Source organism: Serratia sp. J2, assembly GCF_046269175.1.
GTDB classification, from domain to species: Bacteria; Pseudomonadota; Gammaproteobacteria; order Enterobacterales; family Enterobacteriaceae; genus Chania; species Chania fonticola_C.
The window spans coordinates 1-57,671 of the sequence record NZ_JBKABN010000029.1 but is presented as its reverse complement, the minus strand read 5'-3'; the positions used below and the strand labels follow the sequence as shown (position 1 = coordinate 57,671).

Here is a 57,671-nt window from a genome sequence, read left to right as displayed (position 1 = left end):
TCCTGCACAAAGCGTTCCGAGTGCATATACACCACTTTGGCATTGGCCTTACGCGCCATGATGCCGTTGCCTACCGCATGCAACAGGTGCGTTTTACCCAGGCCGGTACCGCCATACAGGAACAGTGGGTTATAAGCGCCCCCCGGATTGTCTGCCACCTGCCGCGCCGCAGCACGAGCCAGCTGGTTAGACTTACCCTCAACGAAGTTATCGAAGGTGTGCTTGGGGTTGACGTTGGAACGATAGGACAGCTCAGGCGGCGGTGCCGCATTGTCCCAGCTTGGGCGGGACGGTGCAGCCGTGCGCACCACCGGGGCAACCGGAGCGCTGTTGACGCTGGCCATCACGGGCTGGCTGAGGGTTTGTGTCAGTGGCTTGCTGCCCACCTCAAAACGCAACAGCGGCGCATCCGTACCGCAGAAATCATTCAACAGGCCATTGATATTGTTTAAGTACTTATCGCGAACCCAATCCAGCACAAAACGATTGGGCGCATACAGCGCCAGGGTATTGTCACTCAGTTCCGCCTGCAATGGGCGTATCCACATACTAAATTCTGTGGCAGGTAACTCATCCTGCAATCGGGCAAGACACTGCTGCCAAAGCGAAAGTGACACGGCGGACTCCACTCGAACAAGATCAATAAAAAGAAAAGAATCAGGCTACTTTTTTATAACTCATGATTTTTGACACACGCCCGGTATTGGCTGAAAAACCTGTAGGGTATGCGAACCGCCTTTCACGGTTTATGCCCTTAACGATCCTGATTTGGGATCGCGATCGGAATGACGGATCATAGCGCAATCTGCGCAAGAGATCCTCCCCTTCATCACAGATTAGATCCATTTTATCCACAGCCCGTGAAGAGTGGCCAGTTTTTAACCAGCCCTGGATCGACACCGATGAGATCTGAGCCTGTGGGGCCGGGTTTTAGCGCCTTTCACAGGTTATACCTGGTTATCCACGCGGATCCTTGCAGAAAACACGCAGGATCGTACGGAGATCCTTGTGATTTACCCCCGAGTCCGTATAATCTTCGCCCACGTGTGATACCTGGTTCCTTAATGGTGAGTCATTTAGCCAAGACAGGATTCTGCGGTGACCACGGGCCAACACCGGATTTTACTCCGAATTGGCAGACAACCAGGTAGGCTAGCGCGATGTGAATTGACTCAGGACTGTACAATTATTACAATCCCGCCTCTTTATGTATTGCGATTGAGGCGTCGGTCATCTTCACGCCGAGTAGCCAAACGCATTTGACTTATCAGTATTTCATTTAAGTTTAGGTAGAAATCGCTATGAAACGCACTTTCCAACCGTCCGTACTGAAGCGTAACCGTAGCCACGGTTTCCGTGCTCGTATGGCCACCAAGAATGGTCGTCAAGTTCTGGCCCGCCGTCGTGCGAAAGGCCGTACTCGTCTGACTGTTTCTAAGTAATAAAAGCTAACCCGCTGAGTGGTTAAGCTCGCTTTTCCTAGGGAGTTACGTTTGTTAACTCCCACTCATTTCACTTTCGTCTTCCAGCAGCCACAACGGGCTGGCACGCCGCAAATCACCATCCTCGGCCGCCTGAACCAGCTGGGGCATCCCCGCATCGGTCTTACCGTCGCCAAAAAACACGTCAAGCGCGCGCATGAACGCAACCGGATCAAACGCCTAACCCGCGAGAGCTTCCGTTTACGTCAGCACGAACTACCGGCGATGGATTTTGTGGTGGTGGCCAAAAAAGGGATAGCGGATTTGGATAATCGTGCACTGACGGAAGCTTTGGAAAAATTATGGCGTCGCCACTGTCGCCAGGCTCCCGCATCCTGATCGGGCTGGTTCGGGCGTATCAGCTCGTGCTCAGCCCGCTGCTTGGGCCACGTTGTCGCTTCCAGCCGACATGTTCTCATTACGCAATTGAGGCATTACGCAGGTTTGGCATGTTAAAAGGCAGTTGGTTGACATTGAAACGCGTATTAAAATGCCACCCTTTGAACCCAGGTGGCGATGATCCCGTGCCGCCGAAAACCGACGATAACAGAGAACACTAACGATGGATTCGCAACGCAATCTTCTCCTCATCGCTCTGCTGTTCGTGTCTTTCATGATCTGGCAGGCCTGGCAAGTGGACAACGCTCCGCAACCAGCAGCCACCCAGACCACGCAACAGACTGCGAACCCAGCAACCGGTGATGCCGCAAGTTCAGCTGTACCAGGCAGTGGCCAGGGTAAACTGATCACCGTTAACACTGACGTGCTGTCGCTGACCATCAATACCCGTGGTGGCGATATCGAGCAGGCTAAACTGTTGGCCTACCCGGATACCCTGGGTTCATCGACTCCATTTACGCTGCTGGAATCCACTCCGTCATTCGTCTACCAGGCACAAAGCGGCCTGACGGGCAGAGACGGCCCGGATAACCCGGCAAACGGCGAGCGTCCTCTGTTTGAGGCGGCGCAGGATACCTTCACGCTGGCTGATGGCCAGGATGAACTGCGTATTCCGCTGACCTTTACCGGCAAAGACGGCTCGGTCTTCACCAAGACCTTTGTGCTCAAGCGTAACCATTATGCCGTTGGCGTGGACTACTCCATCGTCAACAAAAGCGCGACTCCGCTGGAACTGACCCTGTTTGGCCAGTTGAAGCAGACCACCGACTTGCCTAAGCATCGTGACACCGGCAGCAACAACTTTGCGCTGCATACCTTCCGTGGTGCGGCTTACTCTTCCAGCGACAACAAATACCAAAAGTATGCGTTCGACAAGGATGAGAATCTGAACGTCACCACCCAGGGCGGCTGGATTGCGATGTTGCAACAGTACTTCGCCACCGCGTGGGTGCCGCAGACTCAGGGCGTCAACACGTTCTATACCTCTAAGCCAGGTACCAACCTGTCTGCCATCGGCTTTAAAGCTGAGCCAGTAATTGTACAGCCAGGTGCTGAGAAGCAGCTGAATGCAACCCTGTGGGTTGGCCCAGAGCTGCAAGATCAGATGGCCCAACTGGCACCGCATCTGGATCTGACCGTTGATTACGGCTGGCTGTGGTTCATCTCCCAACCGCTGTTCAAACTGCTGAAGTTCATTCACAGTTTCATCGGCAACTGGGGCTTCTCGATCATCATCATCACCTTCATCGTGCGCGGCATCATGTACCCGCTGACCAAAGCGCAGTACACCTCGATGGCCAAAATGCGCATGCTGCAGCCAAAACTGCAGGCGATGCGTGAACGTATCGGTGATGACAAGCAGCGTATGAGCCAGGAAATGATGGCGTTGTACAAAGCTGAGAAGGTGAACCCGTTAGGGGGTTGCTTGCCGCTGGTTATCCAGATGCCAATCTTCCTGGCCCTGTACTACATGCTGATGGGCTCGGTTGAGCTGCGTCATGCGCCGTTCATCTGGTGGATCCATGACCTGTCGGCGCAAGACCCGTACTACATCCTGCCAGTGCTGATGGGTGTGACCATGTACTTCATCCAGAAGATGTCACCAACCACCGTGACTGACCCGATGCAGCAGAAAATCATGACCTTTATGCCGGTGATCTTCACAGTGTTCTTCCTGTGGTTCCCGTCTGGTCTGGTGCTGTACTATATCGTCAGTAACCTGGTGACCATCGTCCAGCAGCAGCTGATTTACCGCGGGCTGGAAAAACGTGGTCTGCACAGCCGCGACAAGAAGAAAGTCTAGTCTTGTTTTAGGCAACATCCGTAGGGGCCAGTGCCCCTACGACACCAGCCACGTTGCCAGTAGAGGCGGTCATTAGACCGCCTTTTTGCATATTGTCAGAGAGATAAACCGCTATGAACACCACCGATACCATCGCTGCTCTTGCTACTCCGCCCGGACGCGGCGGTGTCGGCATCCTGCGCATTTCAGGCCGCGGAGCCAAGGACGTTGCCCTGGCGGTACTCGGTAAACTGCCTAAGCCGCGTTATGCCGATTATCTGCCGTTCCGTGACGCCGAAAGCAGCACGCTGGATCAGGGGATTGCACTGTGGTTCCCCGGCCCCAATTCCTTTACCGGTGAAGACGTGCTGGAACTACAGGGCCACGGTGGGCCGGTGATCCTCGATCTGCTGCTCAAGCGCGTGTTGGCGCTGCCAGACGTGCGGATTGCCCGCCCAGGAGAGTTCTCGGAGCGCGCTTTCCTCAATGACAAGCTGGATTTAGCCCAGGCTGAAGCCATTGCCGATCTGATTGATGCCAGTTCCGAACAGGCAGCCCGTTCAGCGATGAACTCGCTGCAAGGCGCTTTTTCCATCCGTATCCATCAGCTTGTGGAAGCGCTCACTCACCTGCGCATCTATGTAGAAGCGGCGATCGACTTCCCGGATGAGGAGATCGACTTCCTTTCGGACGGTAAAATCGAAGCTCAGCTGAACGGCGTGATGGCCGATCTGGACGGCGTACGAGCCGAAGCGCGTCAAGGCAGCCTGCTGCGTGAAGGGATGAAGGTAGTGATCGCCGGGCGGCCCAACGCTGGCAAATCGAGCCTGCTCAATGAGCTGGCAGGGCGTGAAGCGGCTATCGTCACCGACATTGCAGGTACCACGCGCGATGTGTTGCGCGAACATATTCATATCGATGGCATGCCACTGCACATTATCGATACCGCCGGGCTGCGGGAAGCCAGCGACGAAGTTGAGCGTATCGGCATCGAACGTGCCTGGAACGAGATCGAACAGGCGGATCGCGTGCTGTTTATGGTGGATGGCACCACCACCGACGCCACCGAACCCGCCGAGATCTGGCCAGAATTTATGGCGCGCCTGCCAAGTACCTTGCCAATCACCGTCGTGCGCAACAAGGCCGACATTACCGGCGAGACATTGGGCCTGAGCGAAGTAAATGGTCACTCACTAATTCGCCTGTCGGCGCGTACCGGTGAGGGGATCGACCTGCTGCGTGACCATCTGAAGCAGAGTATGGGTTTCACCAGCAATATGGAAGGCGGCTTCCTGGCCCGCCGCCGTCATTTGCAAGCACTGGAGCAGGCGGCACAGCATCTGGTGCAGGGTAAAGAACAGTTAGTGAGCGCTTACGCGGGGGAGTTGCTGGCCGAAGAACTGCGGTTGGCACAGCAGGCATTGAGCGAAATCACCGGGGAGTTTACCTCCGATGACCTGCTCGGGCGCATCTTCTCCAGCTTCTGTATTGGTAAGTAACCCAAGGTTCAGATACACGACCTCTTCAGCGTCCAAAGCCAAGCATTAACTCACTGTTTATGCTTGGCTTTATTTCTACACCCGCCAAAGTCTGCCCCGCGCCGCACTCCTGCCACTCCGCTGTTTTTTCATTCAACAGAAGAATAATTAAGAAAAAGATCATGCGAATTCTTAATGAAAAATCTTAACGTAATGCTTACTCTAGCACTCCAGTTTTTTTATGAGCCTCGGTCATGGAGTGAACAATGGCTTGTCATTTTATCCGATGGGATACGGTTGCAGAGCGTTTAGAGACCCATCGGCTACCTAAAGACCTGATCGAAAGAACTGCTAGCTTCTCCGTCAAGCGCCGTCGGCGTTTTTTGCAAGGCCGGATCCTGTTGGCCGAAATGATATTTTATTTGTATGGTATCCCGGTACTTCCCCCCATTGCTACGGCACCGACCGGGCGACCGTGCTTTGCCGATCATCATCTACCTGACTTCAGCCTCGCCTATGCTGGCAATACCATAGGCGTGCTACTGAGCCTGGAAGGCAAGGTAGGGTTGGATATTGAGGTGATGCGCGCGCGGAGTCACAACCTGCTGCATCAATACTCCAGCACCACAGAGAACGCCTGGATTGCGGCACAGCACGACCGTTTGGAAGCTGAAACCCAACTGTGGAGCATTCGCCAATGCGTGCTGAAACTGGCCGGCTTGGGTAACAGCGGCCAGGGTTTGCTGAATTTGCACCCTTTTTCCGGCCAATTACGCTGCAACACCCTACCCAACGTGCACGTCATGAGTGATGCAGGTGAGTATCTCAGCTGGGCCTGTGCCCATCAGCCTGGCTTGGATCGGCTGATCTGCTGGCAATATGACGAAAGCCAGGGCTTACAGAAATGCGACGAAATTTCATCACGTAACCCACCTCCCTCCACGCACTTTTTGAAATTGACCAGCCTCGCTTCTGTTACACGTTGAAAGCACCGATTTAACGTCTGTCTTCGGGGGAATATACAAAACAAAACTTTCCTTAACGCATGATTTACTGCTTTGAATTGTAAAAACAGATAAAAACTTAGACTCTGCCTAGGATACATCACCTATTTGCCCTATTATCTGCTGGTTGTTCTAAGCTGAGTCTGTTCATCAGAAAAGGGAGAATCAAAATGTCAGAGCAAGCACTAAAGATCGTCACGCTACTGGGGAGCCTGCGTAAAGGCTCTTATAACGCCATAGTCGCACGCGCTTTACCTCAGTTAGCTCCTCAGGGTGTCACTATCGAAGCCCTTCCCTCCATACGCGATATCCCACTGTACGATGCAGACCACCAGCAAGAAGAGGGTTTCCCGGCCACGGTAGAAGCCATTGCCGAACAAATCCGCCAGGCTGACGGCGTGATCATCGTAACGCCAGAATATAACTACTCTGTGCCAGGTGGCCTGAAAAACGCCATCGACTGGCTGTCCCGTTTGCCTAACCAACCGTTGGCCGGCAAACCGGTGGCGATCCAGACCAGCTCAATGGGGCCGATTGGCGGCGCACGTTGCCAATATCACCTACGCCAGATCCTGGTGTTCCTGGATGCCATGGTAATCAACAAACCTGAGTTTATGGGGGGAGTGATACAGAATAAGGTTGATGAGCAGGCGGGTGAACTGGTTGACCAAGGCACACGGGATTTCCTGACCGGCCAGTTGTCCGCATTCAGCGACTATATCCGCCGCGTAAAATAAGCTGCCAGGCGGCGCCCGGAGATAACACTATCGAAGGCGCCGTTTTTAATCGTTTTCTCATTAATATTATTGAAAAACAAAGTTATAAAATCATGCCTTTTTTTATTTTAGCCATCTTTTTGGCTTTTGCCACCAGTCCATTGTTTGCTGCACCCATGCTCTATCCTGAGGGAGAAGAGCCGCTAGAACTGCCTATCCATAGCCCGCTGAGTAAACCGTTGCCCCGCTCAGCCTACAATCAGGAGGATAAAAAAGCCGGCGCCACGTCGTTATATCTGACGCTGATGCGTGAAGATGGCCGTAATATCTGGGCCCCCTTTCAACTGGCTGCCTCCTCGGCCGAACAGGGCCAGACCGAGCTAGCCGAACGTTATCTGCAACTTAGCGCCAAGCGAGGATTGTGGTATTACTACAATCTGCTGGAAGACGACTCGTTCAGCAGCATTCAGCAAAGTGACACCTACCGTTCAATTCTGGCGACCACCAAAGCGCGCTATCAACAACACGCCGCAAAATTTGAAGGTAAACCTCACTATGCCGTGCCGAATGGCGAGCCACCGGCCGGAGGCTGGCCAACCATCGTCTACCTCCACCCCTACGGGAAAGCCGCCACCATCATCCCAGAAGATCGGTTGCTGTTTGCCGAGGCAGGGGTGGCCTATATTGAGATAAACGGCACGCAGATGCTGGCGGAAGGGAGCTTTCGCTGGTCTAACTACAGTTCTACCAGCACCCAGAGCGCCATTCAACGCACCCTGGAAAGCCTGGGCCCCAAGCTGAAGCTCAATCTCCAACAGGTTTACCTGACCGCCCGTGGTCAGGGGGCGCTACATGCGGCTAACCTGATGGCCAATTACCCGCAGTTTTATTCCGGAGCGCTGCTGATTGCCCCGAAGGGCCGCCTTCTCCCGGCGAAGCATTCACTGGCAGAAAACAAACGCATCATGATTGCCTATTACGATCGGCAGAATTTCAACGATCGAGCGCTGGCTCTTAATTTTGCTGACTTGTTCAGAGACAAAAATCAGGTCGAGATCGCCAATTTTGCCGAGGGGGAAGATAATATCGGTGGCTGGCAGACGCGGTATAACCGGCCTTTACGCTGGGTAATGGGTAGAGAACAGGATGCCTCACCGGGCGCTTGAGAGTAACAGGGGGCAGAATGCCCCTCAATGTTGCTGAATTTATCAGGGCCTAACGCATGTTAGGCCCCTATGTCGCGGGTATTAATGCCCGTCAACAAACGCAATTTTCAGTACGAACAGCAGCGCCACCACGATCACGCAGGGGCTGATTTCACGCCAGCGGCCGGTGCCCAGCTTCATGATGCAGTAAGAGATAAAGCCCAGGGCAATCCCTTCGGTGATCGAGAAGCTGAAAGGCATCATGGCGGCGGTCACAAAGGCCGGAACCGCTTCGGTCATATCTTCCCACTTCACCCGCGCCAGGCTGGAGGTCATCAGCACCCCCACATAAATCAGCGCGCCCGCAGCAGCATAGGTTGGCACCATTCCCGCCAGCGGTGACAGGAAAATCACCAGCAGGAAGAGAATGCCTACTACCACGGCGGTCAGGCCAGTGCGCCCACCAACGGCCACCCCAGAGGAGCTTTCAATATAGGCGGTGACCGAAGACGTACCCGCAAAAGCACCCGCTACCGAGGTGATACTGTCCACGTACAGCGCCTGCTTCATACGCGGGAACTTGCCGTTTTCATCCGTCAGGCCAGCCTTGTCAGTCACTCCGATCAGCGTACCCGAGGAGTCAAACAGGTTGACCAGCATAAAGGAGAAAATCACACCTGCCAGGCCAATATTCAGCGCCCCGGCGATATCCACCTGGCCGACCACGGAGGTGACGTCCGGCGGTAGGGAAAATACGCCGCCATACTTCACGTCGCCCAACGCCCAGCCGATCAGCGTGGTTACCACGATAGAAACCAGTACCGCAGCATGGATATTACGCGAAGCCAGCACCGCGATAATAAAGAAGCCCAAGGCTCCCAGCAGCACGCTGTGGGAGGTCAGATTGCCTACTGCTACCAGCGTATCCGGGTTGGCGACCACGATACCGGCGTTTTTCAGCCCCATCATGGCGATAAACAGGCCGATACCGCTGGTGATGCCCACGCGCAGGCTCAGCGGGATATTGGCAATCATCCAGTAGCGAATACGGAAAATGGTCAGCAACAGGAAACCGATTGCGCCCCAGAAAATAGCGCCCATGCCGACCTGCCATGAAATCCCCATCGCGCCGACCACCACAAACGCGAAGAACGCGTTGAGGCCCATCGCTGGAGCCAGCGCCACCGGCAGGTTAGCCAGCAAGCCCATCAGGATACTGCCCAATGCGGCAACCAGGCAGGTGGTGACAAACACCGCCTGGGTGTCCATGCCCGCCGCACCCAGGATCTGCGGGTTAACGAACACGATATACACCATGGTTAAAAAGGTGGTGAGGCCGGCAATCGTTTCCGTACGTACCGTGGTGCCATGCTGCTTGAGTTTAAACACGCGCTCAAGCAAGCCCTGATTGGCATCAAGGCTGAGGTCTTGTTTGCTCATTATAGAATTCCGAAGAGGGATTAGGACTGTCGCTGGCTATCCTATAACAAAAAGTCCGGGTTTTGACCTCGCTCACAGGTTTTTTTCGCCATCTTTACGGCTATAACGGCCAACAAGTTGTATTTATTGAGATTGATTGCCAAAGGGGGACAACCCGCTGCGATCCGGTTAAAGTAACAGCAGTCATGACTTAACCGAGGGCGCTTACCCCAATGAATCAGGTTGAATGTGTTTTATTTGATTGCGATGGCACACTGGTAGATAGCGAAGTGCTGTGCAGCAAGGCCTATGTGCATATGTTTGCCCACTATGGCATCGAGCTGGCACTGGAAGAGGTATTTAAAAAGTACAAAGGGATCAAACTCTACGAGATTATTGAGCGGGTTAACGCTGAGCAAGGGGTAAATTTACCCACCAGCGATCTGGAGCCGATTTTTCGCCAGGAAGTGGCCCGTCTGTTTGATGCCGAGCTCCAGCCGATTGCCGGTGCGCGTGAGCTGCTGGCACAAATGAATGCCCCGATGTGCACCGTTTCTAACGGCCCGGTGAGCAAAATGCAGCATTCCCTGGGGTTAACCGACATGCTGTCCTATTTTGATGACCGGTTGTTCAGCGGTTACGATATTCAACGCTGGAAACCCGATCCGGCCATCGTTTTCCATGCCGCCGAACAGATGCAGGTGCCCGTAGAGCGCTGTATTTTGGTGGATGATTCCGTTGCCGGTGCCCAGGCGGGGATCGCGGCTGGCATTCCGGTGTTCTACTTCTGCGCCGATCCTCATAATCAACCGATCGATCACCCGTTGGTGACGACGTTTGACGATCTGGCACAACTGCCTACGCTGTGGCAACAGCGGGGTTGGCAACTTACCCGTTAACCGCGTCTACCCGGCCAATCTCGGCCCGCAACCAATCGTGAAAATACTGTACGCGGGGTAATTCCCGCTTACCTGGCGGGATCTCCAACCAGTAGCCGTTGGTACTTTTCAGCTCCAGCGGCGAGAGTAGTATCAACAATCCACTGTTCAATTCATTGCGGATCATCATCTTATCCAGCACCGCATAGCCCGCGCCGGTAATACAAGCGTTGATCACCTGATCCTGGGTGCTGAACTCCAATCCGCCAAGTTCTTGCACCTCACTGCGCCCTGCCGCTGCCAACCAGCGTTGCCAGGTGTCCATCCGGCTATCACCATCAAGAATATGCAGCTGCGGCTGGGTATTGAGCGGAGGGAACACGCCATTGATCATCAACAATGGGCTGCCCACCAGCACCAGTTGCTCATGACACAGCCATTCGCCATCAACAGCTTCCGAAGCCAGGCCAAAACGAACCGCACAGTCAAAATCACAGTATTTCTGCCGGGTTTCGCTGATCAGGGCAATCTGCAACTGGCTATTACGCTGGCGCAGCGTGACCAGACGTGGGGCAAGCCAACGGGTGGCGAAGGTCGGTGCAATCTGCAAGCGCAGGTGCTGCAAGGGATTATGCAGTTGCACGTGGCGCACGCCCTCCTCCAGAATATCCAACGATTGCCGCACCACCGGCAGCAGCAGCATGGCATCTTGCGTCAATGCCAGACCGCTGTGGCTGCGCACAAACAGCAGCTTGCCAAGAAACTCCTCCAACTGCTTCATCTGACGGCTAGCCGCGCTCTGAGTGATAAACAGAGCGTCGGCGGCCTTGCTGAAACTCAGCGTCCGGCAGGTTTCCTCGAAGACTCGTAACATACTGAGAGATGGAAGTTTTCTCACCGTCCATTTACCTCGGCATCAAACACTCGCAATGTTAATAACATGTTGTCAATTTGCTGCATTACCTCAGGGTGCGCAGCGTTTATTTGCCTAAAACCAGAGGCAGATCACATGCATTTTCTGCTGAGGGGTATGACTAAAACGCACTCGCCTAGCGCCTCGCTCGCTGCCACATTGTTAACGTCATAAAAACAAAAAACCAACAACATCCCTACAAGCACCGCTCCAACAGGAGGACAGGTAGATGCAGCATTTAACACAACAACAGATCCGCATGGATGACGTCCCGTTAAATCGGTTCCATATCAAAATCGCCGGGCTGACCTTCGGCGCTCACTTCACCGACGGCTATGTGCTGGGCGTGATCGGCTTCGCACTGGCCCAGATCAAACCGCAAATGGGCCTTACTCCATTCTGGGAGGGCATGCTCGGCAGCTCGGCGCTGATCGGGCTGTTTATGGGTAGCCTGGTTCTAGGGTGGATCTCCGACTACATCGGCCGCCAGAAAATCTTCAGTTTCAGCTTTGTGATTATAACCCTCGCCTCAGCACTGCAATTCTTCGCTACCACGCCAGAACAGCTGTTCCTGCTACGGGTAATGGTAGGGATCGGGCTTGGGGGAGATTTCTCGGTAGGGCACACCATGCTGGCCGAGTTTTCTCCCCGTAAACACCGGGGTGTGTTACTCGGTTCATTCAGCGTGATCTGGACTTTCGGCTACGTGGCCGCCGGTTTCGCAGGCCACTTCCTGACGGCATTAGGGCCGGATGCCTGGCGCTGGCTGCTGTCTTCTTCAGCCATCCCCGCTTTGGCCATTCTGTTGATGCGCATCGGCACGCCGGAATCCCCACGCTGGTTGATGGGTAAGGGGCGGCGCGAACAGGCCATGGCGATCGTGCATAAATACTTCGGCCCGAATGTCTTGCTGATCGATGAGGCCCCGGTGATGTCCAAACAGCGTTTTCTGTCGCTCTTTGGCCCTAAATACCGCCGCCGCACCGCCTTTAACAGCCTGTTCTTCGTCTGTCTGGTGATCCCCTATTTCGCCATCTATACCTTCCTGCCCTCCATTCTCCAGGTGATGGGGTTGGATAACAGCTTCTCTACCGACCTGTTGCTGAACGGCCTGCTGATCGTCGGGGCGTTGTTGGGGATTGTGCTGACGGTGGTTTGCTCACGCCGTGGCTTCCTGATTGGCTCCTTTATCTTCCTCGCCGCCTGTCTGGTGATGCTGAGCATTATTCCTGCCAGCCAAACGGCCTGGCTGATCGCCTGCTTTGCCGCCTTTACGCTAGTGATGTCCGCGGTAAGCAACCTGGTGGGCGTTTTCCCCGCCGAAAGCTTCCCTACAGAAGTACGTTCAATGGGTGTCGGCTTCGCCACCTCGATGAGTCGTCTGGGTTCGGCTATCGGTACTGGCCTGCTGCCCCTGGCCATCGTGCATTACGGCATGCCAACCACTACCGCCATCCTGGCGTTGATATTGATTATTGGCGCCATCGTTTCCATCGCCTGGGCACCAGAAACCAAAGGCCTGACGCTGGTTGATGCTGCGCAAGGCCCGGTATCACAGGCAGACAACGCTTTCGCCGTTCCGGCTAAATAACACCACCTTGATGAGAACAGGAGATTTTTGTGGAAATGTATATCGGTGAAGGGTTTGAAGGTAACGGCGTCAATGCCTCGCATATCAATATCATGATCGGCCCTCGTAATGGCGTAGTCGGCCAGGCATTCGCCTCAAGCCTGGCCTCCCCCAGCCAAGGGCATTGTCCTTTTATGGTGGTGATCAAACCCAATGTGCCTGCCAAGCCGATGACGCTGTACGTCAATAAAGCGGAGATCGGCGGTGAGTTGCATGGCAATGCCACCTGGGGAGCCTCGCAGGCCGCCATTGCCAAAGCGGTGACCGAAGCGCTGCTGGAGGGCATTTTGCCTGCACAGGCGGAAGATGAGTGGTGCATCGTCACCGCCAACTGGGTGAACCCAGGCTGTAACGATATCGACGAGGTTTATCGCAATAACTATCGTGCCTGTACCCAGGCAATTCGTGCAGCGATGGAAAAATTGCCAACGCGCAGCCAACTGACCCAAGCCCTGCCGCAGTTAGGCAACCCTTTCTACACCCCTAAGGCATGAGGAGAGCGCCATGGAATACATCAATCTGGGCCAGTGTGGCCTGAAAGTCTCTCGCCTGTGCCTCGGCACCATGAATATGGGTAGCAAACAGTGGAAACCGTGGATTTTCGATGAAGCGCAAAGCGAGCCGTTGATCCGCCACGCGTTGGAAAGCGGCATCAACTTTATCGATCTGGCTGACTTCTACTCCAGCGGTGCCGGGGAAGAGGTGGTAGGACGGGTGATCAGGCGCATTGCCAACCGCGACGAACTGGTGCTGACCACCAAAGTGGGCTATCCGATTGGCGCTGGTTTCAACAATCAGGGGCATTCCCGCAAACATATCATGGAGAGCATCGACGCCAGCCTGCGTCGCCTGGGCACCGACTATGTGGATATCTACATGCTGCACTACTTCGACGTGACAACGCCGATCGAAGAAACCTGGGCGGCAATGAACGATATCGTGCGTTCCGGCAAGGCACGTTATGTCGGCGTATCGACCATGTATACCTGGCAGTTGGCCAAAATCCTGTGGTGCTGCGAACGCAACGGCTACGCCAAACCGATCAATATGCAATTGCAACTCAACTGCGCTTACCGCGAGGAAGAGCGTGAAATGATCCCGTTCTGCCGCGATCAGGGGCTGGGGGTATCGGTCTTCAGCCCATTAGCCAGGGGGTTATTGAGCTGCGACTTCAACTCCGTGCGCAACAAAACCGACTTCTTCACCCAGGAAATGTATGCCGATGCCACCTCGTTTAACGTTGCACAGTCGGTAAGCAAGGTTGCCCAGCAGCGCGGAGTCCCAGCCGCCCAGATTGCCCAGGCCTGGGTCATCAACCATCCCGGGGTCGACTGTATGCTGGTTGGAGCGGACTCAACACAACAGATCGACAGCGCCGTGGCGGCACTGGATACCCATCTCAGTGAAGATGAACGCTACGAGCTGGAGCGCAACTATACCCCTTGCGATGTGATTAACGACTACACCGCAGGCAAGCGTATTACGCGTGAAAGCCGTGCGGCGCGCGGTTTTTTTGCAGTAGATAACCTAGAGACAAGGAATATCGCATGACGGCTTATGCTTCATTGCTACGTACCGGCTGGTACTGCAACGGCAGTTGGCAAACGGCTGCCAGCACCTACCCGGTCAATAATCCGGCCACCGGCGAAAAGGTTACCGATGTTGCGCTGGCAGGCCGCACTGAAACGCAGGCCGCCATTGCAGCCGCCGCCGCTGCACTCCCGGCATGGCGCGCTCAAACGGCCAAGGCGCGGGCAGAAATCCTGCAACGCTGGTTTCAGCTGATCGTGCAGCATAAAGATCAACTGGCGGAATTGATGGTCACCGAGCAAGGTAAGGTGTTGAGCGAGGCCACCGGCGAAGTGGTCTACGCCGCCAGCTTTATCGAATGGTTCGCCGAAGAAGGTAAACGCGCCTACGGCAAGACAATTCAGGCAACCAAGAGTGGCAATCAAATCCTCACGTTTAAGGAGCCTGTTGGGGTGATCGCGGCGATCACTCCGTGGAATTTCCCTCTGGCGATGCTGACACGCAAGCTTGGCCCTGCATTGGCTGCGGGTTGTACTGCGGTGGTCAAACCTGCCAACGAAACCCCGCTTTCCGCTTTCGCCCTGATTGTACTGGCTGAACAGGCAGGGGTTCCTGCCGGGGTGATTAACGCGGTCACCGGAGATACCGCCGCCATTGGTGAAACGCTGATGACCAGCCCATTGGTGCGCAAAGTCTCCTTCACCGGCTCAACCCCGGTCGGCAAGCTGTTGATGCGCCAGGCGGCAGATACGGTGAAAAAGCTGTCGCTGGAACTGGGCGGCAACGCGCCGTTCCTCGTATTTGACGATGCCGATCTCGATGCGGCAGTCGCCGGGGCCATGGCGGCCAAATTCCGCAACAGCGGGCAAACCTGCGTCTGCGTCAACCGCTTCTACGTGCAAGACGGCATTTACGATCGCTTTGTTGAGAAATTGGCCGATGCCGCACGGTCACTAAAAGTGGCTCCGGGCATGACGCCTGGCGCGCAGCAGGGACCGCTGATCCATCTGAAAGCGGTTGAGAAAGTGGAGGCACACGTGCAGGACGCCCTGAAGCTGGGTGCAAAACTGGTGTGCGGTGGTGAACGCCATGCGCTCGGCGGCTCCTTCTTCCAGCCTACCGTGCTGGCCAACGCCACCGAGCGGATGCGTCTGGCGCAGGAAGAAACCTTTGGCCCGCTGGCCGCCTGCTTCCGCTTTAGCGACGAGGATGACGCCATCAGCCGTGCCAATGCTACGCCGTTTGGGCTGGCGGCCTATCTGTATACGCGTGATCTGGCGCGAGCCTTCCGCGTGACCAAGGCGCTGGAAAGCGGCATGGTTGGCGTGAATGAAGGGATTATTTCTACCGAGGTCGCGCCTTTTGGCGGAGTGAAAGAATCTGGGCTAGGCCGAGAAGGGGCGGATATTGGTCTGGATGAGTATCTGGAAACCAAATACGTTAATCTGGGGCAATTGTTGTAAATGCCTCTAACTCTACCCCTCTGATCGAGTTCGTTGATATTCAGCGGGGAGAATACCCCGCTGAACGTTATCGATTAACGATAGGATCCCAGCGGAACTTCGGCATCAGGCTCATGGGTAATTCTGTTACGTAAATCCCGACGTACTATCTCAATCACCCAAAACCAAAATATATGCCCCAAAATTTCAGAAAGGTACTCATCAAATGGCAGCATTGAAAGCGGAGGAGTCAAACCAAGCAAAGGGAAACTAATGCCATGCACGGCAACGGTGGCAATGATACCCGCCAGCACCCCCTGCCAAAGTTTGACCTTTGGAAAAACTTCGGCAACCAAGCAGTAACCAATCGCAAAGACCAACGAAAATATGACGTGCGTAACCATAACCGGATTAATAATATGCTCAGAAAAGGTATATACCGTACCGGTTGGATCTATCCCAAGATAATCTCTCAAAAAAAGATAGGGCGGGTTAAATTCAGCCCGGCCATCACTCAGGGTTCTTGGCGGTAGCGGAACCTCTGCCCCCCACTTGACAAAAGCAGAGAGGATCCCGCCAATAATGCCAACAAACAAGGCAACGCCATACCGCCGCCGACCTGGATCCGTTTTTATAAATAACGCACTAATTTTCATAATGATAACCATCCAATGGAAATATATAAATCACTCTTACTTATACTCTAAATATCTCAAGCTGCATGATAAAAACGCAATGCATTGATCATCATCATAAATTTAACGAAATACGATAAGAAATCATAATAATTCAAGCCCCAATATCATGCCAATTAATTAGCCATGGTATAGATAGGGGCAACCATTGCTACTGTAGCCTGATTAACTAGCCGGTAACGGCGGGCGATTGCGCCACCAGCGCCAGCTGCGTTTTAGCGCTTTAGTCTGCGGGCTAAGGCGTTTGTTCAACCCGTTCGCCAGCACGTCCAGCGTCAGGCAGAAGATGAAATAGACCAGCGCCACAAACAGGAACACCTCCATCGGGTAAACCATGCTGCGGTTGTTGACCTGGGTAGCCAGGAAGGTCAACTCACCCACGCCGACGATGTACGCCAGCGAAGTGTCTTTAATCAGCGAGATCCACTGGTTGATAAACGAAGGCACCATCATGCGCAGCGCCTGCGGCAAGACGATCATCCGCAGCACCTGCCAGCGGTTTAAACCGAGCGATAGCCCCGCCTGCCACTGCCCGGCACCGATAGCCACGATCCCCGCTTTTACCGCATGGGCCAGATAGGCCGAGGCGATCAACGCCAACGCGCACACCACGGTGGTAATTTCCGGGATGTCGACGCCAAACACGATTGGCAGCAGGAAATAAGTCCAGAAAATCAGCATGATCACCGGGATGGCGCGGAAGAATCCGAGCACCATCGCCAATAACCCAGCCAGCACCCCACGCGACATCGCTAGCGCGACTCCCAGCAGCGTCCCCAGAATTGCCGACGCCAACCCGGCCATCAGGCTGATCGCCAACGTCAACGCAGCACCGCCCAAAGGCCCGTCCGGGAAGGTGCCCCACAGCAGGTAGCCCAGGTTTTCCTGGATAACGGTAAAGTCCATCTTAGTGTCCCCCCAGCGGTTTACGCTGTTGACGCCACATGCCCCAACCTTCCAACAGGGCAATAATGGCGATATACAACACCGTTGCCACGCCAAACGCCTGGAAGGTCCGCAAGGTTTCGGTTTCCACCTGGCGCGAAGCGTAAGACAGCTCAGCCAGGCCGATCGCCATAGTCAGCGACGAGTTCTTAATCACGTTCATGTACTGCCCCAGCAACGGCGGGAAAGCGATTTTCAGCGCCTGCGGCAGCACCACATAGCGCATCGATTGCCAGCCGGTCAGCCCTAACGCGTAGGCCGCATGCTTTTGCCCTCTGGCGACGCCACGGATGCCGGAGCGGATCTCTTCGGCAATAAACGCGGTGGAATAAAGCGTCAGGCCGAAGAAGCCCGCCAGGAATTCAAACGAGGGCCAGTCGAACAGGCCTAACTGATGGGGGGTATTCAGCCATTGCATGGCGAAGGAGGGCAGGATTTGCCCGGCGGCAAAATACCAGAAGAACAGTTGCACCAGCAGAGGAGTATTGCGAAATAGTGCGCTGTAGGCCACCGCCAGCCAGCTTAACGGGCGCAGGCTGCTGTCCCGCATCGCCGCCAGGCCAAAACCCAGCAGCGTTGCCGCCAGCCCGGCACAGGCCGACAGCCATAAGGTCATCAAGAAGCCATTCCATAGCCAGCTCAGATACTGCGGCGCCAACAGCCAGTCTGAGAGTTGTTGCAGATTCATGCGAGGTACTTCCCCTCACCCCAACCCTCTCCGCCACTATACAAAACCGGGGTAGAGGGAGAAGGGAGATTAGGCTTTAGGTTGCTGATCCAACGGGCCGATCTTGAAATCGCCACGCGGTTGGGCGGATTTGGTTTCCGGGCCGAACCAGCGATCGTAAATCTTCACCGCATCGCCCTCTTTTTCCAGTTTGATCAAGGTGTCGTTGATGGTGGCCGTCAGACGTTCTTCGCCTTTTGGAATGCCAACGCCTTGATACTCTTTGGTGATGCTGAACGGAGAGATTTCAAAGTCGGCTTTTTGCGCGGCTGGCAGGTTGCCCAGCAGGCCAACCAGCTTGGCATCGTCCTGAGTAATAGCCTGCACGTTGCCGTTACGCAAGGCGACAAACGCCAGTGGGGTATCGTCGTAAGAGATCACTTTGGCCGTTGGATAGTGCTCACGCAGGGTAATTTCCTGCACGGTGCCTTTATCTGCACCGATGCGTAGCTTCTTGATGTCTTCCGGGGTTTTCAGCACGCCCTTATGGGCAATGAATTTCTGGCCGGTAGCAAAATACGGCACGCTGAAATTCACTTCTTTGGCACGCTCGTCGGTGATGGTGAAGTTGGCCGCGATCAGATCAACCTTTTTTGACACCAGCAGAGGAATCCGGTTAGCCGGGTTGGTGGCGCGCAGTTCAACCTTGACGCCCAGCGCCTTACCGATAGCCTCGGCCACGTCCACGTCATAACCCACCAGCTTTTTGCTTTGCGGATCGACATAACCAAACGGTGGGTTACTGTCGAATACCGCAATACGCACCACGCCAGCTTTTTGAATATCATCGAGTTTATCGGCATGTGCCACACCGGTGGCAAGGCTGGTCAGGCTGGCTAACAGAGATAAGGCTAAGACGCGCTGTTTCATGAAAAGCTCCCAAGTGATTGATGTCCCGCTGGCTGATAAGCTAGCAAGCCTCACTTAGGTCAGGAAATAATATTAAACGCTATAGTTATAACCTTTTTAACTTTACGGTTTTTAAATGGCATAAAGGCGCCATTTTCAGCGCCTTGTGGAATAACTCACTGGTTGAATTACGCTTTTTTCTCGTCTTTACCGTCTGACAACAGCTTGTCCAGCGCATCGCCACCGATATGGCGGAAATCCTGGCCTTTGACGAAGTAGAAGATGAATTCGCAAATATTCTGGCAGCGATCGCCGATACGCTCGATAGAGCGGGCACAGAACAGCGCCGTCAGCACGCTCGGAATGGTGCGCGTATCTTCCATCATGTAGGTCATCAACTGGCGCACGATGCCTTCATATTCCTGATCGACCTTCTTGTCTTCGCGGTAAATCCGGATCGCTTCATCCAGATCCATACGCGCAAAGGCATCCAGCACGTCGTGCAGCATCTGCACGGTATGGCGGCCCAGTGACTCCAGGCTGACCAGCAACGGCTGATGCTGGTGCGAGAATTTCTCCAGTGCGGTGCGACAGATTTTGTCCGCTACGTCGCCGATACGTTCCAGCTCGGAAATGGTCTTGATGATCGCCATCACCAGGCGCAGATCGCTGGCGGTCGGCTGGCGTTTGGCAATGATACGCACACAGGCTTCATCAATCGCCACTTCCATCATATTGACCTTGGCATCACCCTCGATCACCCGTTTGGCCAGTTCACCGTCCTGGTTATGCATCGCGGTAATGGCGTCGGTCAGCTGTTGCTCCACCAGCCCGCCCATGGTCAGCACCTGGGTGCGGATGTGCTCGAGTTCAGCGTTGAACTGGCCGGAAATGTGTTTGTTTAAATTCAGGTTATCCATGATGCATCCTAATCAACCATAGCGGCCAGTAATGTAGTCTTCGGTCTGCTTCTTCTGTGGCGCGGTAAACAGAGTGTCAGTATCGCTGAACTCGATCAACTCACCCAGATACATAAATGCGGTGGAGTCGGAACAACGCGCCGCCTGCTGCATATTGTGGGTCACGATCACCACGGTGTAGTCAGATTTCAGCTCGCTGATCAGCTCTTCAATCTTGCCGGTGGAAATTGGATCCAGCGCTGAGCAAGGCTCATCCAGCAACAGCACTTCCGGGCGAATGGCAATGCCGCGCGCAATGCACAGGCGTTGCTGCTGGCCGCCGGACAGGCTGTAACCGCTCTGGTGCAGCTTGTCCTTGGTCTCGTTCCACAGTGCCGCCTTGGTCAGCGCCCATTGGACACGCTCGTCCATATCCGCACGGGACAACTTCTCGAACAGGCGCACGCCAAAGGCGATGTTGTCATAAATCGACATCGGGAACGGCGTTGGCTTTTGGAACACCATACCCACCTTCGCACGCAGCAGCGCGATATCCTGGTTATCCGTCAGGATGTTTTGCCCATCCAGCAGGATATCGCCTTCGGCACGCTGCTCGGGGTAGAGCTGGTACATCTTGTTGAAGGTCCGCAGCAGCGTCGATTTGCCGCAGCCAGACGGGCCAATAAACGCGGTCACCTTGTTCTTGGCGATATCCAGCGTGATGTTTTTCAGCGCATGGAATTTGCCGTAGTAAAAGTTCAGATCGCGTACCTGAATTTTGCTGCTGGAAGTGGAGTCAACCATACTCATCAAGACTTCTCTCTTTTCACGGTGTCGCCTGAGCGGCACCTAAATTTTTATGAATGCTTTTTCTTGGCGAAAATCACACGCGCCAGGATATTCAGTAACAGTACGCACAGGGTGATCAACAGCACCCCGGCCCAGGCCAGCTGTTGCCATTCGGCAAACGGGCTCATGGCAAACTTGAAAATGGTGACCGGCAGGTTGGCGATCGGCTGCATCAGATTGGTGCTCCAGAACTGATTCGACAGCGAGGTAAACAGCAACGGGGCGGTTTCCCCGGCGATACGCGCAATCGCCAGCAGTACGCCGGTGATAATGCCGGAGACCGACGCCTTCAGCGTAATGGCGGAAATCATGCGCCATTTTGGTGTCCCCAACGCATAGGCCGCTTCACGCAGCGTGTCCGGTACCAGCTTGAGCATGTTCTCGGTGGTGCGGATCACGATCGGGATCTGCAACAGGGCCAGCGCAATGATCCCGGCCCAACCGGAGAAGTGCTCCATCTTCGCCACCACCACGGTGTAAACGAACAGGCCCACGACGATCGACGGCGCGGATAACAGAATATCGTTGATAAAGCGGATCACTTCTGCCAACCAGGATTTACGGCCATATTCCGCCAGGTAGATCCCCGCCATGATGCCCAGCGGAGTACCGAAGATGGTCGCCCACAGGATCAGCAAGCCACTACCGGCGATGGCGTTAGCCAGACCACCGCCCGCAGTATTCGGCGGCGGCGTCATTTCGGTAAACAGCGCCAGCGACATACCGTCGATGCCCTTGGTGACGGTCGAGAACAGGATCCACACCAGCCAGAACAAGCCAAAGGCCATAGTCGCCATCGACAGGAACAGCGCCAGACGGTTTTTCTGCCGACGCCAGGCCTGCATTTTACGGCGGCTTTCCGCCAGTGCTACCGGGTTTTGCATATCCATCGTTGCCATGTTAGCGACCCTCACGCTTGGCCAGGCGCATCACCATCAACTTCGACAGCGCCAGGACGATAAAGGTGATCACAAACAGGATCAGCCCAAGCTGCATCAATGCAGAGGTATGTAGCCCAGATTCCGCTTCGGCGAATTCGTTGGCCAACGCCGAGGTGATACTGTTGCCCGGCATATACAGCGAGAAGCTGTCGAGCTGGTAGGTGTTACCGATGATAAAGGTCACCGCCATGGTTTCCCCCAGGGCGCGCCCCAGGCCAAGCATCACGCCGCCAATCACGCCGTTTTTGGTGAACGGCAGCACAATGCGCCAGATCACCTCCCAGGTGGTGCAGCCGATGCCATAGGCCGACTCTTTCATCATCACCGGGGTCTGTTCGAACACATCGCGCATTACCGCCGCAATGTAAGGAATAATCATAATGGCCAGGATCACCCCGGCAGCCAGAATACCGATACCAAATGCCGGGCCGGAGAACAGCTCGCCAACGATCGGGATACCGGACAACACTTCCCCCACCGGGGTCTGGAAATATTTGGCGAACAGCGGGGCAAACACGAACAGGCCCCACATGCCGTAAACGATGCTTGGGATCGCCGCTAACAGTTCTATCGCAATCCCCAATGGGCGCTTGAGCCAGTTAGGGGCCAACTCGGTCAGGAACAGGGCAATACCAAAACTGACCGGCACGGCGATAATCAGCGCAATCACCGAGGTGACGACCGTGCCGTAGATCGGCACCAGCGCACCAAACTGCTCGGCTGGCGCATCCCACTCTTTGGTCCACAGGAAGGCAAAACCGAACTTCTGCATGCTTGGCCAGGAGGCGATAATCAGCGAAACGATAATGCCGCCCAGCAACAATAGGGTAATCAGCGCCGCCAGTCTGACCAGCGCGCTGAAGATGATGTCACCGTTTTTACCCGGTGCTTTAATGGTCGGCTTGTACTCAGCCATAGATTACTCTTCTGTTTAAAGCTTGAAGGGCCCGGCACGCCAGGCCCCGACAGTCAGGTTGAGGCACGGTCTTCCGCACCCCCTGCGTTGTTAGAACAAGGCCTTACCGGAGCTGTCTTTGATGTTGGTTTTCCAGGCAGCACGGATTTGCTCAACCACTTCGGCAGGCAAGGCGGCGTAATCCAGTTCGCTAGCCTGTTTGGCACCGGTCTTGTAAGCCCAGTCAAAGAACTTCAGCACTTCTGCGCCCTGCTCAGGCTTCTTCTGCTCTTTGTGCACCAGGATGAAGGTGGTGGAGGTGATTGGCCAGACGTTGTCGCCTTTCTGGTTGGTCAGATCCTGCGCGAAGGTTTTGCTCCAATCCGCGCCTTTGGCTGCGGCGCTGAAGCTCTCTTCGGTTGGGCTGACCGGTTTGCCATCGGCAGACACTAATTTAGTGTAGGCCAGGTTGTTCTGCTTGGCGTAAGCGTATTCAACATAGCCGATAGAGCCAGGCAGACGCTGAACGAACGCGGCGATGCCGTCATTGCCCTTGCCACCCAGGCCGGTTGGCCAGTTAACGGTTGAGCCTGCACCAATTTTCTCTTTCCACTGCGCGTTAGCCTTGGCCAGATAGCTGGTGAAGACGAAAGAAGTCCCGGAACCATCAGCACGACGCACCACGGCGATAGCCTGATCCGGCAGCTTGACGCCCGGGTTCAGTTTAACGATCGCCGGGTCATTCCATTTTTTGATGTTGCCCAGGTAGATATCACCCAGGGTTTGACCATCCAGAGTCAGCTCACCGGATTTGATGCCCGGAATATTCACCGCCAGTACCACGCCACCGATCACGGTAGGGAACTGGAACAGGCCGTCCGCAGCCAGTTTTTCATCGGACAGCGGGGCATCAGAAGCACCAAAGTCAACGGTGTTGGCGATGATTTGCTTCACACCACCAGAAGAACCAATCCCCTGATAGTTAACCTTGTTGCCGGTTTCTTTCTGATAAGAATCTGCCCACTTGGCATACACCGGAGCGGGGAATGTCGCACCTGCACCGGTCAGGCTAGCAGCAGCGAAGGCGGACACAGAGGCCAAAGAGAAAGTCGCTGCCACAATACTGGCGACGGTGGTACGCATCAGTTTCATAATCCCTCCTAATGGGATATTTCAAAAATCGACTTTGAGTCGTTTTCATCAGAGTAAGTATTGCTGCAGGAGGGAAAATAGGACAGTTTGGTGACAGTAAAATGTACGAAATATGACAGTTATATTACAGCGGAGGGTGATTGATATTTATTTGATTAAAATCAGTAAGATGATGTCATTTTTAGACAAAAAACAATCTGCAAAAATCTGCCTGTTGCTGCACTATCTCTCTGAATATGAGCGGTTTTCGCTCTTTTTTACACGCTTGTCATATTGCCAATCGCTGGCGCACTATCCCCAAGTTGCAGGGTGATATCTTGATAACGTTCATAACTGATAGCGCTTCAATAACGGCTGATAGACCTTGCGGGAAAGCCAGGAAATCACCGCCCAAACGCTACGCTGATAAACGTTCAGGTGCCGGACATAGACCATGCTGTATTCAATCTCCGGTTGGCAACCGCGAACCCGCTTAAAATCTGGTGCGCCGGAACTCAAATTGAGAAACAGCTTGTGCTCCATGGCGTAACGTAACGCAAAGGCGAGCAGACGACGATATAGCGCCAATGATGTGGGTAATTCTGTCCGATAGCCGACGATCGGCACCGTTACCGTCTGTTCCAACTGAACCATTCCCAACACCCCCACCATTTGCTGCTGGTGGAACAAGCCGTACAATTGCAACACACCAAGCTGCGAGGCCTGGGATAAATAACCGGCGGTGAACTGCACATTCTGGCGGCTGTATTTTTCCAGGTAGAGCTGGTTATAGAGGCGTTCGGCACACTGCATTTGTTCGGGATCCTTGGCAGACAGCCGTTTGAACTCCCATCCCATCTGATGCAGTAATTTGTCATCCCGGCGCGCGTTGATTTTACCCCACCAGCGTAAAGGATCGTCCAGGCAATAGACCTGACGGCTGACGATAGGCAGCCAACCTTGCTGGGAGAGTCGTGCCAACAGCTCAGGAGTCTGCTGCCCATTAAGTGAACGGATCATCAAAGTATGCTGGGGATAGCGCTGCAATGCCTGTTGCCGCAACGCGTCGGTATCCAGATATTGCCAATGGCTGCTGGTCAAATTGGTGGAAAGGCACTGATTATTCAGCACCTGGAGCCGATCGACGTGTGCCAGCAATAGAGGCCATTTCAGCAACAGCGTCAACCCATTGCACAGGGCCCGCAACGCGCCGTTATCGATTTTAATAATTTCATCCCGCGCGTAATCGACGATCAGTGCCAGCGGGGAAACCACGTAGCAGTTACCGGGTACGTAATCATTGACCGTCGCCGGTATCCAGAAGCCATCCTGCTGATACTCGGTCATCGACGTCTGGAGGTTGGCAATTATGCCTGGCTGTTGCAACAGTGTCAGTTGCAGGCGCTGCCAATGATTAACCTGTTCCATGCTAACCGTCCCACTCGATATCAAAGGTGCTGGCATCGGTGAGAGGCCGCCGATAGCGTAAGCTGCGGTATCCCATTTCCAACAACGCACACCACTGCGCTCCGGCACTTATCGGCCAACGGTGATCGTTGAGCAGATTAGGCGCTTGGCGAAAGTCCCGCCATAGCGTCACCAACTGCTTATCGCGCCAAGCCTGCCAGGCAAAGAATAACAGTATGATCACGCCCACATGTCCCGCCTTGGGCGGCGCTGGCTGGTATTGCAATTGCCCATCGGCAGCGATGGACATCTGAGCCCCCAGCAAATGCAGGCCGCTGGTGGCCCTGGGATTACACTCAATAACAAAAATCACCCCGTCCTGTTCGATAAAATCGAACGCCACCTGGCCATGAAAGCCGGTTTTCTCCCCAAACTGACGGACAAAATCGTCCAGCCTCCGGTCCTGATGAGGGACAAAGTAACTACCTGCAGCCTGATTGAAGCAGTATTTGGGTTGATAAGCCTGATGCGCGATCAGCCTGCCGTGTTCGAACACGGCATAGTTGCACAAAGCCACACCCTCTAATTTCTGCTGCTGCACCCATGGGATATGCTCGTTGAGCTGCCGATCGTTCAACACACCCGGGTTTGGGGTACGGATCACTCGGCGACCAAAGCGTGAATAAACCGGTTTCAAAATGGTCTGAGGATCGTCGGTAATTTGCGAGCAAGAGGTCAGCATTCGGGTTGCGGGAGTCCGCACCTCACCCAATCCCGTTAACAGGCTCAGGCTTTGGTACTTATGATGCAGTTCAAATAGCAACCGCCGTTCAGGTATCAGCCACTCGGTAGGCCCGATATACGTAGCAAACGCCTGGGAGAGGTAGAAGATCTCTTCGCAGGTGGGGATCAGCAGCCCAATAGCATGTTGGTCGAGATAGCCTTGCAGTTGCTGTTGATAACCGGCAAGGTCCTGGCGTGGGGAGGGAAGCCGTAGATAACCTTCAATCCCTTGTAAAAAGCGGCCCAGCGGCCACCTCAGGCTATCCGCTAACCAGACGCGGTGCCCGCTACGCAACGCAATACGCGCCCACTCAATCGCAACAGGTGCGCGTGCTCCTGTAATCAAAATATTCATTATCTACGTATTCCCTTCCCTGTAGCATCACCCGCCAATCATAGCGTTAATGGTAAAACTGGGGCTAAAAAAATACCGTGTTGAGTAACCCAACACGGTATTCATAGCAGGAGGGTTAGCGATTATTCCACAGTAACGGATTTCGCCAGGTTACGTGGCTGATCCACATCGGTGCCTTTGATCAGAGCGACGTAGTAAGACAACAACTGTAACGGCACGGTGTAGAAGATCGGTGCAACTATATCTTCAACATGCGGCAGTGGGATGATGGTCATCCCTTCGCTACTGACGAAACCGGCATCCTGATCGGCGAACACATACAGCTGGCCACCACGAGCACGCACCTCTTCGATATTGGATTTAAGCTTCTCCAACAGCTCGTTGTTAGGCGCAACCACGATCACCGGCATGTCGGCATCGATCAACGCCAGCGGGCCGTGCTTAAGCTCACCGGCTGCGTACGCCTCTGCGTGGATATAGGAGATCTCTTTGAGCTTCAGCGCCCCTTCCATAGCGATCGGGTATTGATCGCCACGGCCAAGGAACAGTGCGTGATGCTTGTCAGAGAAACCTTCCGCCAGCGCTTCGATGCTCTTATCCAGTGACAGCATCTGCTCGATACGCGCAGGCAACGCTTGCAGACCGTGCACAATGTCATGCTCTACGCTTTCCGCCATCCCTTTCAGACGGCCCAGTCGCGCCACCAGCATCAACAACACAGCAAGCTGGGTGGTAAAGGCTTTGGTCGAGGCAACGCCGATTTCGGTACCGGCCTTGGTCATCAGCGCCAGGTCAGACTCACGCACCAGGGAAGAACCTGCCACGTTGCACACGGCCAGGGAACCCAAATAGCCCAGCTCTTTGGACAAGCGCAGCGCTGCCAACGTATCGGCGGTCTCACCGGATTGAGACAGGGTGATGATCAGGCTGCCTGGGCGCACCGCTGACTTGCGATAACGGAATTCAGAGGCGATCTCGACGTCACAAGGCACACCGGCCAGCGACTCGAACCAGTAACGTGCCACCATCCCGGAGTGGTAAGAAGTCCCACAGGCGATGATCTGTACGTGCTGCACTTTTGACAGCAGTTCGTCGGCGTGCGGACCAAGCTCACTCAGGTCGATCTTGCCATGGCTGAAACGCCCCTCAAGGGTGTTTTTCAGCGCCATTGGCTGCTCAAAAATCTCTTTTTGCATGTAATGACGGTACGCACCTTTATCACCGGCGTCGTATTGCACCTGAGATTCGATCTCTGGGCGCTCAATCGCATTACCTTGCTTGTCAAAAATGCTGACGGTGCGGCGGGTCACTTCTACTACGTCACCTTCTTCCAGGAAGATAAAGCGACGGGTTACCGGCAGCAGGGCCAGTTGGTCAGAGGCAATGAAATTTTCGCCCACGCCACGGCCAATCACCAGCGGGCTACCTGAACGGGCAGCTACCAATACGCTAGGATCGCGGCTGTCCATCACCACGGTGCCATAAGCGCCACGCAGCTGTGGGATCACACGCTGTACCACTTCCAGCAGTGTACCGCCCTGCTTCTGTTCCCAATGCACCAGGTGAGCAATCACCTCGGTATCGGTTTCAGAACTGAAGTGATAACCACGCTCAATCAGCTGTTCGCGCAGCGGTTCGTAGTTTTCGATAATGCCGTTATGCACCACCGCGATGTAATCTGAAACATGAGGATGCGCGTTCGCCTCCGAAGGCTCACCGTGCGTCGCCCAGCGGGTATGGGCAATCCCGGTACCGCCGTGCAAATCCTGTTGCTCTGCCGCTTCAGCCAGTTTTTGTACCTTGCCGACACGACGCAAACGGCTGACGTTACCCTCGCTATCCACCACGGCCAGACCCGCTGAGTCATAGCCCCGGTATTCCAGGCGGCGTAAACCTTCCAGCAGGATCTCGGCGATATCACGTTGCGCTACTGCACCTACAATTCCACACATTAGTCGTATTCCTAATTAAGTGCCTTTCAGGGCACTTGCGATGCCTTGACCTGATTTTTGCCGGTTTTACCGTGCTTCCCCGAGCCTGTAGAGAATGGGGATTATTATGTTTTGCTCTGTGCTCTTTAGCGAAAGTACAGAGCAAAACAGTGATGCCCTCACCCTAACCCTCTCCCACAGGGAGAGGGGATCGATCGAGAGTGTCTGAAATTACGTCTTCTACATCAGCACCGGCTGATTCACCTTGATTGAAGGGGCGATCGCGGTTGCTATGATTACCCCTGCTATCCCAACAGAGCAGGGGCTAACAGCTCCCTCTCCCTGTGGGAGAGGGTTGGGGTGAGGGGGCCTACTTCTTCTTGGTTGGACGCTGCCAGCCTTGAATGTGCACCTGCTTGACCCGGCTCAACACCAGCTCATTATCCGCAATATCACGGGTCACCGTGGTACCGGCAGCGATCGTCACCCCTTTGCCTACGGTGACCGGAGCCACCAACTGAGTGTCCGAGCCGACAAACACGCCGTCGCCGATAATGGTTTTATGCTTGTTGGCACCGTCGTAGTTGCAGGTGATAGTACCGGCACCGATATTCACATCATCGCCAATTTCGGCGTCGCCCAGATAGCTCAGGTGACCAGCTTTGGAACCTTTGCCCAGGCGGGCCTTTTTGATTTCCACGAAGTTGCCGACGTGGGCACCTTCTGCCAGTTCGGCACCAGGGCGCAGACGGGCAAATGGGCCAACGGTACAGGCCGCTTCCAGCTGCGCATCTTCTAGCACGCTGTAAGGGCTGATCTCGCAGTCGTCGCCAATCACGCAGTTTTTCAGCACGCAGCCGGAACCAATCTTCACGCGGTTACCCAGCTTGACCTTGCCTTCGATAATCACGTTGGCATCGATGGAGATATCGCGGCCATGTTCCAGCTCGCCACGCAGATCGAAGCGCGCCGGATCCAGCAGCATCACGCCAGCCAGCAATAGCTTCTCTGCCTGCTCGGCCTGATACACGCGTTCAAGCTGCGACAGTTGCAGGCGGTTATTCACGCCTTCAACTTCGCTCAGGCGCGCCGGGTGTACGGCCTCAATCTTGTTACCTTCAGCATGCGCCAGGGCAATGATGTCGGTGATATAGAATTCACCCTGGGCATTATTATTGTTCAGCTTGCCCAGCCAGCGCTTCAGATCGCGGCCGTTGGCCACCAGAATGCCGGTATTGATCTCATTAATCTGGCGCTGCTCATCATTGGCATCTTTATGTTCGACAATGCCCACCACGGTGCCGTTTTCACGTACGATGCGGCCATAACCGCTCGGGTCTTGCAGCTTCACAGTCAGCAGGCCAATGCCACCCTGAGGTTTGGCTGCCAGCAGGCGCGTCAGCGTCTCGACGGCGATCAGTGGCACATCGCCATACAGCATCAACACGTCTTCATCATCGGCAAAATGCGGAGCCGCCTGCTGCATCGCATGGCCGGTTCCCAACTGCTCAGCCTGTAACACCCAGTTTAGAGCATCATTGCGCAGGGTGCTTTTCAGCAACTCGCCGCCGTGGCCGTAAACCAGATGGACATTTTGGGCACCCAGCTTCATGGCAGCATCAATGACGTGCTGCACCATTGGCTTACCCGCCAGCGGATGTAACACCTTGGGAAGGTCGGAATACATGCGTGTTCCCTTGCCCGCGGCGAGGATAACCACGCTCATTGCGCTGTTAGACATAAGCAACCTGATAACTCCATTTTGATGGACGAAAGTAAACCCGTTTGATGACGGAATTACTACATATTTCTCTACACGAATCCGGCGCAGGCCGCATGGCTCCTAGCCTGCCGCCAATGGCTGCAATCCAACCGTACAGCGAAAAAACTGTCGGTGATCGGCGACGCTTAATTCCACTGGCAGCGCTAATACAGCACAATGCCTGGCCGGTTGAAACGCTTATTTTAAAACAAAAAAAAAGCGACCCACAGGGGCCGCTTTCTTATTTCCACACGCTGCAGGCAACGTGGGAGTTTACATCGCTTTTCTGGTGAGCTCGATAACGCGCAGTTTCGCGATCGCTTTCGCCAGTTCAGCAGATGCCTGAGCATAGTCGACATCGCCATGAGAGCTACGGATGTGCTCTTCAGCTTTACGCTTAGCTTCCAGCGCTCTCGCTTCGTCGAGGTCCGTTCCACGGATGGCAGTGTCCGCCAGCACGGTTACCACGCTCGGCTGTACCTCAAGGATACCGCCGGACAGGTAGATGAACTCTTCTTCACCGTGCTGTTTAACAATACGCACCATGCCAGGCTTGATGGCAGTCAGCAGCGGCGCATGGCCAGGGAAGATCCCCAGTTCGCCTTCGCTGCCTGTCACCTGGATCTTCTGCACCAGGCCGGAAAACATCTGTTTTTCCGCGCTGACGACATCCAGATGGTAAGTCATAGCCATATCACCCTCCTCTCAAGGCGTTACAGTTTCTTGGCTTTTTCCACTGCTTCTTCAATGGTGCCAACCATGTAGAACGCCTGCTCCGGCAGGTGGTCATAGTCGCCGTCCATAATGCCTTTGAAACCACGGATGGTATCTTTCAGCGATACGAACTTGCCCGGAGAACCGGTAAAGACTTCTGCCACGAAGAACGGCTGAGACAGGAAACGTTGGATTTTACGCGCACGGGATACAACCAGCTTGTCGTCTTCTGACAGCTCGTCCATACCCAGGATGGCGATGATATCTTTCAGTTCCTGATAGCGTTGCAGAATAGACTGCACGCCACGCGCTACGTCGTAGTGCTCCTGGCCAACTACCAGCGGATCCAGCTGACGGCTGGTGGAATCCAGCGGGTCAACGGCCGGGTAGATACCCAGAGAAGCGATGTTACGGCTCAGTACCACGGTTGCATCCAAGTGAGCAAAGGTGGTGGCTGGTGATGGGTCAGTCAAGTCATCCGCAGGAACGTAAACGGCCTGCACAGAGGTGATTGAACCGGTCTTGGTAGAGGTGATACGTTCTTGCAGAACACCCATCTCTTCCGCCAGCGTTGGCTGATAACCTACTGCCGATGGCATACGGCCCAGAAGTGCGGACACTTCGGTACCGGCCAGGGTATAACGGTAGATGTTATCGACGAACAGCAGTACGTCACGACCTTCGTCACGGAACTTCTCAGCCATGGTCAGGCCGGTCAGCGCAACGCGCAGACGGTTACCTGGTGGCTCGTTCATCTGGCCGTAAACCAGGGAAACTTTGTCCAGTACGTTGGAGTCGGTCATTTCGTGGTAGAAGTCGTTACCCTCACGAGTACGTTCACCCACGCCCGCAAACACAGAATAACCGGAGTGCTCGATCGCGATGTTACGGATCAGCTCCATCATGTTTACGGTTTTACCTACACCAGCACCACCGAACAGACCGACTTTACCCCCCTTGGCGAACGGGCAGATCAGGTCCATTACCTTGATACCGGTTTCCAGCAGATCCTGGGAGCTGGACAACTCTTCGTAGCTTGGCGCCGGGCGGTGAATAGCCCAACGTTCTTCTTCGCCGATGTCGCCCTTCATGTCGATTGGTTCACCCAATACGTTCATGATACGGCCCAGGGTAGCTTTACCTACCGGTACTTCAATCGGGTGCTGCAGGTCGGTTACGGCCAGACCACGACGCAGACCGTCTGAGGTCCCCATTGCGATACAGCGAACCACGCCGCCACCCAGCTGTTGCTGAACTTCCAGCACCAATTTCTCGGTGCCGTTTGCAACCTCAAGAGCGTTGTACACTTTCGGTACGGCATCCTGAGGGAACTCGACGTCCACCACGGCGCCGATTACCTGGATAATCTTTCCAGTAGCCATCTTGAATCCTCTACGTAATTCGTAAACCTAGCTTAAACCGCGGAGGCTCCCGAAACGATCTCGGTGAGTTCCTGAGTGATGCTGGCCTGACGCGCCTTGTTGTATACCAACTGCAGCTCTTTGATCAGGCTACCGCCGTTATCGGTTGCGGCTTTCATCGCTACCATTCGTGCGGCCTGCTCGCTGGCCAGGTTTTCCACGACGCCCTGATAAACTTGCGATTCCACATAACGGCGCAGCAAGGTATCAAGCAGCACTTTTGGATCGGGTTCATACAGGTAATCCCAGGATTTTTTCTTCAGTTCACTGTCATCAGAAGGTGGCAATGGCAGAAGTTGCAGTAACTGCGGTTCCTGGGACATCGTATTAACAAATTTGTTGCTGACAACGTACAGCTTGTCTAAACGACCTTCGTCGTAGGCTTGCAGCATCACTTTCACTGGACCGATCAGATCCGACAGGGAAGGGTTATCCCCCATGCCGGTCACCTGGGCAACCACGTTGCCGCCCACGGAACCAAAGAAAGAGGCTGCTTTTGAGCCAATCAGCGCTAAATCAGCTTCAACGCCTTTTTCAGACCAGCCTTTCATCTCTGCCAACAGCTTCTTGAACAGGTTGATGTTCAAGCCGCCGCAGAGACCACGGTCAGTAGACACCACCAGATACCCGACGCGCTTAACGTCACGCTCATCCAGGTACGGGTGCTTATATTCCAGATTCCCTAAAGCCAGGTGACCAATCACCTCGCGCATGGTCTCTGCATAAGGACGGCTGGCCGCCATGCGTTCCTGCGATTTACGCATTTTGGAGGCGGCGACCATTTCCATCGCTTTAGTGATCTTCTGCGTGTTTTGCACGCTGGCGATCTTACTACGTATCTCTTTTGCGCCGGCCATCTCTGCTTCTCCTCATTGCCAGCGGCCTGCCGTCTTGCAACGGCAGGCCGCTATGCGTTACCAGGACTGGGTTGCCTTGAAGGTATCGAGGATGCCTTTCAGCTTGCCTTCGATCTCATCGTTATAAGCACCAGTTTGGTTGATGTGGTTCAGCAGTTCGGCATGCTCGCGATCCGCAAAAGCAACCAGAGCGGCTTCGAAGCTGACGACTTTCGCCACTTCTACGTCGTTCAGGTAGCCACGCTCGGCGGCAAACAGCACCAGAGACTGTTGTGCGACGGACATCGGCGCATACTGTTTCTGTTTCAGCAGCTCGGTCACTTTCTGACCGTGGCTCAGCTGTTTACGCGTTGCATCGTCCAGATCGGAAGCGAACTGAGAGAACGCAGCCAGTTCACGATACTGCGCCAGAGCGGTACGAATACCACCGGACAGTTTTTTCATGATCTTGGTCTGTGCTGCACCACCCACACGGGATACGGAAATACCCGGGTTAACCGCCGGACGAATACCAGAGTTAAACAGGTTGGATTCCAGGAAGATCTGACCATCGGTAATCGAGATTACGTTGGTCGGAACGAACGCGGAAACGTCACCCGCCTGGGTTTCAATGATCGGCAGAGCGGTCAGTGAACCGGTTTTGCCTTTGACTTCACCTTTGGTGAAGGCTTCAACGTAGTCGGCGTTAACACGCGCAGCACGCTCCAGCAAACGGGAGTGGAGGTAGAATACGTCGCCTGGGTAAGCTTCACGACCTGGTGGACGGCGAAGCAGCAGGGAGATCTGACGGTAAGCAACAGCCTGTTTGGACAGGTCATCGTATACGATCAGCGCATCTTCACCGCGGTCACGGAAGTATTCGCCCATTGCGCAACCGGCATATGGCGCCAGGTATTGCAGTGCAGCGGATTCTGACGCGGTAGCCACAACCACGATGGTGTTGGCCAGTGCGCCGTGCTCTTCCAGCTTGCGTACCACGTTAGCGATGGTAGACGCTTTCTGGCCGATAGCTACGTAAACGCATTTGATGCCGGAATCGCGCTGGTTGATGATCGCATCGATCGCCAGGGCAGTTTTACCGGTTTGACGGTCGCCGATCACCAGCTCACGCTGGCCACGACCGATTGGGATCATGGCGTCGACCGATTTGTAGCCGGTCTGTACAGGTTGATCAACAGACTGACGCTCGATAACGCCAGGTGCGATAGTTTCAACCGGAGAGAAACCGTCATGTTCAACCGGGCCTTTACCGTCGATAGGTGCACCCAGGGTGTTGACCACACGGCCCAGCAGACCACGGCCAACTGGAACTTCCAGAATACGGCCGGTACATTTTACCTTCATGCCTTCGGCCAGATCCGAATACGGACCCATTACCACGGCACCTACAGAGTCACGCTCCAGGTTCAATGCAATTGCGTAACGGTTGCCTGGCAGTGCGATCATTTCGCCCTGCATAACCTCGGCCAAACCGTGTACGCGGATGATCCCGTCGCTGACGGAAACGATGGTACCTTCATTGTGAGCTTCGCTCACTACATTGAACTGAGCAATGCGCTGCTTGATCAGTTCGCTGATTTCGGTGGAATTCAGTTGCATGCTCCAGTCCCCTTAAGACTGCAAGACGTCTGCCAGGCGCTCGAGACGGCCACGTACGCTGCCATCGATCACCAGATCACCGGCACGGATAATGACACCGGCCAGTACAGACTTGTCAATTTTGCAATTCAGCTTAACTTTGCGTGACAGACGTTTTTCCATCGCAGCGATAATCTTGGCTTGCTGTGTGTCGTTCAGTGCGCTCGATGAGAGCACCTCGACTTCGACGGTGGATTCCAGCGCGGCGCGCAGTTCGATGAACTGTTGCAGCACCGCAGGAAGGACCAGTAAACGCCCATTTTCGGCCATTACACGGATAAAGTTCTGGCCATGTTCGTCGAGCTCATCGCCACAAACCGCAATAAACGTGTTGGACAAGGTTTCAGGTGCAACAGCACCGGAAAGCAGTTCCGCCATCTGTTCATTACGCGTGACAACAGCAGTAAACGCCAGCATTTGCTGCCAGCGTTCTACGCCTTGGTTCTCAACGGCAAAGTCAAAAGCTGCTTTGGCGTAGGGGCGAGCTACGGTGATAAATTCAGACATCAGCCCCTCCCTCCTTACAGTTCAGCGACCAGTTTATCAACGATGTCGCTGTTAGCAGCTTCATCCACGGAACGTTCGATGATCTTCTCGGCACCGGCAATTGCCAGCATCGCGACTTGCTTACGCAACTCTTCACGAGCGCGCTTACGTTCGGCTTCGATCTCAGCCTGAGCCTGCGCCACGATTTTGTTACGTTCCTGCTCGGCTTCTGCTTTCGCTTCGTCCACGATCTGAGCTTTGCGTTTGTTTGCTTGCTCAATAATCGCCTGGGCTTCCGCTTTGGCAGTTTTCAGCTGGTCGGTCGCATGGGCTTGCGCTAAGTCCAAATCTTTTTTGCCACGTTCTGCGGAAGCGAGGCCATCAGCAATTTCTTTCTGACGCTTCTCGATGGCAGCCATAATTGGCGGCCATACATACTTCATGCAGAACCAGACAAACAGGATGAACGCGATAGCCTGGCCGAGGATTGTTGCGTTAAGATTCACAGCACAATGCCTCTTTAAAAGTTAATAATGTGGTTTCTTTGTAGAGTGTGAACCCTACTTACGCGACAGCAAACATCACGTACAAACCCAGACCAACAGCGATCATCGGGATGGCGTCAACCAGGCCCATAACGATAAAGAACTGTGTACGCAACAGAGGGATCAGATCAGGTTGACGTGCAGCGCCTTCCAAGAATTTACCACCCAGGATGCCGATACCGATCGCAGCACCGATTGCCGCTAACCCCATCATAATAGCGGCAGCCATGTACAGCAGATCCATATTCAGGTTTTCCATGACAGTCTCCAGTTTGTTTCAGTTTAATAGTGCAAGTGTTTTAAGAAAATCAGTGCTCTTCAGATGCCATCGACAGATAGACAATCGTCAGAACCATGAAAATAAAGGCTTGAAGCGTAATGATCAGGATGTGGAAGATTGCCCAAGGCAAACTCAGCATCCACTGTGACCACCACGGCAACAGACCAGCAATCAGGATGAAGATCAACTCACCCGCATACATGTTGCCGAACAGTCGCAGACCCAGTGAAACAGGTTTGGACAGCAGGCTGACACCTTCAAGGATCAGGTTAATGGGAATAAATACCGGGTGGTTGAACGGCTGCATGGTTAACTCTTTGACGAACCCACCAATGCCTTTCATTTTAATGCTATAGAACAGGATCAGGACAAATACGGCCAACGCCATCGACAACGTGATGTTCACGTCGGCGGTAGGCACCACACGCAGTGCTGGCAGGCCAAGGTAATGCTCACCGATGAACGGCAGAAGGTCGACCGGGATCAGGTCCATCAGGTTCATCAGGAATACCCAGACGAACACCGTCAGTGCCAGCGGAGCAATGACCTTGCTCTTGCCGTGGTACATATCTTTTACGCTGTTGTCGACAAAGCCAACGATCAGCTCAACGGCGGTTTGCAACTTTCCGGGCACGCCGCTGGTGGCGTTTTTGGCTACCTTGCGGAATACCGCCAGAAAGACCACCCCGAGGACAATGGAGAAAAACATCGAGTCGACGTTAATCGACCAGAACCCCGTCCCGACCTGAAGCTGCGTCAGGTGGTGACCGATATACTCCTGTGGAGTCAAGACTTCTCCTGCAGACATGATGCCTCTTACCCTTATTTAGTTAAGTTCGGTAACTGTTAATCACGGCTGGTGCCACTATCTGCACAATCAACACCGCTAAATAGGTCAGGCCAAGCGGTACAAACGCCGCTTTGAACACCCCAAGCGCCACGATCAGCAAAACGATGGTGATCACGACCTTTAGCCCTTCACCAATGGCGAACGACCAGGCAACCCGTCCGGGTGCCGGCGTCTGTGCCTGATGACGCAAGGCAAACAGCATAAACATGGCATTGGGTAACCAGGCAGCCAGGCCACCTGCCAGTGCCGAACCGCTCCACTCCAGACTTTTCAGGCCGAAAGCAGCGCTGATCAAAACAAAAGTCATTAACTGCAGCAACAGCAACTTGCGTGCAACTTTTCCGCTGTACAGGGACACAGACATGACGTTTGTTCTCTCCGTACCCCTGAGGGGGTATGCCGACGTATAAAACTGCCTTTGCGGTTCTGAGTCAAGCAGCAAAAAACGTGCAAATTATACGGGCCACTCCAACGAATTCAATCGATAAGTAGCGAAAAGGTGAACAATTATTTAAATTTCCCCTTTTAGGGCTATTTTCACAAGAAAATGGCCGGAATAATCGCTCGCATTTATTTGTCTGACTATTCCACGGTTGCGGTAAGAAACGTGCAACCGATCACAATACTGACTATTAATGAGTTATAGCCCAGGTTCACGACCTAGGTCTTTAGCTTTTTGGGCGATCAAAAAATATTATAAATCAAATCATTACAACGTAACCGTTCAAAAACAATCCTTATACCCCGCAAAAACCTTTTATTGACATTCACAGGAATAATAAAGCAACACTCAATTAACACTGACAGCAAATCGGAATCTTTCACACATTGTTGCTAACGTGACTATCACCTACTGAAATGATGCATTTTTGACATAAGAATGTTAATTAAAAGTAAATAAACGAAAGAAAGGGCCTGTCTGATTAGCCTGCTTGCTATTTACCTTCTGTACCCTACACCAATCACTGATTATTTGATGCTAAGCAATTCTGATTTGGCTTTAGTGGGCTTTCAGGACGATCAAATGGCGCTCGCCATCCAGCTCCGGCACCTGCAAACGCACCACCGACTCCAGAGAAATCCCTTCTGGCAACTGGGCCAACTCGTCTTGCGGGCAAACCCCTTTCAGCGCATAAAAACGCCCCTGCCCTTTGGCTGGCAGGTGGTGACACCAAGCCAACATGTCTTGCAGTGAAGCAAAAGCCCGGCTGATCACACCGTCAAACGGCGGTTCTGCCACAAACTCTTCCACACGGCTCTGTACCGGCTCGATATTGTTCAGCCCCAACTCATGCTGCACCTGTCGCAGAAAGCGTACACGCTTGCCCAGGCTGTCTAACAGGGTGAAATGGGCATCGGGCCGCACGATTGCCAACGGAATGCCTGGCAAACCCGGGCCGGTGCCAACGTCGATAAAGCGTGAACCTGTCAGATGGGCATTCACCACAATGCTGTCCATGATATGACGCACCAGCATTTGCTGCGGATCGCGTACAGAAGTGAGGTTGTAAGCCTTGTTCCACTTGTCGAGCATAGCGACATAGCCCAACAATTGCTGCTTTTGTTGATCGGGAAGCGAAATTCCAGCCGCTGAAAGCAACGAATCCAATTTTTTTTGCACAACAGAGTCCTCTGACAGGCGTGGAACATGCAGGCCAATCTGCAACTGCTCTCTTAGGCAGTCTATGATAATTCAGGCTTGAGATGATGTCAGCGGCCGTTTGCTCAGCAGATAGGCAAACGGCCACTCGGTGAGCGGATTTATGCGCTGCGGCGCAGTAAGCCCTGTTTTTTCAGCCAGATCAGCAAAATAGAGATCGCTGCTGGGGTGATGCCGGAAATGCGCGAAGCCTGACCGATCGAGTTAGGCTTGTGATCGTTCAGTTTGGCGATCACCTCGTTGGACAATCCGGAGACCTGGCGATAATCGAGATCCAGCGGCAGCACGGTGTTCTCGTTGCGCTGTTGTTTGTCGATCTCATCTTGCTGGCGAGCGATGTAGCCTTCGTATTTCACCTGAATTTCCACTTGCTCAGCGGCTTCGGTGTCTGCCAGTGCAGGAGCAAAAGCTGCCACCGCGGTCAGTTGGCCATAATCCATTTCCGGGCGGCGCAGCAGTTCTTCGCCATTGGCTTCACGTGACAGAGGAGCTTTCAGCAGGACGTTAACCTGCTCGACGTTCTCTGAATGCGGGTGCACCCAGATATCACGCAGACGCTGACGTTCCTGTTCGATGTGCTCAAGTTTTTCGCAGTAGCGCTGCCAGCGCTCATCGTCAACCAGCCCCAGTTCACGGCCTTTTTCCGTCAGGCGCAGATCGGCGTTGTCTTCACGCAGCATCAGACGGTATTCGGCACGTGAGGTAAACATGCGGTACGGCTCTTTGGTGCCCAGCGTACTGAGATCGTCCACCAGCACCCCCAGGTAAGCCTGATCGCGGCGTGGTGACCAGCCTTCGTCTTCAACGGCATAACGCCCGGCGTTCAACCCGGCCAACAAGCCCTGCGCAGCAGCTTCTTCGTAACCGGTGGTGCCGTTGATCTGGCCTGCGAAGAACAGCCCTTGAATAAATTTGCTTTCCAATGTGGGCTTCAAATCGCGTGGATCGAAGAAATCGTACTCGATGGCATAGCCAGGGCGAACGATACGGGCATTTTGCATCCCTTCCATCGAACGCACGATCTGCATCTGTACGTCAAACGGCAAACTGGTGGAAATCCCGTTCGGGTAGATCTCGTTACTGGTTAACCCTTCAGGCTCCAGGAAGATCTGGTGCGCATTACGATCGGCAAAGCGCATCACTTTATCTTCGATCGACGGGCAATAGCGTGGGCCGATCCCTTCGATGATCCCGGCATACATCGGGCTACGATCGAGGTTGTTGCGGATCACGTCATGGGTTTTTTCATTGGTGTGCGTGATGTAGCACGGCACCTGTTGTGGATGCTGGCTGGCGTTGCCCAGGAAAGAAAACACTGGAATTGGCGTATCGCCATGCTGCTCAGCCAGAACGCTGAAATCTATGGTGCGTGCATCGATACGGGGAGGTGTACCCGTTTTCAGGCGATTGACACGCAGAGGCAGTTCACGCAGACGCTGTGACAAAGAGATCGACGGAGGATCCCCAGCACGGCCACCGCTGTAGTTTTCCAGGCCGATGTGGATCTTGCCATCCAGGAAGGTGCCTACGGTCAGTACTACCGCTTTGGCACGGAATTTCAGCCCCATCTGGGTCACCGCACCCACCACTCGATCGTTTTCGACGATCAGATCCTCAACCGGTTGTTGGAAGATCATCAGGTTTGGCTGGTTCTCCAATGCGGTACGAACGGCTTGGCGATACAGGACGCGATCTGCCTGAGCTCGAGTGGCTCGCACTGCCGGGCCTTTGCTGGCGTTTAGTATCCTAAACTGGATACCCGCATGGTCGATCGCCTTGGCCATCAGCCCGCCGAGTGCATCGATTTCCTTGACCAGATGCCCTTTCCCGATACCACCGATCGCCGGATTACAGGACATTTGTCCCAGCGTGTCGATATTGTGGGTCAGTAATAAAGTCTGACGTCCCATACGTGCCGCAGCCATGGCGGCTTCGGTTCCGGCATGGCCACCACCGATGATAATGACGTCAAATTGCTCTGGATAAAACATGGAACAGCACCTCGGAGTACTTGCGAACGATCGTTGTTTGCCCTGGGGGGAGGATTCTACTCAAGTTTAGTCGATCGACCAAGCGGTCAGGATCTTAGGTAATTAAAAGAAGATCTTTTTTATTTAAAGATCTCTTTATTAGATCTCTTATTAGGATCGCGATCCTCTGTGGATAAGTGGTTATTCCACAGAAAGATCAGCCGATTAAGCAGGATCGTTTGCTGTGAATGATCGGTGATCCTGGCCAGTATAAGCTGGGATCTAAATGGCATGTTATCCACAGGACAGAAAGCGTACGACGGTTGTTATTGGGATAACTACCGCTTATACCCTGCTTTCGAGCCTAGTTATACACAATCGTTCGCGCGATCTTTAACCGAATTAGAGTAAAATAATCCAATTCTTCAGCCATTCTTCGGCAGGATCCTCGGGAATTTCATGTTGGGTCACGTCGATCTCGAGACGATCGCCGATCCTTTTCGCTCCACGAGCCTGGAAAAGATCGTCGATCTGTTTGATCGCACCACAGAAGGTATCGTACTCAGAACTGCCCAAACCGACGGCACCGAACTGCACCTGCGATAAATCAGGTTGCTGCTCTGCCAGTTGTTCTAACAGCGGCTGCAAGTTATCTGGTAAATCACCGGCACCGTGAGTGGAGGAAACCACCAGCCACCGGCCCGACAGCGTCAATTCATCCAATTCAGGGCCATGCAGCATTTCCGTTGAGAAACCTGCTTCTTCAAGTTTCTCGGCCAAATGTTCAGCCACGTATTCTGCGCTGCCAAGCGTGCTGCCACTGATCAGAGTAATGTCTGCCATGAATGAATGATCCCAACCTTAAACTCAAGAGGCCGTATTGTACTCTGTGAATCAGCTGGGATCTACCTGTGGATAATATGGGTATAACGATCTTATCTAGTACAGAGTCTGCGATTAAGGCGTTAATTTCTCACAGAATAACGGTATTCTCTTTGTGTAATGTTTTGATTTGAGGTTATTTAATCGAGAAAGGGGGGCGGGGTAAGGAAGAAAGCGGCCAGCGTGCCATAAGCTCACTGACCAATAAATTTTTATTACGACACGTAATCTTCGGGTTTAATCGATGATATGAACGGCTGCTCAGGCTGTAGATGAGCAAAGCCACTGAGCATATCTTCACTCAGCTCAATACCGGGGCGTGCTGGCCAAGGTAACGATTTGATTGGCCAATGGCAGTGTTGCTGATAGTCCTTGAACTGCGCTAATCGGCCCTTTACCAAGTCGAAGTCGTTACTCCAAAAGGCATGACCGAGACGGTAGTTCTTATTGAATTCGTCAAAACTGGCAAAGAGTTCATGCGCTATATTGGCTGTTTTCAATATGTTGTCCCAGGCTTCTTGTTCTGCGATCAAACCGGCACAAAAACATGAGCGGCTCAGTGTGATCACCCGCCATAGATCGAAGGCCCAAATCAGCGCTGGCGAGCGTTGCTCCGGGCTTGGGGTTATGCAGCTATGAATATAACCGACAGGCTCTTCAATCAGTGTGGCCAGATTCCTCACCCAGGTATCATCTTCTACCGAATGGCGCATGTCGAAGGCAAAATGCTGGGAGTGCATACCGGCCAAAAGTTTATTCACAGCTTCGCGATAGTGCTTGGCGTCGGCGATGTTCCAGTCATCGTACAACCCTTTAAGGTGATCTTTGGGCTGTGATGGATCCAGCAATGGAAATGTCTTAACGGGATCTTGCAGGCGTGCGGCGATCGGGTAGTGCTCAAGTGTTTCACTCCAAAAGCCATGTGAATAAGTTTGGACTATGTCCAGGCGCAATGCTTGACGCTTGTTGTCTTCTAACTGGCCTAAATTCCCCTGCTGATAGTATCGCTGTTGCTCGCGCATAGGGGTTTTGACCAACCATGAGCACCCTATGGCCACCAGCCCGATGGCTAGCGCAGTACAGCCCCAAATCCAGTAAACTAGCGGGGGTAGTGAAGTACTAATGAAGCTATCCTGATAAGCAATTACCAGTAAGAATGACAGGCCTATGCCCAAGAGAGTCGGTATAACGAGTAACACGGAAATCACAGCGGCCAACGGACTTAATACCTTTAGCATGCCCTGGTTACCCGCTTCGCGATATTTATCCCGGAGAACCTTAACGTTTTTAACCGGAAAATCCTTGAATAGCGGGTGGTTTTGCATCAGTTCCTTCATTGGATTGCATTGCTCCTTTTTTATCTATATAGCTATCCTAACAAACACCAGCCTAAGGCGTAATGGTACGCATGATAGGATTCTGCAGCGAGATCAGCGTCTCCGTTGACTGGATCTCGTCGATGGTCTGGATCTTGTTGATCAGTACCTGTTGCAACGCATCGATCGAGCGGCACATCACCTTGATAAACACGCTGTAGTGACCGGTGGTGTAATAGGCTTCCACGACTTCCTCCAGGCTTTCGAGTTTTTTCAGCGCCGAAGGGTAGTCCTTGGCACTCTTCAATATGATGCCGATAAAGCAGCAGACGTCGTAGCCCAGCTGTTTTGGGTTCACATCAACCCGCGTTCCGGTGATGATCCCGGCCTGCTTCATCTTCTCCACCCGCACATGAATGGTGCCGGGGCTGACGGCAAAATTCTTCGCCAGTTCAGCGTAAGGCATGCGGGCATTTTCCATTAATGCGTTGAGGATGCCGCGATCGAGATTATCGATCTGATAAATTTCTGCCATTAAATGCCCCTTTAATTGCTGATTATTGAATTATCACCGTTTAAAAATGACCGATTAAAAGCGAAAAGGCAATATTGATTGATGGATATTGAATTTAGGTGCCATTCTGTTGCTTAATCATTGGCAACTAGACAGGTTATTCAAGAGATACGGCAATGAAAAAGCAGTTTATCCAAAAACAACAACAAATCAGCTTCGTGAAATCCTTCTTCTCTCGCCAGTTGGAACAGCAGCTTGGCCTGATTGAAGTGCAGGCTCCGATCCTCAGCCGACTGGGTGACGGTACTCAAGATAACCTTTCTGGCAGCGAAAAAGCCGTTCAGGTGAAAGTCAAAAGCCTGCCGGACGCGACGTTTGAAGTAGTGCACTCGCTGGCTAAATGGAAGCGTAAAACCCTGGGCGAGCACGATTTCAGCGCGGGTGAAGGTGTGTATACCCATATGAAAGCGCTGCGCCCGGATGAAGATCGCCTGACGCCGATCCACTCGGTGTATGTCGATCAGTGGGATTGGGAACGTGTAATGGGAGATGGCGAACGTAGCCCGGCTTACCTGCAAGATACCGTCAAGCGGATCTATGCCTCTATAAAAGAAACGGAAGCCGCGGTGAGCCGTGAATTTGGTCTGGCACCGTTCCTGCCAGAACAAATCCACTTTGTTCACAGCGAAACGCTGCTGCAACGTTACCCTGAGCTGGATGCCAAAGGCCGTGAACGTGCGATCGCCAAAGAATTGGGAGCGGTATTCCTGATTGGTATTGGTGGCAAACTCTCACATGGCAAATCCCATGACGTGCGTGCACCGGATTATGATGACTGGACCACGCCAGGTATTGAAGGGCTGAAAGGGTTGAACGGTGACATCGTGGTGTGGAACCCGGTATTGCAGGATGCGTTTGAACTCTCCTCGATGGGCATCCGTGTCGATGCGGCGGCGCTGCAACATCAGTTGGCGTTAACCGACGATCTGGATCGCCTGAAGCTGGAATGGCACCAGTCCCTGCTGCGTGGTGAAATGCCTCAGACGATTGGTGGCGGGATTGGTCAATCACGCCTGGTGATGCTGTTGCTGCAACTGTCGCATATTGGGCAAGTACAGTGTGGCGTGTGGGGACCAGAAGTACGCGAGAGCGTTGAAGGGCTGCTGTAACAGCTAGCGACTCCAGCGCCGTAGTAAACGGCTTTTTAACCCGGTATCAAAGCGCCAGATATGATCGAAGATGCGCATGATGCCGGGTTTGCCATAGGCTGACATGGCCACCGCATGAAAGCGTTGCTGGTGGCTTTGCTGCTGTGACTTCACTTTCTTGATCACCTCTTCCGGCAGCCGCTGGGCAATAAAATCGGAAATAATCACCGCATCGGCGTCAAACCAGTCGCTTTCCGCCATTTTGCTGACGGTGGCATTCAGGCAGGCGGCCAAATCCGTCCCGCCACGAAAATGTTGACCCAGGAACCGCACCGCCTGTTCGATACCGCTGGCGGCCGTCAGTTCATAGTGCACAATCTGGCTGGCAAACAGCATGATGTAGCAGCGGCGGTTGTCTGCCAGTGCGATGCGCAACAGTGCCAGGCAAAAGGCCTTGGCGCATTGTTCATTAAAGCCGCCCATTGAGCCGGAAGTATCTACGCAGACAATAAACGGCCCGCGTGGCTGCCGGTCCTGCTGCTGATGAGTGACCTGGCGCATCATGATCTGTTCCTGCCAGGCATCCCCTTGCAGGCGATAGGTCAGCAAGCGTTTTTCCAGCAGCCGACGGTAAAACTCAAACTCCAACTCTTCAATGCCCAACGCTGCCAGTTCGGGTGGCAGTAACCGCAGGATGTCGTCACTTTGGTGTATACCGCTGACCTCTTCCGGCTGAATGGCGGGTACCTGCACCATCACCCGGTATGGTTCAGGCTGCGCATCTTGTTGCTGCACCGCCTTGGCTTCATAGCTGCGGCCCAGTTGTTGTGCCAGCTTTTGTAGCTCTGGCTGCTGTTGCAGGAAGTCTCCGTACTCCACCAGCCGTTGGTAGTCACCACGTTGTAAATGGCCTTTGCTCATATCCCACAATCGGCCCGCGGCCGTGTCGTTCTCTGCCAGCACTGGTTCCAGTGCGCCGCTCAGAGCAAGCCGTTCTTGCAGCTCGGCCATCAGTTGTTCACGCTCCTGCTCCAGTAACTTATGGTGCAGCATCGTGGCCTGCAGCGTCAGGCTAATGCGCCAGCGTTGCAGAAACAGGGTTTGGAAGCTGCCATCGAGCGGATGAGCGGGGAGATCTGCGGCATCCACCATACTCCGTGCCTGGGCGTAAAACGGCGACGCGCATTGGCGTAATAGATCGAGCGTATCGTTAAGGTTTTGCGAGAACTGGCCGTGGCTTTCCAACTGGCATTGCTGATAGCGGTAAAACTCTTGCGCCAGCACCGGCGGCACCACGGCTTGCTGAATGCGATCTTTCAGTTGCCGCTTCCAATGAGGCAGATCGCGGTTGATCGCCCGACGTATCGCCGGGAATTTATTGAAAAATACCACCAACTGCGGCGTGGCCAACATGCCAATGATCAGCTCTTCGATCAGCTCGCCTTCGGAGATCGACAGCAGCATATCGAGCGTTTCGAGGCTCAGCATGGTTACTGGCCGCGCATTTGCTGGGACAGCTGTTTGATCTGCTCGGCCACCTGCAACAGGCTGGCTTCAATTTTCGCCAACCCGGCGGCAGGGGTGAACAGGCAAGGCTGATGCTGGCTGAATAACCGCCGCTGTTCCGCCTGGCGCTGGCTTAGTGTTTCTATTTCGTCCAGGAATTCTGGCGGGGTTCCCCCGGTCGGCTTACCCGGCAGGGCCAGCAGGGAGGGCTGGCGGCTGACGTCCAGCACGGTCAGGTGCAATTGCTCATCGACGTCCAGATCGATCTGCTGGGCAAAACCAATGCCGTTGAGTTTGGCGCGCACGTCACCGCCTTTTTGCAGCCAGTTTTCCAGCATGTTGCTTTCGATACTCAGGTGGTTAACCTGGATGTCGTGCAACTGTAACGGTTTTTGCAGCAGCAGCGTCAAAGTGGTGCCAGTGAGCGGATGCTCCAGCACATATTGTGGCTTACGGCTGAACATGCCGCCTTTTTTCACCAGTTGGATGGCCTGGCGATGGCTCTGCTGCTGTTGATGCTGCATCCAGCGGGTGTGGATCTGCTGTAGTTGTATCAACAAGGTTTGTTGCTGGTAGGCCTGTTCGGTCAGCAACTGATCGACTTGTTGCTGTAACAATTTTAATGATGTCCGATCGTGCCACAGGCAATCCTTCAACAGCATTAAATCCAACGGCACAATGGTGTCGCGGCCGCTGAAAAAGGCACAGGCCTGCAGTAAGCGCAGGGATTTCTTCCAACGCCGGTCGGAAACATAAGGCGCCTGTTCCAAAGCGTCTAACCGTTGGCGCAGCAGGAAAATCAGCTCAAAGCAGTTTTCCGGCAGTTTGACCTTATCTATCTGCGGTTGCCATTGGTGGAACTCTTCATCGCTGATGCTCAGCGCCTCGGGTACCGGGTTGTCGCTTTCGTTCTGCCGGGCTACCAACAGCGAGCGGAAATTCTGTTTATCCTGCACCTTATCGAGCCACAGCCGGATCAGCATACGGTCATACAAGGCTTCAAGGCTGCTATCGGCCTCGGGTAATTCATTGGAGGCGGTGACCAGCAGGCGCAGCGGAATGGGTTCTTCACTGTTGCCGTTACGGAAACGGCGCTCGTTGATCGCGGTCAGCAGGGTATTGAGGATAGCCGGGCCAGCCTTCCAGATTTCATCAAGAAACACGATCTCGGCTTCAGGCAGATAACCCGCTGTCAGGCGTTGATAGCGGCCTTCATCTTTCAGTGCCTGGATCGACAGTGGGCCAAACACCTCTTCGGGCGTGGAAAAGCGCGTCATCAGGTATTCAAATGAGCGAGCGCTGCGGAAGGCAAATTTCAGCCGGCGGGCGATCAGACTCTTGGCGATCCCCGGTGGGCCGAGCAAGAACACGCTTTCCCCGCACAAGGCCGCCAGCAAGCACAGCCTGATAGCCTCTTGCCGTTCATAAAGGCCGCTCTCCAGCGCACTGCTGAGGCGGGAGATCCGTTCTGCCAGAAGTGTTGATGACGCCATAAAATAGCTCGCGTTGTCCGGAGGTTAGAGCCTGCCACCCAGGCCGACAGCCAATCTTGCTAGAGAATCCGATGATAAACCATCATTATTTTTAGCCTTATAGCTGGTTGATTAGTAAAATTTTTCTATGCTCAACAAGGGGGCTGATTCACATTTTGTTTATTTTTGGGGTCAGATAGTAGAGTAGGCAAGTGCTATAAATGATGCATACTGTGCGCCTTTTACCGGGTGTGACGGATCTTAGAGCCCGTATCTTTAGCCTGATGCTGATGCATCGGTTGACGGATGATCTAGCAAAAGAAGCAAACTATGAGCTCAGAACATAAACAGTCTTTATCGGCGGTTACCCTGGCGGCTATTGGGGTCGTTTACGGTGATATCGGCACCAGCCCGCTCTATACCTTACGAGAATGTTTCTCCGGCCATTACGGTTTTGACGTCCGTCCCGACGTGGTGTTTGGTTTTCTTTCCTTAATCTTCTGGATGTTGATTGTCATCGTTTCCCTGAAGTATCTCACCTACGTCATGCGTGCGGATAACGCCGGTGAAGGCGGGATATTGACGTTGATGTCTTTGGCAGGGCGCCATACCTCGGCACGTACCACTTCCTTGCTGGTGATCCTGGGCCTGATTGGTGGCAGCTTCTTCTATGGCGAGGTGGTGATCACCCCGGCGATCTCGGTGATGTCGGCCATAGAGGGGTTGGAGATTGCCGCACCGTCGCTAGATCCCTACATCGTCCCGCTCTCCATTCTGGTACTGACCTTACTGTTTGCAATCCAAAAACATGGCACCGGCAGCGTAGGCAAACTGTTTGCCCCGGTGATGCTGCTGTGGTTTATCGTGTTGGCGGTGCTGGGGGCGCGCAGCATTATCGCCAACCCGGAAGTGTTGCAGGCGCTGAACCCGAAATGGGCCTTCAACTTCTTTGTTGAATATAAGAAGGTGTCGTTCTTCGCGCTCGGTGCGGTGGTGCTGTCGATTACCGGTGTGGAAGCGCTGTATGCCGATATGGGCCACTTTGGCAAATTCCCGATCCGCCTGGCCTGGTTCACCGTAGTGCTGCCTTCGCTGGTGCTCAACTACTTCGGCCAAGGGGCATTACTGCTGAAAAACCCGGAAGCGATCAAGAACCCGTTCTTCCTGTTGGCACCCGACTGGGCACTGATCCCGCTGTTGATATTGGCCACGCTGGCCACGGTTATCGCCTCGCAGGCGGTGATTTCCGGCGTCTTCTCGTTGACCCGCCAGGCCGTTCGTCTGGGCTATCTGTCACCGATGCGCATCATTCATACCTCGGAAATGGAGTCCGGCCAGATTTATATCCCGGTGATCAACTGGACCCTGTATATCGCCGTGGTGTTGGTGATTGTGGGCTTCGAGCACTCCAGCAACCTGGCCGCGGCTTATGGTATTGCGGTGACCGGCACCATGGTATTGACCAGCATCCTGATCACCTCCGTTGCCATCAAGAACTGGCATTGGAATCGCTTCCTGGTGGGGGGGATTCTGGCGATCCTGCTGATTATTGATGTGCCTATGTTCTCGGCTAACGCCCTGAAGTTGTTCTCCGGCGGTTGGTTGCCGCTGACGTTGGCTCTGGTCATGTTCCTGATCATGATCACCTGGAAGAGCGAACGCTTCCGTCTGCTGCGTCGGATGCATGAGCACGGCAACTCCCTTGAAGCGCTGATTGCCTCACTGGAAAAATCACCGCCGGTTCGCGTGCCTGGCACCGCTGTGTTTATGTCGCGGGCGATTAACGTGATCCCGTTTGCCCTGCTGCATAACCTCAAGCACAACAAAGTGCTGCATGAGCGGGTGGTGCTGCTGACCTTGCGTACCGAAGATGCCCCTTATGTGCATAACGTCCGGCGGGTAACGATTGAACAACTGTCCCCGACCTTCTGGCGGGTGGTGGCCAGCTATGGCTGGCGTGAAACGCCGAACGTTGAGGAAGTCTTCCATCGCTGTGGGTTGGAAGGGCTGCCATGCCGGATGATGGAGACGTCGTTCTTTATGTCCCATGAATCGCTGATCCTCACCAAACGGCCGTGGTATCTGTTCCTACGCGGCAAGCTGTTTATCGCCCTGAGCCGCAACGCATTGCGGGCTGCCGACCAGTTTGAGATCCCGCCCAACCGGGTCATCGAACTGGGAACCCAGGTCGAAATCTAAATCAGGGGCTCAGCATTTGCTGGGCCCTTCTTTTTTATCTGCGCTTTTATCGAACGCGAGCGAAACGTTTCGATGGCGATCACATTTCCGCTATTACAAGGTTGTCTTCCCCTGCTGATTTTCTAAACTGACTCAATAGCGAAACGTTTCGCTGCTGGAGTTTACTAATGAAAAAAGGCGTACTACTGAATTCTGATGTTTCTGCGGTGGTCTCTCGTCTCGGCCACACCGATCAGATCGCGATTTGTGATGCGGGCTTGCCGATCCCGGCCGTGACGCCGCGTATCGATCTGGCGCTGACCCAAGGGGTGCCGACATTTTTGCAGGTTGTCGGTGTCGTGACGCAGGAAATGCAGGTAGAGAGCGCTATCCTGGCGGAAGAGATCGTCAAGCATAACCCATCGCTCCACCAAGCGTTGCTGGCTCAACTGACGCAGCTTGGCCAAAGCCAGGGCAATACCATCAGCATTAGCTATATCAGTCACAGCGCGTTTAAAGCGCAAACCGAACATAGCCGAGCCGTGATCCGCAGCGGAGAATGTTCGCCCTACGCGAACGTGATCCTGTGCTCCGGCGTAACTTTCTGAGGCGCCTATGCAACCTTTACTGCAACTGAAAGGGATCGATAAGGCCTTTCCCGGTGTGAAGGCGCTTTCTGGGGCTGCCCTGAGCGTTTATCCCGGCAGGGTAATGGCGCTGGTGGGGGAAAACGGTGCCGGCAAATCCACCATGATGAAAGTGCTGACCGGTATCTACAACAAAGATGCGGGCAGCCAATATTTCCTCGGCAAAGAAGTGGCCTTCAATGGGCCGAAGGATTCGCAGGAAGCGGGTATCGGCATCATCCACCAGGAACTGAACCTGATCCCGCAGCTGACCATTGCCGAGAACATCTTTCTTGGCCGCGAGTTCGTTAACCGCTTTGGCCGCATCGACTGGAAACGCATGTATGCCGAAGCCGACAAACTGCTGGCACGTTTGAACCTGCGCTACAGCAGCCATCGGCTGGTGGGGGAATTGTCGATTGGCGATCAGCAAATGGTGGAAATTGCCAAGGTGCTGAGCTTTGAATCCAAAGTGATCATCATGGATGAGCCGACCGATGCCCTGACCGATACCGAAACCGCCTCGCTGTTTAAAGTGATCAACGAGCTGAAAGCCGAAGGCCGCGGCATTGTTTATATCTCCCACCGCCTGAAAGAGATCTTCGAAATCTGCGACGATGTGACCGTATTTCGTGACGGGCAATTTATTGCCGAGCGGCCGGTTGCCGAACTGAATGAAGATTCGCTGATTGAAATGATGGTTGGCCGCAAGCTGGAAGAGCAGTATCCACGGCTGAATCTGCCGCGCGGTGAAAAACGCCTGCAGGTGAGCCACGTTTCCGGCCCTGGCGTGCATGACGTCAGCTTTACTTTATACCGCGGTGAGATTCTGGGTGTGGCTGGCCTGATGGGGGCTGGGCGTACCGAGCTGATGAAGATCCTGTACGGTGCGGCACCACGTAAAAGCGGCACCGTCAACCTGGACGGCCATGAGGTGGTGACTCGTACTCCTCAGGACGGCCTGGCCAACGGTATCGTCTATATCTCCGAAGACCGTAAACGTGATGGTCTGGTACTGGGGATGTCGGTGAAGGAAAACATGTCGCTCACCGCGCTACGCTATTTCAGCCGTGCCGGTGGTGGCCTGAAACATGCCGACGAGCAGATCGCCGTCAGCGATTTTATTCGCCTGTTCAATATTAAAACGCCGTCGATGGAGCAACCGATTGGCCTGCTTTCCGGCGGTAATCAGCAAAAAGTGGCAATTGCCCGTGGTTTGATGACCCGGCCAAAGGTACTGATCCTCGACGAACCGACACGCGGCGTCGACGTTGGGGCCAAAAAAGAGATCTACCAGTTAATCAACCAGTTCAAGCAGGAAGGGCTGAGCATCATTCTGGTGTCTTCGGAAATGCCGGAGGTGCTGGGCATGAGTGACCGCATCCTGGTGATGCACGAAGGCCACCTCAGCGGCGAATTCCCGATTGAACAGGCCACCCAGGAAGTGCTGATGGCAGCAGCTGTCGGCAAGCAATACGGCGTAAAGCAGGAGTAAAGATATGAGTTCACAAAGTGTCGCAGCTAAGCGCTGGTTCAGTAAAGAGTGGCTGTTGGAGCAGAAATCGCTGATTGCCCTGCTGGTGCTGATTGCCGTGGTGTCTTCGATGAGCCCGAATTTCTTCACCGTTAATAACCTGTTCAATATTTTGCAGCAAACCTCGGTGAACGCCATTATGGCGGTCGGCATGACGTTGGTGATCCTGACTTCCGGCATCGATTTGTCGGTCGGATCGCTGTTGGCGCTGACCGGAGCGGTAGCCGCTTCGATTGTCGGATTTGAAGTCAATGCGGTGGTGGCTGTTGCCGCTGCGCTGGCGTTGGGGGCTGCCGTAGGTGCCTGCACCGGGATTATCGTTGCCAAAGGCAAGGTTCAGGCCTTTATCGCCACCCTGGTGATGATGCTGTTACTGCGCGGTGTGACCATGGTGTACACCAACGGTAGCCCGGTCAATACCGGCTTTACCGACGTTGCCGATACCTTCGGCTGGTTCGGGATTGGCCGCCCGTTGGGCGTTCCTACCCCGATCTGGATCATGGCCATCGTGTTTATCGCCGCCTGGTATATGCTGCATCATACCCGTCTTGGCCGCTATATTTATGCACTGGGCGGCAACGAAGCGGCTACCCGCCTTTCCGGTATCAGCGTCGATAGGGTTAAAATCATCGTTTACTCCCTGTGCGGCCTGCTGGCGGCACTGGCTGGGGTCATTGAAGTGGCGCGCCTGTCCTCTGCGCAACCTACTGCGGGTACCGGCTATGAGCTGGATGCCATCGCTGCGGTGGTGCTGGGTGGTACCAGCCTGGCTGGGGGTAAAGGGCGCATCGTCGGTACTCTGATCGGGGCGCTGATCCTTGGCTTCCTGAACAACGGTTTGAATTTACTGGGTGTTTCTTCCTACTACCAAATGATCGTGAAAGCAGCCGTTATTCTGCTGGCGGTTCTGGTAGACAACAAAAGTAACAAGTAACCTCTCCCCTACAGGAATCACGACCATGAAAATGAAAAAACTGGCAACCTTAGTTTCGGCCATCGCGTTAACCGCCACTCTGAGTGCTAACGCCCTGGCAAAAGACACCATCGCGCTGGTGGTTTCTACACTCAACAACCCGTTCTTTGTTTCGATGAAAGAGGGGGCGCAGTTGGAAGCCAACAAACTGGGTTACAACCTGGTGGTGCTGGATTCCCAGAACAACCCGGCGAAAGAGTTGGCCAACGTGCAGGATCTGATGGTGCAGAATCCGAAACTGCTGCTGATTAACCCAACCGATTCTGACGCGGTAGGTAACGCCATCAAGATGGCCAACCAGGCCAAGATCCCAGTCATTACGCTCGACCGTATGGCAGCGAAAGGCGAAGTGGTTAGCCATATCGCCTCCGACAACCGCGTGGGCGGTAAAATGGCCGGTGACTTTATTGCCAAGAAAGCCGGTGCTGACGCTAAAGTGATCCAGCTGGAAGGCATTGCCGGGACATCTGCTGCCCGTGAACGTGGTGAAGGCTTCCAACAGTCACTGGAGCAGAACAAGTTTAAACTGCTGGCCAGCCAGCCGGCAGACTTCGATCGCACCAAGGGTCTGAACGTCATGCAGAACCTGCTGACCGCGCATCCAGACGTGCAAGCAGTGTTTGCACAGAACGATGAAATGGCACTGGGCGCTCTGCGTGCATTGCAAACAGCGGGTAAAACGGATGTCATCGTGGTTGGCTTTGACGGCACCGCAGACGGTGTGAAAGCGGTTGAAGGCGGTAAATTGGCTGCCACCGTGGCACAGCGTCCGGATCAGATCGGTGTGATTGGCGTAGAAACGGCAGATAAGATCTTGAAAGGCGAGAAAGTACCGGCGACTATCCCGGTTGATTTGAAACTGGTTACCAAGTAAGTCATCTCCAGCGCCATCGGAACGGGGCGTGACGATGGCGCGCAATTTAAGGGATCCCTGTGATGGAAACAGCAAAGCTGGTGGTTTTGGGCAGCATCAATGCCGACCATATCCTCAATATCAACCAGTTTCCCCAGCCGGGCGAAACGGTGATCGGCCAGCAGTATAAGGTGGCCTTTGGTGGCAAAGGGGCTAACCAGGCGGTAGCTGCCGGGCGCAGCGGTGCGGATATCGCCTTTATTGCCTGTGTAGGCGAAGACGATATTGGTGAACGTATTCGCCAACAGCTGGCAACCGATCGCATCGATACCCAACCGATTGAAGCTATCACTGGCAGCACCACCGGCGTGGCGCTGATTTTCGTCAATGCCGAAGGCGAGAATGTGATTGGTATCGATGCCGGTGCCAACGCGGCGGTCACTCCCGATTATCTCAACCGCTATCGGCAACGGGTTATCGATGCCGATGCGTTACTGATGCAGCTTGAATCACCGTTGGAAACGGTGATTGCCGCCGCCAAACTGGCCAAGCAGCACCAAACCCAGGTGATCCTCAACCCGGCTCCGGCCTGTGAGCTGCCTGACGAACTGTTAGCGATGATCGACATGATCACCCCGAACGAAACCGAAGCCCAGCGGCTGACCGGTATCGCGGTGAATAATGACGCTGACGCCGAGCGTGCCGCCAACATCCTGCATGATAAAGGCATCGGCTGCGTGATTATCACCCTCGGTAGCCGTGGTGTGTGGTTGAGCGAAAACGGTAAAGGCAAATTGGTACCGGGCTTTAAGGTCAAGGCGGTAGATACCATCGCGGCCGGTGATACGTTCAACGGTGCCTTGGTTACTGCTTTGCTCGAAGGCAAAGTGATGAGTGATGCGGTGCGTTTCGCTCATGCGGCGGCGGCCATTGCCGTTACCCGGCCGGGTGCACAACCTTCCGTGCCATGGCGTGAAGAGATTGACGCCTTCTTGCAGCAACAGGGATAACGCTTTGGCTACCATGAAAGATGTCGCCCGCCTGGCGGGTGTTTCAACCTCGACGGTCTCGCACGTGATCAATAACAATCGCTTTGTCAGCGACAGCGTGCGTCACAAAGTCATGGTGGCCGTGGAACAGCTTAACTATGCCCCTTCCGCACTGGCGCGCAGCCTGAAACTCAATACGACGCGCACCATCGGCATGCTGGTGACCTCCAGCAATAACCCGTTTTATGCCGAAGTGGTGCGCGGCGTTGAACGCAGCTGCTATGAGCGCGGCTACAGCCTGATCCTGTGCAACACCGAGGAAGATGTGGCGCGTATGAACAGCAGCATGGAAACGCTGCTGCAAAAGCGAGTGGATGGTCTACTGGTGATGTGTACCGAAAACCACCGCCCCTCTCAGGATGCGCTGAGCCGCTACCCCTCGTTACCGATCGTGATGATGGACTGGTCGCCGTTCGAAGGGGCCAACGATATCATCCAGGATAACTCGTTGCTGGGGGGGGAAATGGCTACCGATCATCTGATCGCTCGCGGCTATCGCCAAATCGCCTGTATCGCCGGGCCGCTGGATAAAACCACCGCGCGCCATCGTTTGGAAGGCTATCGCCGAGCCATGCAGCGTGCCGGTCTTGAAATCCTGCCGGGCTATGAGGTGTATTGCGATTTTGAGTTTGAAGGCGGTGTGCATGCCATGAGGCAGTTGTTGGCGTTGGTCGAGCCTCCTCATGCGGTGTTTGCTGGCAACGATGCCGTCGCCGTCGGCGTTTATCAGGCGCTGTATCAGGCCGGGCTGGTGGTGCCACGGGATATGGCCGTGATGGGTTACGACGACATCGAACTGGCCAAATATCTGGCCCCACCGCTCAGCACCATTCATCAGCCCAAAGATTCGCTCGGAGAACTGGCGATCGATGCGCTCATCAACCGCCTGCAAAACCCCGAACGTGATGCCCAGATCCTGGTGCTGACGCCAGAGCTGGTGGAGAGAGACTCTGTCGGTTACCGCTAACGGGTCACCTTCGCTTCTTTGCGTGATTGCTCTTTGCCGGTGATCAGGTTATTGCCGTCTTTTCTTCTTAACAGCATAAAGACGAAGGCCGAAGCGACGGTCACTATCCCCATGGTAATAAAGGTGTAGTGGAACTGATCGATCATGGTGCCGATCTCCATCGAGCCATAGAAGCGCAACACGGCGGCACTGATCGCCACGCCAAAGCTGATAGACAACTGCTGTGTCACTGCCAGTACGCTATTGCCGGAACTGGCGTTGCCATCGTTCAGGTCTGCCAGGCTGATGGTATTCATGGCGGTAAACTGCGTCGACATCGCCATCCCTAGAACAAACAGTGGCAAAATCATCAGCCACAGCGGCATACCTGGGCTTTGCAGTGAGAACTGCGCAATCAACACGCCGATAATGATAGTGATACCCACCAACGTCTTACGATAGCCGAACCAGCGCAACACTTGGGTAACGGTAGACTTGGCCATCAGAGAACCCACCGCCGTCGGGGCCATCATGCAACCGGCGACGATCGCCGAATAGCCAAAGGCTACCTGCAGCATCAACGGCATCAGGAACGGAACGCAGCCGGTCCCCAGCCGCGAGGCCACGTTACCGGCAATGCCGACGGAAAAGGTGCGGGTCTTGAACAGATCCAGCCCAATCAGCGGCTGAGCGTAGCGGCGGGCGTGAATGATATAGCCAAACAGCATCACAAAGCCGCTCAGGAACACCCCCAGAGAAATGTAATTGGCCAGCACCTGCTCGCCGAATAGCTCCAGGCCGGTGGAGATAAGAACCAGGCTAAGGCCAAACAGCATAAAACCGATGAAATCAAATGGTCGCTTCGGTGTGGTGAAGTCCGGCATGTATTTGCGGGCGTAGACGATGCCGAGCAAGCCTATCGGGATATTAATCAGGAAGATCCAATGCCAGGTAGCGTAGGTCACCAGCCAGCCGCCAAGCAGCGGCCCCATTATTGGCCCAACCAGGCCAGGCATGGTGACAAAGTTCAGTACCGGCAACAGCTCACTACGCGGATAGGCCCGCAACAGGGCAAGGCGTGCCACCGGCATCATCATCGCACCGCCAATCCCCTGTAAAATACGTGAGGCAACCAGGAAACTCAGCGTCGGGGACAAGGCACACAATAACGAGCCAAAGGTAAACAGGGATACGGCGATAATAAACACCCGCCGGGTACCGAAGCGATCGGCCAGCCAGCCGCTCACCGGGATTAGCATCGCAACCGTCAGGGTGTAACTGATCACCGCCGATTGCATTGCTAAAGGGGAACGGTCGAGACTGTGGGCTATCGCCGGCAAGGCGGTATTGAGAATAGTGGCATCCAACGCCTGCATAAAGAACGCCATCGCGGCGATCCAAGGCAACCCTGCCATGCTGCGTGCAGATTTTGTCATCGTGATCTCATTTTCCTTCTATATATAGATGCGGAGTTTACGCATTCCCCTGCAACAATGTTTGGCATGCAGTGAGGGCTGCGATGCTGTCACTGGCGACTATGGCATCCACAATGGCCTGATGGTGTTGCAGCTTGATCACTTCATTACCGGTGATCGCCCGGAAATAGCTTTGATACACCGAGCTGAACAGGTTGGCGAACGAGGTGAGAAACGGATTGGCGCTGGCTTCATAGATCAACTGGTGGTACTGGGTATCGACTTCAATCCAGCGTTCGCGGTCAAAATCCACGTGTAGCGCCTGCATTTCTGCCATCAGCGTGACCAATCGCGCCTTTTGCTCCGGGGTGGCATTGATTGCTGCCAATGAGCAGGCTTGAGGCTCGAGCGACGTGCGTAGGATAAGGAAGTGCTGCATTACTTGGCCGAAGTTCTCCCTGGTCATCCACCAGGTCAGCAGATCCTGATCGAGGAAGTTCCATTGGCTTTGCGGCATAACTCTGGTACCGATGCGGGGGCGCGGTAACAGCATGCCTTTGGCCGCTAGCATTTTTACCGCTTCACGTACCGCAGTGCGGCTGACGCCAAACTGTTCTGCCAAATCCATCTCGCCTGGCAGGATGCTGCCGGCTTGATATTCACCGGCCAGGATCTGTTGGCCGAGCTTTTCTGCCAGCAGATAAGAAAGATTACGCTGTGCCGCCTGTTGTTGAGCATCGAATTGCATGGCTGCGGTTCCTTTAACTGCATTGTTATCTTTCATTTTACGCCAGGGAGCGCCAGCTTTTACGGCTGTTTTCGGGAAAAAGTGGCAAAAACGACGAACAAGA

General features: G+C 54.2%; 56 protein-coding genes (1 of these 56 running past the window's edge). 22 read left to right on the top strand and 34 right to left on the bottom strand.

Translation table 11 applies throughout. The annotated features are described in order from the left end of the window. Positions 1-617 carry the 5' end (the start) of a chromosomal replication initiator protein DnaA gene (dnaA, locus tag ACKWMY_RS23325; RefSeq protein ID WP_021181394.1) on the bottom strand. It extends 778 nt beyond the left edge of the window, so only the first 617 of its 1,395 coding nucleotides appear in the window; its start codon is at positions 615-617; its stop codon lies beyond the left edge, outside the window. Between the two features lie 684 nt (positions 618-1,301). Here dnaA and rpmH point away from each other — a divergent pair. The 8 genes from rpmH to ACKWMY_RS23285 all read left to right on the top strand — a co-directional run bounded on the left by rpmH (position 1,302) and on the right by ACKWMY_RS23285 (position 8,027). Beyond that, entirely contained in the window at positions 1,302-1,442 is a 141-nt protein-coding gene (gene rpmH / locus ACKWMY_RS23320; protein WP_004093983.1) for a 50S ribosomal protein L34, read from the top strand. A gap of 18 nt (positions 1,443-1,460) precedes the next feature. Continuing rightward, entirely contained in the window at positions 1,461-1,820 is a 360-nt protein-coding gene (gene rnpA / locus ACKWMY_RS23315; RefSeq protein WP_004950547.1) for a ribonuclease P protein component, read from the top strand. Continuing rightward, positions 1,784-2,041, top strand: a complete 258-nt coding sequence (gene yidD, locus ACKWMY_RS23310; protein WP_025120915.1) for a membrane protein insertion efficiency factor YidD — start codon at positions 1,784-1,786, stop codon at positions 2,039-2,041. The genes rnpA and yidD overlap by 37 nt, the downstream gene beginning before the upstream one ends. A gap of 2 nt (positions 2,042-2,043) precedes the next feature. Continuing rightward, positions 2,044-3,684, top strand: coding sequence for a membrane protein insertase YidC (gene yidC, locus ACKWMY_RS23305; RefSeq protein ID WP_074030826.1), 1,641 nt, complete (start codon positions 2,044-2,046; stop codon positions 3,682-3,684). A gap of 113 nt (positions 3,685-3,797) precedes the next feature. Continuing rightward, a complete protein-coding gene (gene mnmE, locus ACKWMY_RS23300; protein ID WP_309047249.1) occupies positions 3,798-5,162 on the top strand; it encodes a tRNA uridine-5-carboxymethylaminomethyl(34) synthesis GTPase MnmE in 1,365 nt (454 codons plus the stop codon). Between the two features lie 245 nt (positions 5,163-5,407). After that, entirely contained in the window at positions 5,408-6,127 is a 720-nt protein-coding gene (locus ACKWMY_RS23295) for a 4'-phosphopantetheinyl transferase family protein (protein ID WP_024527360.1), read from the top strand. Between the two features lie 188 nt (positions 6,128-6,315). Then, the gene (locus ACKWMY_RS23290) at positions 6,316-6,882 is read left to right on the top strand and encodes an NADPH-dependent FMN reductase (protein WP_024483320.1); all 567 of its coding nucleotides are present in this window, start codon (positions 6,316-6,318) and stop codon (positions 6,880-6,882) included. A 92-nt stretch (positions 6,883-6,974) separates the two neighbouring features. Next, on the top strand, positions 6,975-8,027 hold the full coding sequence (locus ACKWMY_RS23285; protein WP_074030823.1) for a hypothetical protein: 1,053 nt from the start codon (positions 6,975-6,977) through the stop codon (positions 8,025-8,027). An 81-nt stretch (positions 8,028-8,108) separates the two neighbouring features. On the opposite strand, the gene ACKWMY_RS23280 is transcribed toward ACKWMY_RS23285, so the two are convergent. Beyond that, the gene (locus ACKWMY_RS23280) at positions 8,109-9,446 is read right to left on the bottom strand and encodes an NCS2 family permease (RefSeq protein WP_021181404.1); all 1,338 of its coding nucleotides are present in this window, start codon (positions 9,444-9,446) and stop codon (positions 8,109-8,111) included. Positions 9,447-9,658: 212 nt separating this feature from the next. On the opposite strand from ACKWMY_RS23280, the gene yieH reads away from it, so the two are divergent. Beyond that, positions 9,659-10,324 carry a 6-phosphogluconate phosphatase gene (gene yieH / locus ACKWMY_RS23275; RefSeq protein ID WP_024527362.1) on the top strand — a complete coding sequence of 222 codons (666 nt, stop codon included), beginning with the start codon at positions 9,659-9,661 and terminating at the stop codon, positions 10,322-10,324. Here the strand turns inward: yieH and ACKWMY_RS23270 are convergent. Then, positions 10,314-11,201 carry a LysR substrate-binding domain-containing protein gene (locus tag ACKWMY_RS23270; protein ID WP_261160217.1) on the bottom strand — a complete coding sequence of 296 codons (888 nt, stop codon included), beginning with the start codon at positions 11,199-11,201 and terminating at the stop codon, positions 10,314-10,316. The two genes, yieH and ACKWMY_RS23270, sit on opposite strands and share 11 nt — an antisense overlap. A gap of 244 nt (positions 11,202-11,445) precedes the next feature. Here ACKWMY_RS23270 and ACKWMY_RS23265 point away from each other — a divergent pair, with 244 nt between their 5' ends. The 4 genes from ACKWMY_RS23265 to ACKWMY_RS23250 are packed head-to-tail and all read left to right on the top strand — an operon-like array spanning position 11,446 to position 15,839. Beyond that, entirely contained in the window at positions 11,446-12,807 is a 1,362-nt protein-coding gene (locus ACKWMY_RS23265; protein WP_074030819.1) for an MFS transporter, read from the top strand. A gap of 29 nt (positions 12,808-12,836) precedes the next feature. Continuing rightward, entirely contained in the window at positions 12,837-13,340 is a 504-nt protein-coding gene (gene fae, locus ACKWMY_RS23260) for a formaldehyde-activating enzyme (protein ID WP_081375806.1), read from the top strand. Between the two features lie 10 nt (positions 13,341-13,350). Further along, complete coding sequence (locus tag ACKWMY_RS23255) at positions 13,351-14,397, top strand: aldo/keto reductase (protein WP_409487129.1); 1,047 nt, start codon at positions 13,351-13,353, stop codon at positions 14,395-14,397. Beyond that, positions 14,394-15,839, top strand: coding sequence for an NAD-dependent succinate-semialdehyde dehydrogenase (locus ACKWMY_RS23250; RefSeq protein ID WP_074030815.1), 1,446 nt, complete (start codon positions 14,394-14,396; stop codon positions 15,837-15,839). The genes ACKWMY_RS23255 and ACKWMY_RS23250 overlap by 4 nt, the downstream gene beginning before the upstream one ends. A 74-nt stretch (positions 15,840-15,913) precedes the next feature. Here ACKWMY_RS23250 and ACKWMY_RS23245 read toward each other — a convergent pair whose 3' ends face one another. The 13 genes from ACKWMY_RS23245 to glmU form a co-directional block, all read right to left on the bottom strand. Beyond that, positions 15,914-16,474 (bottom strand): YagU family protein, encoded by a 561-nt coding sequence (locus ACKWMY_RS23245; RefSeq protein ID WP_024527368.1) that lies wholly within the window; start codon positions 16,472-16,474, stop codon positions 15,914-15,916. Positions 16,475-16,678: 204 nt separating this feature from the next. Next, complete coding sequence (locus ACKWMY_RS23240) at positions 16,679-17,419, bottom strand: amino acid ABC transporter permease (RefSeq protein WP_024527369.1); 741 nt, start codon at positions 17,417-17,419, stop codon at positions 16,679-16,681. Between the two features lies 1 nt (position 17,420). Continuing rightward, the gene (locus ACKWMY_RS23235) at positions 17,421-18,146 is read right to left on the bottom strand and encodes an amino acid ABC transporter permease (protein ID WP_074030813.1); all 726 of its coding nucleotides are present in this window, start codon (positions 18,144-18,146) and stop codon (positions 17,421-17,423) included. Positions 18,147-18,215: 69 nt separating this feature from the next. Further along, positions 18,216-19,055 carry an ABC transporter substrate-binding protein gene (locus ACKWMY_RS23230; RefSeq protein ID WP_024527371.1) on the bottom strand — a complete coding sequence of 280 codons (840 nt, stop codon included), beginning with the start codon at positions 19,053-19,055 and terminating at the stop codon, positions 18,216-18,218. A 167-nt stretch (positions 19,056-19,222) separates the two neighbouring features. Continuing rightward, positions 19,223-19,954, bottom strand: a complete 732-nt coding sequence (gene phoU, locus ACKWMY_RS23225) for a phosphate signaling complex protein PhoU (protein WP_024484696.1) — start codon at positions 19,952-19,954, stop codon at positions 19,223-19,225. 12 nt (positions 19,955-19,966) lie between these two features. Then, a complete protein-coding gene (pstB, locus tag ACKWMY_RS23220) occupies positions 19,967-20,737 on the bottom strand; it encodes a phosphate ABC transporter ATP-binding protein PstB (protein ID WP_370454353.1) in 771 nt (256 codons plus the stop codon). 53 nt (positions 20,738-20,790) lie between these two features. Continuing rightward, positions 20,791-21,681: a phosphate ABC transporter permease PstA gene (gene pstA / locus ACKWMY_RS23215; RefSeq protein ID WP_024527372.1), complete on the bottom strand. Its 891-nt coding sequence runs from the start codon at positions 21,679-21,681 to the stop codon at positions 20,791-20,793. A 1-nt stretch (position 21,682) separates the two neighbouring features. Beyond that, a complete protein-coding gene (gene pstC / locus ACKWMY_RS23210; RefSeq protein WP_024527373.1) occupies positions 21,683-22,639 on the bottom strand; it encodes a phosphate ABC transporter permease PstC in 957 nt (318 codons plus the stop codon). Between the two features lie 90 nt (positions 22,640-22,729). Beyond that, positions 22,730-23,770 (bottom strand): phosphate ABC transporter substrate-binding protein PstS, encoded by a 1,041-nt coding sequence (pstS, locus tag ACKWMY_RS23205; RefSeq protein WP_024527374.1) that lies wholly within the window; start codon positions 23,768-23,770, stop codon positions 22,730-22,732. Between the two features lie 327 nt (positions 23,771-24,097). Continuing rightward, positions 24,098-25,177, bottom strand: a complete 1,080-nt coding sequence (locus ACKWMY_RS23200; protein WP_409487128.1) for a GNAT family N-acetyltransferase — start codon at positions 25,175-25,177, stop codon at positions 24,098-24,100. 1 nt (position 25,178) lies between these two features. Next, a complete protein-coding gene (locus ACKWMY_RS23195) occupies positions 25,179-26,294 on the bottom strand; it encodes a hypothetical protein (protein ID WP_308872883.1) in 1,116 nt (371 codons plus the stop codon). 122 nt (positions 26,295-26,416) lie between these two features. Then, positions 26,417-28,246, bottom strand: coding sequence for a glutamine--fructose-6-phosphate transaminase (isomerizing) (gene glmS / locus ACKWMY_RS23190; RefSeq protein ID WP_098929362.1), 1,830 nt, complete (start codon positions 28,244-28,246; stop codon positions 26,417-26,419). A 349-nt stretch (positions 28,247-28,595) separates the two neighbouring features. Next, a complete protein-coding gene (glmU, locus tag ACKWMY_RS23185; RefSeq protein ID WP_409487127.1) occupies positions 28,596-29,966 on the bottom strand; it encodes a bifunctional UDP-N-acetylglucosamine diphosphorylase/glucosamine-1-phosphate N-acetyltransferase GlmU in 1,371 nt (456 codons plus the stop codon). Between the two features lie 47 nt (positions 29,967-30,013). On the opposite strand from glmU, the gene ACKWMY_RS23180 reads away from it, so the two are divergent. Further along, positions 30,014-30,280 carry a hypothetical protein gene (locus tag ACKWMY_RS23180; RefSeq protein ID WP_152529888.1) on the top strand — a complete coding sequence of 89 codons (267 nt, stop codon included), beginning with the start codon at positions 30,014-30,016 and terminating at the stop codon, positions 30,278-30,280. Here ACKWMY_RS23180 and ACKWMY_RS23175 read toward each other — a convergent pair. The 14 genes from ACKWMY_RS23175 to asnC all read right to left on the bottom strand — a co-directional run bounded on the left by ACKWMY_RS23175 (position 30,261) and on the right by asnC (position 43,141). After that, complete coding sequence (locus ACKWMY_RS23175) at positions 30,261-30,680, bottom strand: F0F1 ATP synthase subunit epsilon (protein WP_004933814.1); 420 nt, start codon at positions 30,678-30,680, stop codon at positions 30,261-30,263. The two genes, ACKWMY_RS23180 and ACKWMY_RS23175, sit on opposite strands and share 20 nt — an antisense overlap. Before the next feature lie 20 nt (positions 30,681-30,700). Continuing rightward, positions 30,701-32,083, bottom strand: coding sequence for a F0F1 ATP synthase subunit beta (gene atpD, locus ACKWMY_RS23170; RefSeq protein WP_024484688.1), 1,383 nt, complete (start codon positions 32,081-32,083; stop codon positions 30,701-30,703). Between the two features lie 32 nt (positions 32,084-32,115). Then, positions 32,116-32,979, bottom strand: a complete 864-nt coding sequence (gene atpG, locus ACKWMY_RS23165) for a F0F1 ATP synthase subunit gamma (RefSeq protein WP_021181426.1) — start codon at positions 32,977-32,979, stop codon at positions 32,116-32,118. Between the two features lie 57 nt (positions 32,980-33,036). Beyond that, on the bottom strand, positions 33,037-34,578 hold the full coding sequence (atpA, locus tag ACKWMY_RS23160) for a F0F1 ATP synthase subunit alpha (RefSeq protein ID WP_024527379.1): 1,542 nt from the start codon (positions 34,576-34,578) through the stop codon (positions 33,037-33,039). Between the two features lie 12 nt (positions 34,579-34,590). After that, positions 34,591-35,124, bottom strand: coding sequence for a F0F1 ATP synthase subunit delta (atpH, locus tag ACKWMY_RS23155; RefSeq protein ID WP_409487126.1), 534 nt, complete (start codon positions 35,122-35,124; stop codon positions 34,591-34,593). 14 nt (positions 35,125-35,138) lie between these two features. Beyond that, on the bottom strand, positions 35,139-35,609 hold the full coding sequence (gene atpF, locus ACKWMY_RS23150; RefSeq protein ID WP_021181429.1) for a F0F1 ATP synthase subunit B: 471 nt from the start codon (positions 35,607-35,609) through the stop codon (positions 35,139-35,141). A 58-nt stretch (positions 35,610-35,667) separates the two neighbouring features. Next, positions 35,668-35,907: a F0F1 ATP synthase subunit C gene (gene atpE, locus ACKWMY_RS23145; RefSeq protein WP_004393045.1), complete on the bottom strand. Its 240-nt coding sequence runs from the start codon at positions 35,905-35,907 to the stop codon at positions 35,668-35,670. A 49-nt stretch (positions 35,908-35,956) separates the two neighbouring features. Further along, positions 35,957-36,736, bottom strand: coding sequence for a F0F1 ATP synthase subunit A (gene atpB, locus ACKWMY_RS23140; RefSeq protein WP_037434395.1), 780 nt, complete (start codon positions 36,734-36,736; stop codon positions 35,957-35,959). Between the two features lie 22 nt (positions 36,737-36,758). Then, a complete protein-coding gene (gene atpI, locus ACKWMY_RS23135; RefSeq protein WP_024484684.1) occupies positions 36,759-37,142 on the bottom strand; it encodes a F0F1 ATP synthase subunit I in 384 nt (127 codons plus the stop codon). A gap of 636 nt (positions 37,143-37,778) precedes the next feature. Then, positions 37,779-38,399: a 16S rRNA (guanine(527)-N(7))-methyltransferase RsmG gene (rsmG, locus tag ACKWMY_RS23130; protein ID WP_024527382.1), complete on the bottom strand. Its 621-nt coding sequence runs from the start codon at positions 38,397-38,399 to the stop codon at positions 37,779-37,781. A gap of 140 nt (positions 38,400-38,539) precedes the next feature. Then, positions 38,540-40,429 carry a tRNA uridine-5-carboxymethylaminomethyl(34) synthesis enzyme MnmG gene (mnmG, locus tag ACKWMY_RS23125; RefSeq protein WP_021181433.1) on the bottom strand — a complete coding sequence of 630 codons (1,890 nt, stop codon included), beginning with the start codon at positions 40,427-40,429 and terminating at the stop codon, positions 38,540-38,542. Between the two features lie 381 nt (positions 40,430-40,810). Continuing rightward, complete coding sequence (gene mioC / locus ACKWMY_RS23120; protein ID WP_024484681.1) at positions 40,811-41,251, bottom strand: FMN-binding protein MioC; 441 nt, start codon at positions 41,249-41,251, stop codon at positions 40,811-40,813. A 254-nt stretch (positions 41,252-41,505) separates the two neighbouring features. Further along, on the bottom strand, positions 41,506-42,627 hold the full coding sequence (locus ACKWMY_RS23115; protein WP_409487125.1) for a DUF1266 domain-containing protein: 1,122 nt from the start codon (positions 42,625-42,627) through the stop codon (positions 41,506-41,508). 52 nt (positions 42,628-42,679) lie between these two features. After that, on the bottom strand, positions 42,680-43,141 hold the full coding sequence (gene asnC, locus ACKWMY_RS23110) for a transcriptional regulator AsnC (protein ID WP_021181440.1): 462 nt from the start codon (positions 43,139-43,141) through the stop codon (positions 42,680-42,682). A 155-nt stretch (positions 43,142-43,296) separates the two neighbouring features. Here asnC and asnA point away from each other — a divergent pair, with 155 nt between their 5' ends. Then, entirely contained in the window at positions 43,297-44,289 is a 993-nt protein-coding gene (asnA, locus tag ACKWMY_RS23105) for an aspartate--ammonia ligase (protein WP_409487124.1), read from the top strand. A 3-nt stretch (positions 44,290-44,292) separates the two neighbouring features. On the opposite strand, the gene viaA is transcribed toward asnA, so the two are convergent. Together viaA and ravA are read right to left on the bottom strand one after the other, a co-directional pair. Continuing rightward, positions 44,293-45,756 (bottom strand): ATPase RavA stimulator ViaA, encoded by a 1,464-nt coding sequence (gene viaA / locus ACKWMY_RS23100; protein ID WP_308872896.1) that lies wholly within the window; start codon positions 45,754-45,756, stop codon positions 44,293-44,295. 2 nt (positions 45,757-45,758) lie between these two features. After that, positions 45,759-47,267: an ATPase RavA gene (gene ravA / locus ACKWMY_RS23095; RefSeq protein ID WP_409487123.1), complete on the bottom strand. Its 1,509-nt coding sequence runs from the start codon at positions 47,265-47,267 to the stop codon at positions 45,759-45,761. Positions 47,268-47,576: 309 nt separating this feature from the next. Here ravA and kup point away from each other — a divergent pair, with 309 nt between their 5' ends. The 7 genes from kup to rbsR all read left to right on the top strand — a co-directional run bounded on the left by kup (position 47,577) and on the right by rbsR (position 55,426). Further along, positions 47,577-49,445 carry a low affinity potassium transporter Kup gene (gene kup / locus ACKWMY_RS23090; protein ID WP_074030803.1) on the top strand — a complete coding sequence of 623 codons (1,869 nt, stop codon included), beginning with the start codon at positions 47,577-47,579 and terminating at the stop codon, positions 49,443-49,445. Between the two features lie 167 nt (positions 49,446-49,612). Next, on the top strand, positions 49,613-50,032 hold the full coding sequence (gene rbsD, locus ACKWMY_RS23085; protein WP_074030802.1) for a D-ribose pyranase: 420 nt from the start codon (positions 49,613-49,615) through the stop codon (positions 50,030-50,032). Positions 50,033-50,039: 7 nt separating this feature from the next. After that, the gene (gene rbsA / locus ACKWMY_RS23080) at positions 50,040-51,545 is read left to right on the top strand and encodes a ribose ABC transporter ATP-binding protein RbsA (protein ID WP_021181446.1); all 1,506 of its coding nucleotides are present in this window, start codon (positions 50,040-50,042) and stop codon (positions 51,543-51,545) included. A gap of 4 nt (positions 51,546-51,549) precedes the next feature. Beyond that, positions 51,550-52,518, top strand: a complete 969-nt coding sequence (gene rbsC, locus ACKWMY_RS23075; protein WP_024484670.1) for a ribose ABC transporter permease — start codon at positions 51,550-51,552, stop codon at positions 52,516-52,518. Between the two features lie 25 nt (positions 52,519-52,543). Beyond that, positions 52,544-53,431, top strand: coding sequence for a ribose ABC transporter substrate-binding protein RbsB (gene rbsB / locus ACKWMY_RS23070; protein WP_211134669.1), 888 nt, complete (start codon positions 52,544-52,546; stop codon positions 53,429-53,431). Positions 53,432-53,493: 62 nt separating this feature from the next. Next, positions 53,494-54,420 carry a ribokinase gene (gene rbsK, locus ACKWMY_RS23065; protein WP_024527391.1) on the top strand — a complete coding sequence of 309 codons (927 nt, stop codon included), beginning with the start codon at positions 53,494-53,496 and terminating at the stop codon, positions 54,418-54,420. A 4-nt stretch (positions 54,421-54,424) separates the two neighbouring features. Then, entirely contained in the window at positions 54,425-55,426 is a 1,002-nt protein-coding gene (gene rbsR / locus ACKWMY_RS23060) for a ribose operon transcriptional repressor RbsR (protein ID WP_261160193.1), read from the top strand. Here the strand turns inward: rbsR and mdtD are convergent. After that, entirely contained in the window at positions 55,423-56,841 is a 1,419-nt protein-coding gene (mdtD, locus tag ACKWMY_RS23055; protein WP_024527393.1) for a multidrug transporter subunit MdtD, read from the bottom strand. The two genes, rbsR and mdtD, sit on opposite strands and share 4 nt — an antisense overlap. Before the next feature lie 37 nt (positions 56,842-56,878). Then, complete coding sequence (locus tag ACKWMY_RS23050) at positions 56,879-57,568, bottom strand: FadR/GntR family transcriptional regulator (RefSeq protein ID WP_024527394.1); 690 nt, start codon at positions 57,566-57,568, stop codon at positions 56,879-56,881. Positions 57,569-57,671: the final 103 nt, after the last annotated feature.

Excerpts from the sequence above, each read along its gene's own strand:
- pstS (WP_024527374.1), bottom strand. The coding sequence starts at position 23,770 with ATGAAACTGATGCGTACCACCGTCGCCAGTATTGTGGCAGCGACTTTC.
- rbsB (WP_211134669.1), top strand. The coding sequence starts at position 52,544 with ATGAAAATGAAAAAACTGGCAACCTTAGTTTCGGCCATCGCGTTAACC.
- atpE (WP_004393045.1), bottom strand. The coding sequence starts at position 35,907 with ATGGAAAACCTGAATATGGATCTGCTGTACATGGCTGCCGCTATTATG.
- yieH (WP_024527362.1), top strand. The coding sequence starts at position 9,659 with ATGAATCAGGTTGAATGTGTTTTATTTGATTGCGATGGCACACTGGTA.
- ACKWMY_RS23265 (WP_074030819.1), top strand. The coding sequence starts at position 11,446 with ATGCAGCATTTAACACAACAACAGATCCGCATGGATGACGTCCCGTTA.
- yidC (WP_074030826.1), top strand. The coding sequence starts at position 2,044 with ATGGATTCGCAACGCAATCTTCTCCTCATCGCTCTGCTGTTCGTGTCT.
- mnmE (WP_309047249.1), top strand. The coding sequence starts at position 3,798 with ATGAACACCACCGATACCATCGCTGCTCTTGCTACTCCGCCCGGACGC.
- glmU (WP_409487127.1), bottom strand. The coding sequence starts at position 29,966 with ATGTCTAACAGCGCAATGAGCGTGGTTATCCTCGCCGCGGGCAAGGGA.
- ACKWMY_RS23180 (WP_152529888.1), top strand. The coding sequence starts at position 30,014 with ATGACGGAATTACTACATATTTCTCTACACGAATCCGGCGCAGGCCGC.
- viaA (WP_308872896.1), bottom strand. The coding sequence starts at position 45,756 with ATGCTGAGCCTCGAAACGCTCGATATGCTGCTGTCGATCTCCGAAGGC.
- asnA (WP_409487124.1), top strand. The coding sequence starts at position 43,297 with ATGAAAAAGCAGTTTATCCAAAAACAACAACAAATCAGCTTCGTGAAA.
- ACKWMY_RS23290 (WP_024483320.1), top strand. The coding sequence starts at position 6,316 with ATGTCAGAGCAAGCACTAAAGATCGTCACGCTACTGGGGAGCCTGCGT.
- pstC (WP_024527373.1), bottom strand. The coding sequence starts at position 22,639 with ATGGCTGAGTACAAGCCGACCATTAAAGCACCGGGTAAAAACGGTGAC.
- rbsK (WP_024527391.1), top strand. The coding sequence starts at position 53,494 with ATGGAAACAGCAAAGCTGGTGGTTTTGGGCAGCATCAATGCCGACCAT.
- asnC (WP_021181440.1), bottom strand. The coding sequence starts at position 43,141 with ATGGCAGAAATTTATCAGATCGATAATCTCGATCGCGGCATCCTCAAC.
- ACKWMY_RS23250 (WP_074030815.1), top strand. The coding sequence starts at position 14,394 with ATGACGGCTTATGCTTCATTGCTACGTACCGGCTGGTACTGCAACGGC.
- ACKWMY_RS23280 (WP_021181404.1), bottom strand. The coding sequence starts at position 9,446 with ATGAGCAAACAAGACCTCAGCCTTGATGCCAATCAGGGCTTGCTTGAG.
- rpmH (WP_004093983.1), top strand. The coding sequence starts at position 1,302 with ATGAAACGCACTTTCCAACCGTCCGTACTGAAGCGTAACCGTAGCCAC.
- ACKWMY_RS23195 (WP_308872883.1), bottom strand. The coding sequence starts at position 26,294 with ATGAATATTTTGATTACAGGAGCACGCGCACCTGTTGCGATTGAGTGG.
- ACKWMY_RS23230 (WP_024527371.1), bottom strand. The coding sequence starts at position 19,055 with ATGAAACAGCGCGTCTTAGCCTTATCTCTGTTAGCCAGCCTGACCAGC.
- rbsA (WP_021181446.1), top strand. The coding sequence starts at position 50,040 with ATGCAACCTTTACTGCAACTGAAAGGGATCGATAAGGCCTTTCCCGGT.
- ACKWMY_RS23285 (WP_074030823.1), top strand. The coding sequence starts at position 6,975 with ATGCCTTTTTTTATTTTAGCCATCTTTTTGGCTTTTGCCACCAGTCCA.
- glmS (WP_098929362.1), bottom strand. The coding sequence starts at position 28,246 with ATGTGTGGAATTGTAGGTGCAGTAGCGCAACGTGATATCGCCGAGATC.
- ACKWMY_RS23255 (WP_409487129.1), top strand. The coding sequence starts at position 13,351 with ATGGAATACATCAATCTGGGCCAGTGTGGCCTGAAAGTCTCTCGCCTG.
- mioC (WP_024484681.1), bottom strand. The coding sequence starts at position 41,251 with ATGGCAGACATTACTCTGATCAGTGGCAGCACGCTTGGCAGCGCAGAA.
- ACKWMY_RS23115 (WP_409487125.1), bottom strand. The coding sequence starts at position 42,627 with ATGAAGGAACTGATGCAAAACCACCCGCTATTCAAGGATTTTCCGGTT.
- mdtD (WP_024527393.1), bottom strand. The coding sequence starts at position 56,841 with ATGACAAAATCTGCACGCAGCATGGCAGGGTTGCCTTGGATCGCCGCG.
- ACKWMY_RS23200 (WP_409487128.1), bottom strand. The coding sequence starts at position 25,177 with ATGGAACAGGTTAATCATTGGCAGCGCCTGCAACTGACACTGTTGCAA.
- atpG (WP_021181426.1), bottom strand. The coding sequence starts at position 32,979 with ATGGCCGGCGCAAAAGAGATACGTAGTAAGATCGCCAGCGTGCAAAAC.
- ACKWMY_RS23240 (WP_024527369.1), bottom strand. The coding sequence starts at position 17,419 with ATGGACTTTACCGTTATCCAGGAAAACCTGGGCTACCTGCTGTGGGGC.
- yidD (WP_025120915.1), top strand. The coding sequence starts at position 1,784 with ATGGCGTCGCCACTGTCGCCAGGCTCCCGCATCCTGATCGGGCTGGTT.
- rbsD (WP_074030802.1), top strand. The coding sequence starts at position 49,613 with ATGAAAAAAGGCGTACTACTGAATTCTGATGTTTCTGCGGTGGTCTCT.
- atpA (WP_024527379.1), bottom strand. The coding sequence starts at position 34,578 with ATGCAACTGAATTCCACCGAAATCAGCGAACTGATCAAGCAGCGCATT.
- ACKWMY_RS23245 (WP_024527368.1), bottom strand. The coding sequence starts at position 16,474 with ATGAAAATTAGTGCGTTATTTATAAAAACGGATCCAGGTCGGCGGCGG.
- pstB (WP_370454353.1), bottom strand. The coding sequence starts at position 20,737 with ATGGTTGACTCCACTTCCAGCAGCAAAATTCAGGTACGCGATCTGAAC.
- ravA (WP_409487123.1), bottom strand. The coding sequence starts at position 47,267 with ATGGCGTCATCAACACTTCTGGCAGAACGGATCTCCCGCCTCAGCAGT.
- kup (WP_074030803.1), top strand. The coding sequence starts at position 47,577 with ATGAGCTCAGAACATAAACAGTCTTTATCGGCGGTTACCCTGGCGGCT.
- pstA (WP_024527372.1), bottom strand. The coding sequence starts at position 21,681 with ATGGCAACGATGGATATGCAAAACCCGGTAGCACTGGCGGAAAGCCGC.
- ACKWMY_RS23295 (WP_024527360.1), top strand. The coding sequence starts at position 5,408 with ATGGCTTGTCATTTTATCCGATGGGATACGGTTGCAGAGCGTTTAGAG.
- ACKWMY_RS23235 (WP_074030813.1), bottom strand. The coding sequence starts at position 18,146 with ATGAATCTGCAACAACTCTCAGACTGGCTGTTGGCGCCGCAGTATCTG.
- ACKWMY_RS23050 (WP_024527394.1), bottom strand. The coding sequence starts at position 57,568 with ATGCAATTCGATGCTCAACAACAGGCGGCACAGCGTAATCTTTCTTAT.
- atpD (WP_024484688.1), bottom strand. The coding sequence starts at position 32,083 with ATGGCTACTGGAAAGATTATCCAGGTAATCGGCGCCGTGGTGGACGTC.
- atpB (WP_037434395.1), bottom strand. The coding sequence starts at position 36,736 with ATGTCTGCAGGAGAAGTCTTGACTCCACAGGAGTATATCGGTCACCAC.
- phoU (WP_024484696.1), bottom strand. The coding sequence starts at position 19,954 with ATGGATAACCTGAATTTAAACAAACACATTTCCGGCCAGTTCAACGCT.
- atpI (WP_024484684.1), bottom strand. The coding sequence starts at position 37,142 with ATGTCTGTGTCCCTGTACAGCGGAAAAGTTGCACGCAAGTTGCTGTTG.
- rbsC (WP_024484670.1), top strand. The coding sequence starts at position 51,550 with ATGAGTTCACAAAGTGTCGCAGCTAAGCGCTGGTTCAGTAAAGAGTGG.
- mnmG (WP_021181433.1), bottom strand. The coding sequence starts at position 40,429 with ATGTTTTATCCAGAGCAATTTGACGTCATTATCATCGGTGGTGGCCAT.
- ACKWMY_RS23175 (WP_004933814.1), bottom strand. The coding sequence starts at position 30,680 with ATGGCTATGACTTACCATCTGGATGTCGTCAGCGCGGAAAAACAGATG.
- atpH (WP_409487126.1), bottom strand. The coding sequence starts at position 35,124 with ATGTCTGAATTTATCACCGTAGCTCGCCCCTACGCCAAAGCAGCTTTT.